55 protein-coding genes, 1 tRNA gene and 1 pseudogene (1 of these 57 cut by a window edge) are annotated in these 54,289 nt (G+C 71.1%); 23 read left to right on the top strand and 34 right to left on the bottom strand.

Annotation, left to right across the window (positions count from 1 at the left end; all coding sequences use genetic code 11):
* The 4 genes from fabF to fabD form a co-directional block, all read right to left on the bottom strand.
* A protein-coding gene (gene fabF / locus B9O00_RS27650; RefSeq protein WP_085125958.1) for a beta-ketoacyl-ACP synthase II crosses the window boundary here: on the bottom strand, positions 1-87 show its start. Its footprint begins 1,179 nt before the window's first position; only the first 87 of its 1,266 coding nucleotides appear in the window; its start codon is at positions 85-87; its stop codon lies beyond the left edge, outside the window.
* Positions 88-127: 40 nt separating this feature from the next.
* Positions 128-361: an acyl carrier protein gene (locus B9O00_RS27645; RefSeq protein WP_085125957.1), complete on the bottom strand. Its 234-nt coding sequence runs from the start codon at positions 359-361 to the stop codon at positions 128-130.
* A 202-nt stretch (positions 362-563) separates the two neighbouring features.
* Positions 564-1,301, bottom strand: a complete 738-nt coding sequence (gene fabG / locus B9O00_RS27640) for a 3-oxoacyl-[acyl-carrier-protein] reductase (protein ID WP_085125956.1) — start codon at positions 1,299-1,301, stop codon at positions 564-566.
* Positions 1,302-1,364: 63 nt separating this feature from the next.
* Positions 1,365-2,321 (bottom strand): ACP S-malonyltransferase, encoded by a 957-nt coding sequence (gene fabD / locus B9O00_RS27635; protein WP_085125955.1) that lies wholly within the window; start codon positions 2,319-2,321, stop codon positions 1,365-1,367.
* Between the two features lie 403 nt (positions 2,322-2,724).
* Between fabD and B9O00_RS32750 the strand changes: the two genes are divergently transcribed.
* The 5 genes from B9O00_RS32750 (at position 2,725) to rplI (ending at position 5,162) form a co-directional block, all read left to right on the top strand.
* Positions 2,725-3,024, top strand: coding sequence for a hypothetical protein (locus B9O00_RS32750; protein WP_143596369.1), 300 nt, complete (start codon positions 2,725-2,727; stop codon positions 3,022-3,024).
* Between the two features lie 10 nt (positions 3,025-3,034).
* Positions 3,035-3,565, top strand: a complete 531-nt coding sequence (locus tag B9O00_RS32745) for a hypothetical protein (protein ID WP_143596368.1) — start codon at positions 3,035-3,037, stop codon at positions 3,563-3,565.
* Positions 3,566-3,787: 222 nt separating this feature from the next.
* Positions 3,788-4,267 carry a 30S ribosomal protein S6 gene (rpsF, locus tag B9O00_RS27630; RefSeq protein WP_085125954.1) on the top strand — a complete coding sequence of 160 codons (480 nt, stop codon included), beginning with the start codon at positions 3,788-3,790 and terminating at the stop codon, positions 4,265-4,267.
* Positions 4,267-4,524, top strand: a complete 258-nt coding sequence (gene rpsR / locus B9O00_RS27625; RefSeq protein ID WP_085125953.1) for a 30S ribosomal protein S18 — start codon at positions 4,267-4,269, stop codon at positions 4,522-4,524. The genes rpsF and rpsR overlap by 1 nt, the downstream gene beginning before the upstream one ends.
* A 17-nt stretch (positions 4,525-4,541) precedes the next feature.
* Positions 4,542-5,162: a 50S ribosomal protein L9 gene (gene rplI, locus B9O00_RS27620; RefSeq protein WP_085125952.1), complete on the top strand. Its 621-nt coding sequence runs from the start codon at positions 4,542-4,544 to the stop codon at positions 5,160-5,162.
* An 84-nt stretch (positions 5,163-5,246) separates the two neighbouring features.
* Here rplI and B9O00_RS27615 read toward each other — a convergent pair whose 3' ends face one another.
* The 7 genes from B9O00_RS27615 to B9O00_RS27585 all read right to left on the bottom strand — a co-directional run bounded on the left by B9O00_RS27615 (position 5,247) and on the right by B9O00_RS27585 (position 12,360).
* On the bottom strand, positions 5,247-5,861 hold the full coding sequence (locus tag B9O00_RS27615) for a hypothetical protein (RefSeq protein ID WP_085125951.1): 615 nt from the start codon (positions 5,859-5,861) through the stop codon (positions 5,247-5,249).
* A 145-nt stretch (positions 5,862-6,006) separates the two neighbouring features.
* On the bottom strand, positions 6,007-6,702 hold the full coding sequence (locus B9O00_RS27610; protein WP_085125950.1) for a hypothetical protein: 696 nt from the start codon (positions 6,700-6,702) through the stop codon (positions 6,007-6,009).
* 148 nt (positions 6,703-6,850) lie between these two features.
* The gene (locus B9O00_RS27605; protein WP_085125949.1) at positions 6,851-7,693 is read right to left on the bottom strand and encodes a CheR family methyltransferase; all 843 of its coding nucleotides are present in this window, start codon (positions 7,691-7,693) and stop codon (positions 6,851-6,853) included.
* Positions 7,690-8,799, bottom strand: coding sequence for a protein-glutamate methylesterase/protein-glutamine glutaminase (locus tag B9O00_RS27600; RefSeq protein WP_235017215.1), 1,110 nt, complete (start codon positions 8,797-8,799; stop codon positions 7,690-7,692). The genes B9O00_RS27605 and B9O00_RS27600 overlap by 4 nt, the downstream gene beginning before the upstream one ends.
* A gap of 15 nt (positions 8,800-8,814) precedes the next feature.
* Positions 8,815-9,180, bottom strand: coding sequence for a response regulator (locus B9O00_RS27595; protein WP_085125970.1), 366 nt, complete (start codon positions 9,178-9,180; stop codon positions 8,815-8,817).
* A gap of 31 nt (positions 9,181-9,211) precedes the next feature.
* Entirely contained in the window at positions 9,212-9,694 is a 483-nt protein-coding gene (locus B9O00_RS27590; protein WP_085125948.1) for a chemotaxis protein CheW, read from the bottom strand.
* Positions 9,691-12,360 carry a hybrid sensor histidine kinase/response regulator gene (locus B9O00_RS27585; RefSeq protein ID WP_085125947.1) on the bottom strand — a complete coding sequence of 890 codons (2,670 nt, stop codon included), beginning with the start codon at positions 12,358-12,360 and terminating at the stop codon, positions 9,691-9,693. Before B9O00_RS27585 ends, B9O00_RS27590 begins: the two co-directional genes overlap by 4 nt.
* A 273-nt stretch (positions 12,361-12,633) precedes the next feature.
* Between B9O00_RS27585 and B9O00_RS27580 the strand changes: the two genes are divergently transcribed.
* On the top strand, positions 12,634-14,370 hold the full coding sequence (locus tag B9O00_RS27580) for an ABC transporter permease (protein ID WP_085125946.1): 1,737 nt from the start codon (positions 12,634-12,636) through the stop codon (positions 14,368-14,370).
* Positions 14,371-14,442: 72 nt separating this feature from the next.
* On the opposite strand, the gene B9O00_RS27575 is transcribed toward B9O00_RS27580, so the two are convergent.
* The 6 genes from B9O00_RS27575 to B9O00_RS27550 form a co-directional block, all read right to left on the bottom strand.
* On the bottom strand, positions 14,443-15,222 hold the full coding sequence (locus B9O00_RS27575; RefSeq protein ID WP_143596367.1) for an ABC transporter ATP-binding protein: 780 nt from the start codon (positions 15,220-15,222) through the stop codon (positions 14,443-14,445).
* Positions 15,219-16,277: a FecCD family ABC transporter permease gene (locus B9O00_RS27570; RefSeq protein WP_085125944.1), complete on the bottom strand. Its 1,059-nt coding sequence runs from the start codon at positions 16,275-16,277 to the stop codon at positions 15,219-15,221. The genes B9O00_RS27575 and B9O00_RS27570 overlap by 4 nt, the downstream gene beginning before the upstream one ends.
* Entirely contained in the window at positions 16,274-17,416 is a 1,143-nt protein-coding gene (locus tag B9O00_RS27565; RefSeq protein WP_085125943.1) for an ABC transporter substrate-binding protein, read from the bottom strand. The genes B9O00_RS27570 and B9O00_RS27565 overlap by 4 nt, the downstream gene beginning before the upstream one ends.
* 68 nt (positions 17,417-17,484) lie before the next feature.
* Positions 17,485-17,907, bottom strand: coding sequence for a DUF2946 family protein (locus B9O00_RS27560; RefSeq protein WP_085125942.1), 423 nt, complete (start codon positions 17,905-17,907; stop codon positions 17,485-17,487).
* Positions 17,908-18,158: 251 nt separating this feature from the next.
* Entirely contained in the window at positions 18,159-19,190 is a 1,032-nt protein-coding gene (locus tag B9O00_RS27555) for a Fe(3+) ABC transporter substrate-binding protein (RefSeq protein ID WP_085125941.1), read from the bottom strand.
* A gap of 127 nt (positions 19,191-19,317) precedes the next feature.
* Positions 19,318-19,959, bottom strand: a complete 642-nt coding sequence (locus B9O00_RS27550) for a histidine phosphotransferase family protein (RefSeq protein WP_085125940.1) — start codon at positions 19,957-19,959, stop codon at positions 19,318-19,320.
* 134 nt (positions 19,960-20,093) lie between these two features.
* Between B9O00_RS27550 and B9O00_RS27545 the strand changes: the two genes are divergently transcribed.
* Genes B9O00_RS27545 through B9O00_RS27530 form a run of 4 tightly spaced genes read left to right on the top strand, consistent with a single transcriptional unit; the run spans position 20,094 to position 26,148 of the window.
* Entirely contained in the window at positions 20,094-20,309 is a 216-nt protein-coding gene (locus tag B9O00_RS27545; protein ID WP_085125939.1) for a DUF3553 domain-containing protein, read from the top strand.
* Between the two features lie 46 nt (positions 20,310-20,355).
* Positions 20,356-22,083 carry an NADH-ubiquinone oxidoreductase-F iron-sulfur binding region domain-containing protein gene (locus B9O00_RS27540; RefSeq protein WP_085125938.1) on the top strand — a complete coding sequence of 576 codons (1,728 nt, stop codon included), beginning with the start codon at positions 20,356-20,358 and terminating at the stop codon, positions 22,081-22,083.
* Between the two features lie 59 nt (positions 22,084-22,142).
* Positions 22,143-24,920, top strand: coding sequence for a formate dehydrogenase subunit alpha (fdhF, locus tag B9O00_RS27535; RefSeq protein WP_085125937.1), 2,778 nt, complete (start codon positions 22,143-22,145; stop codon positions 24,918-24,920).
* A 4-nt stretch (positions 24,921-24,924) separates the two neighbouring features.
* Entirely contained in the window at positions 24,925-26,148 is a 1,224-nt protein-coding gene (locus B9O00_RS27530; RefSeq protein WP_085125936.1) for an ankyrin repeat domain-containing protein, read from the top strand.
* Positions 26,149-26,312: 164 nt separating this feature from the next.
* On the opposite strand, the gene B9O00_RS27525 is transcribed toward B9O00_RS27530, so the two are convergent.
* Entirely contained in the window at positions 26,313-27,254 is a 942-nt protein-coding gene (locus B9O00_RS27525; protein ID WP_085125935.1) for an aminotransferase class IV, read from the bottom strand.
* A 122-nt stretch (positions 27,255-27,376) separates the two neighbouring features.
* Between B9O00_RS27525 and B9O00_RS27520 the strand changes: the two genes are divergently transcribed.
* From B9O00_RS27520 to B9O00_RS27510, 3 genes are all read left to right on the top strand, one after another.
* A tRNA-Leu gene (locus B9O00_RS27520) sits at positions 27,377-27,465 on the top strand.
* Positions 27,466-27,491: 26 nt separating this feature from the next.
* Positions 27,492-27,833: a hypothetical protein gene (locus B9O00_RS27515; RefSeq protein ID WP_085125934.1), complete on the top strand. Its 342-nt coding sequence runs from the start codon at positions 27,492-27,494 to the stop codon at positions 27,831-27,833.
* Positions 27,834-28,063: 230 nt separating this feature from the next.
* A complete protein-coding gene (locus B9O00_RS27510) occupies positions 28,064-28,795 on the top strand; it encodes a GntR family transcriptional regulator (protein WP_085125933.1) in 732 nt (243 codons plus the stop codon).
* 55 nt (positions 28,796-28,850) lie between these two features.
* On the opposite strand, the gene B9O00_RS27505 is transcribed toward B9O00_RS27510, so the two are convergent.
* The 7 genes from B9O00_RS27505 to B9O00_RS27475 all read right to left on the bottom strand — a co-directional run bounded on the left by B9O00_RS27505 (position 28,851) and on the right by B9O00_RS27475 (position 36,737).
* Entirely contained in the window at positions 28,851-29,639 is a 789-nt protein-coding gene (locus tag B9O00_RS27505; protein WP_085125932.1) for an SDR family oxidoreductase, read from the bottom strand.
* A 25-nt stretch (positions 29,640-29,664) separates the two neighbouring features.
* Complete coding sequence (locus B9O00_RS27500; protein WP_085125931.1) at positions 29,665-30,375, bottom strand: ABC transporter ATP-binding protein; 711 nt, start codon at positions 30,373-30,375, stop codon at positions 29,665-29,667.
* Positions 30,372-31,181, bottom strand: a complete 810-nt coding sequence (locus B9O00_RS27495; protein WP_085125969.1) for an ABC transporter ATP-binding protein — start codon at positions 31,179-31,181, stop codon at positions 30,372-30,374. The genes B9O00_RS27500 and B9O00_RS27495 overlap by 4 nt, the downstream gene beginning before the upstream one ends.
* Positions 31,178-32,482, bottom strand: a complete 1,305-nt coding sequence (locus tag B9O00_RS27490; RefSeq protein WP_085125930.1) for a branched-chain amino acid ABC transporter permease — start codon at positions 32,480-32,482, stop codon at positions 31,178-31,180. The genes B9O00_RS27495 and B9O00_RS27490 overlap by 4 nt, the downstream gene beginning before the upstream one ends.
* Before the next feature lie 38 nt (positions 32,483-32,520).
* Positions 32,521-33,462, bottom strand: a complete 942-nt coding sequence (locus tag B9O00_RS27485) for a branched-chain amino acid ABC transporter permease (RefSeq protein WP_085125929.1) — start codon at positions 33,460-33,462, stop codon at positions 32,521-32,523.
* A gap of 102 nt (positions 33,463-33,564) precedes the next feature.
* Entirely contained in the window at positions 33,565-34,794 is a 1,230-nt protein-coding gene (locus tag B9O00_RS27480; RefSeq protein ID WP_085125928.1) for a branched-chain amino acid ABC transporter substrate-binding protein, read from the bottom strand.
* 539 nt (positions 34,795-35,333) lie between these two features.
* The gene (locus tag B9O00_RS27475) at positions 35,334-36,737 is read right to left on the bottom strand and encodes a hypothetical protein (RefSeq protein ID WP_159460348.1); all 1,404 of its coding nucleotides are present in this window, start codon (positions 36,735-36,737) and stop codon (positions 35,334-35,336) included.
* Positions 36,738-36,904: 167 nt separating this feature from the next.
* On the opposite strand from B9O00_RS27475, the gene B9O00_RS27470 reads away from it, so the two are divergent.
* The 4 genes from B9O00_RS27470 to B9O00_RS27455 all read left to right on the top strand — a co-directional run bounded on the left by B9O00_RS27470 (position 36,905) and on the right by B9O00_RS27455 (position 42,707).
* Entirely contained in the window at positions 36,905-39,244 is a 2,340-nt protein-coding gene (locus B9O00_RS27470) for a glucose/quinate/shikimate family membrane-bound PQQ-dependent dehydrogenase (RefSeq protein ID WP_085125926.1), read from the top strand.
* 126 nt (positions 39,245-39,370) lie between these two features.
* A complete protein-coding gene (locus B9O00_RS27465; RefSeq protein ID WP_085125925.1) occupies positions 39,371-40,366 on the top strand; it encodes an SDR family oxidoreductase in 996 nt (331 codons plus the stop codon).
* Between the two features lie 8 nt (positions 40,367-40,374).
* On the top strand, positions 40,375-42,210 hold the full coding sequence (locus B9O00_RS27460) for a glycoside hydrolase family 15 protein (RefSeq protein ID WP_085125924.1): 1,836 nt from the start codon (positions 40,375-40,377) through the stop codon (positions 42,208-42,210).
* Positions 42,207-42,707, top strand: coding sequence for a hypothetical protein (locus B9O00_RS27455; RefSeq protein ID WP_085125923.1), 501 nt, complete (start codon positions 42,207-42,209; stop codon positions 42,705-42,707). Before B9O00_RS27460 ends, B9O00_RS27455 begins: the two co-directional genes overlap by 4 nt.
* A 51-nt stretch (positions 42,708-42,758) precedes the next feature.
* On the opposite strand, the gene B9O00_RS27450 is transcribed toward B9O00_RS27455, so the two are convergent.
* Entirely contained in the window at positions 42,759-42,953 is a 195-nt protein-coding gene (locus B9O00_RS27450; protein WP_143596366.1) for a hypothetical protein, read from the bottom strand.
* 173 nt (positions 42,954-43,126) lie between these two features.
* Positions 43,127-43,321 carry a hypothetical protein gene (locus B9O00_RS32740; protein ID WP_143596365.1) on the bottom strand — a complete coding sequence of 65 codons (195 nt, stop codon included), beginning with the start codon at positions 43,319-43,321 and terminating at the stop codon, positions 43,127-43,129.
* Positions 43,322-43,544: 223 nt separating this feature from the next.
* On the opposite strand from B9O00_RS32740, the gene B9O00_RS27445 reads away from it, so the two are divergent.
* Both B9O00_RS27445 and B9O00_RS27440 read left to right on the top strand, forming a co-directional pair.
* On the top strand, positions 43,545-44,696 hold the full coding sequence (locus B9O00_RS27445; protein WP_200808681.1) for a PepSY-associated TM helix domain-containing protein: 1,152 nt from the start codon (positions 43,545-43,547) through the stop codon (positions 44,694-44,696).
* A complete protein-coding gene (locus tag B9O00_RS27440; RefSeq protein WP_085125921.1) occupies positions 44,693-44,899 on the top strand; it encodes a hypothetical protein in 207 nt (68 codons plus the stop codon). Before B9O00_RS27445 ends, B9O00_RS27440 begins: the two co-directional genes overlap by 4 nt.
* 37 nt (positions 44,900-44,936) lie before the next feature.
* Here B9O00_RS27440 and B9O00_RS33210 read toward each other — a convergent pair whose 3' ends face one another.
* Both B9O00_RS33210 and B9O00_RS27430 read right to left on the bottom strand, forming a co-directional pair.
* Complete coding sequence (locus B9O00_RS33210) at positions 44,937-45,470, bottom strand: hypothetical protein (RefSeq protein WP_085125920.1); 534 nt, start codon at positions 45,468-45,470, stop codon at positions 44,937-44,939.
* Positions 45,471-45,520: 50 nt separating this feature from the next.
* Complete coding sequence (locus tag B9O00_RS27430; RefSeq protein ID WP_085125919.1) at positions 45,521-45,982, bottom strand: group III truncated hemoglobin; 462 nt, start codon at positions 45,980-45,982, stop codon at positions 45,521-45,523.
* Positions 45,983-46,090: 108 nt separating this feature from the next.
* Between B9O00_RS27430 and B9O00_RS27425 the strand changes: the two genes are divergently transcribed.
* Positions 46,091-46,546, top strand: a complete 456-nt coding sequence (locus tag B9O00_RS27425) for an Rrf2 family transcriptional regulator (protein ID WP_085125918.1) — start codon at positions 46,091-46,093, stop codon at positions 46,544-46,546.
* Here the strand turns inward: B9O00_RS27425 and B9O00_RS27420 are convergent.
* The 4 genes from B9O00_RS27420 to B9O00_RS27405 all read right to left on the bottom strand — a co-directional run bounded on the left by B9O00_RS27420 (position 46,534) and on the right by B9O00_RS27405 (position 50,571).
* Positions 46,534-47,397 (bottom strand): amidohydrolase family protein, encoded by an 864-nt coding sequence (locus tag B9O00_RS27420; protein ID WP_085125917.1) that lies wholly within the window; start codon positions 47,395-47,397, stop codon positions 46,534-46,536. The genes B9O00_RS27425 and B9O00_RS27420 overlap by 13 nt on opposite strands.
* 4 nt (positions 47,398-47,401) lie before the next feature.
* Positions 47,402-48,550 carry a mandelate racemase/muconate lactonizing enzyme family protein gene (locus tag B9O00_RS27415; protein WP_085125916.1) on the bottom strand — a complete coding sequence of 383 codons (1,149 nt, stop codon included), beginning with the start codon at positions 48,548-48,550 and terminating at the stop codon, positions 47,402-47,404.
* A gap of 9 nt (positions 48,551-48,559) precedes the next feature.
* Positions 48,560-49,468 carry a 5-dehydro-4-deoxyglucarate dehydratase gene (gene kdgD / locus B9O00_RS27410; RefSeq protein ID WP_085125915.1) on the bottom strand — a complete coding sequence of 303 codons (909 nt, stop codon included), beginning with the start codon at positions 49,466-49,468 and terminating at the stop codon, positions 48,560-48,562.
* A 368-nt stretch (positions 49,469-49,836) separates the two neighbouring features.
* Positions 49,837-50,571, bottom strand: a complete 735-nt coding sequence (locus B9O00_RS27405; RefSeq protein WP_085125914.1) for a FadR/GntR family transcriptional regulator — start codon at positions 50,569-50,571, stop codon at positions 49,837-49,839.
* Positions 50,572-50,720: 149 nt separating this feature from the next.
* Here B9O00_RS27405 and B9O00_RS27400 point away from each other — a divergent pair, with 149 nt between their 5' ends.
* From B9O00_RS27400 to B9O00_RS27390, 3 genes are all read left to right on the top strand, one after another.
* Positions 50,721-51,710 carry a TRAP transporter substrate-binding protein gene (locus B9O00_RS27400; RefSeq protein WP_085125913.1) on the top strand — a complete coding sequence of 330 codons (990 nt, stop codon included), beginning with the start codon at positions 50,721-50,723 and terminating at the stop codon, positions 51,708-51,710.
* 132 nt (positions 51,711-51,842) lie between these two features.
* Positions 51,843-52,529 carry a TRAP transporter small permease gene (locus tag B9O00_RS27395; RefSeq protein WP_085125912.1) on the top strand — a complete coding sequence of 229 codons (687 nt, stop codon included), beginning with the start codon at positions 51,843-51,845 and terminating at the stop codon, positions 52,527-52,529.
* A gap of 3 nt (positions 52,530-52,532) precedes the next feature.
* Positions 52,533-53,813, top strand: a complete 1,281-nt coding sequence (locus B9O00_RS27390; protein ID WP_085125911.1) for a TRAP transporter large permease — start codon at positions 52,533-52,535, stop codon at positions 53,811-53,813.
* Positions 53,814-53,943: 130 nt separating this feature from the next.
* Here the strand turns inward: B9O00_RS27390 and B9O00_RS33205 are convergent.
* Positions 53,944-54,289, bottom strand: a pseudogene (locus tag B9O00_RS33205) (IS481 family transposase); the annotation flags it as partial.

Below are 54,289 nucleotides of genomic sequence, written 5' to 3'. Positions count from 1 at the left end.
GCCGGCCAACAGGCGCTGCCAGGTCTGCTCGACTCCGGTAGCGAGAGGCGTGACGAGGCCGAGGCCGGTTACGACAACACGTCTCATATGATCACTGCGTCCGAGGCCGGGCGACTGCCCGGATTCCTCAGGAGGCGTCCTGAATGAAATCGATCGCGTCCTTCACGGTCGTGATCTTCTCGGCCACGTCGTCCGGGATCTCGCAGCCGAACTCCTCCTCGAAGGCCATCACCAGCTCGACGGTGTCCAGGCTGTCCGCGCCGAGGTCGTCGATGAACTTCGCATCGTCGGTCACCTTGGCCTCGTCGACGCCGAGGTGCTCCACCACGATCTTCTTAACGCGCTCCGCCACATCGCTCATGGTCGTTCGATCCTTCGCACTTGTTCTTGAAAGGCAAACCGGTTCTTCGCTGCGAACGGCCTGGAGCGTCGAGACGCCACGAGCCGAGGGGCGGCGCAGGCCGGGCCGTCGAAAGGCGCCGCCTCATATCATAGGACTGTCACCTTGCCAACGTCACCTGCCCCCGCTTCCCGGGTTTTCCGCCGCCCGGCGGGAAAACCGCCTATACCATGGCCATTCCGCCGTTTACGTGCAAGGTCTGCCCGGTGACGTAGGCGGCCTCCTCGGCCGCGAGGTAGACGCAGGCCGCCGCGACGTCCGCGGGCGTGCCGAGCCGGCCGGCCGGCACCGCGGCCAGCAGCTTCTCGTGCTGCTTCTCGTCGAGCTTGTCGGTCATCGCCGTCTCGATGAAGCCGGGCGCCACGCAGTTGACCGTGATGCCGCGCGAGGCGACCTCGGCGGCGAGCGACTTCGACATGCCGATCATGCCGGCCTTGGAGGCAGCGTAGTTGGCCTGGCCCGGATTGCCGGTGACGCCGACGATCGAGGTGATGCCGATGATCCGGCCCCAGCGCCGCTTCATCATGCCCTTGAGCGCGGCGCGCGACAGGCGGAAGGCGGCGGTCAGGTTGACCTCCAGCACCTTGGCCCAGTCCTCGTCCTTCATGCGCAGGGCCAGGGTGTCGCGGGTCAGGCCGGCGTTGTTGACCAGGATGTCGAGGCTGCCGAGCGCCGCCTCGACCTGGCCGGGCAGCGCCGCCGTCGCCTCGGCATCCTCGAGGCTGCAGGGCAGCACCGCGGTGCGCCCGCCGAGCTCGGCCGCGACCGCCTCCAGGGCCTCGCGCCGCGTGCCCGACAGCGCGACGGCGGCGCCCTGGGCGTGCAGCGCCCGGGCGATCGCGCCGCCGATGCCGCCGGAGGCGCCGGTGACCAGGGCCGTCTTGCCCGTCAGATCGAACATGCTCGTTGCTCCCCTTCGGCAGGCCCCGTCCGCGGGGCCTTCGGTTTCACTGGGTCGAGGGCCTCACTGGCCCTTCAGGAAGGCCTCGACCTCGGCCGGCGTGCCGATCGCCTCGGCGGCCAGCTCGCGGTCGATGCGCTTGGCCAGGCCGGTCAGCACCTTGCCGGCGCCGGCCTCGACCAGGCGCTCGACGCCGAGCGCGCGCAGCGCCGCGACGCTCTCGCGCCAGCGCACCAGCCCGGTGACCTGCTCGACCAGCAGCCGCCGGATCGTCGTCGGGTCGCTCTGCGGCGAGGCCGTGACGTTGCTGATCAGCGGCACGACCGGCGACGCCAGGGTGACCTCGGCCAGCGCCTCGGCCATCTCGTCGGCGGCCGGCTGCATCAGCGCGCAGTGGAAGGGCGCGGAGACCGGCAGGATGATCGCGCGCCGCGCGCCCTTCTCGGCGGCCAGCGCGACGGCCCGCTCGACCGCGGCCTTGTGGCCGGAGACGACGACCTGCCCCGGTGCGTTGTCGTTGGCCGGCTGGCAGACCTGCGTCTCGCCGGACTCGGGATCGACGCGGGCCGCCTCGGCGACCTCGCGCGCGCCCTCCAGCTCGAGGCCGAGCAGCGCCGCCATGGCGCCCTCGCCGACCGGCACGGCGCGCTGCATGGCGCGGCCGCGGCGCTTGAGCAGGCGCGCGGCGTCGGCGAGATCCAGGCAGCGCGCGGCGCAGAGCGCGGAGTACTCGCCCAGGGAGTGGCCGGCGACGAAGGCGGCGCGCTCCGACAGCTCGAACCCGCCCTCGCGCTCCAGCACGCGCACGACGGCGAGGCTGACCGCCATCAGCGCCGGCTGGGCGTTCTCGGTCAGGGTGAGCTCGCTCTCCGGGCCCTCGAACATCAGCTTCGAGAGCTTCTGCGACAGTGCGTCGTCGACCTCCTCGAAGACCAGGCGCGCGGCCGGAAAGGCCTCGGCCAGCGCCTGGCCCATGCCGACGGCCTGGCTGCCCTGGCCCGGAAACACGAAGGCCCGCATCTCGCTCGCTCCTCCCCCTGGAATCGACGGCCCCGGAATCGACGACTGCGGGGCCGATGGCTTCTTGCCGCCGGAGCCCGCGCTCCCTATCGCTTCGGGGCGGCCCGGCAGGCGCCCAGGGATAGCAGTGACAGGCTAGGTGTCAAGGAAGCGCGGCTAAGGCGGATCGGGCGAGCAGCAAGTATGGCAGGTACATGCGACGCTGAGCAGATCGAGCTATTGAGACGATCCCGCGTCGTTGCCTGCGCCCCTACACACTCATAGATCGTATTGCGGCGCCGAAAAAATACTCTTGAGTTAACATTCTCGAAAGCCCAGTGTGCCAATATGGTGGAGCAGTTCCGCTTTGACATAACCATTCCGTGTAGCTAGGACGGCTCTTGGGGGGACCAAAGAGCCCGACATGGATGAAGCTGGACTGCTGGAACGGCTGGGTGATGCGCTCGTTCATGCTGTGGAGCGAGCGGCCGACCAAGAACCGTTGGGCACCGTCGGAATCTTGTGCCTGACGACAATCGTCTTAGTTCTAGGTCTGAGCTGGCTGAAACAGGTCCACGAACGCAAATCTTTGGAACTGGAGACACGGAAGCTCGTGGAAACCATCGCGGCGGCGCAAGGGCTGCCATTCACAGGACGCACGCCGCGCGAGTCTAAACAGATAGGCAGTGCATCGCCATCTGTGGGGAGCGAAGGGTCGAGATAGGAGCGAAGCCATGCTTCTGGGATTCTCTATAGCGACCTTGCTGGCTCTTGCCTTCATCTTCGCGATCCTTCTGTTGCGAGAGAGGGCGAAAGTGAGGCGGTGGAGGGAGTCGCAGCGCTACTGGAAGGAATTTGCGCAACGGGCTGTGGAAATTCGGGAGGATCCTGACGCGCCTGAGAAGGCCAGAGAGATCGCCAACATCCTCCTCGCGGTCGCCGCGTCGCCCGAGTTCGTCAGAGAGTGTGGCAGAGGTATCGGTCGGGCGCGTTTTGGTCGGTCTGCAGCAGACCCTCGTATGTTCAAGAGGTCGCTTGAAAGGGACCTTGGCACGCGATACGCCACGAAGATGCAGGACATGATAAGGCCTCTTGCCCGCGCCCTAATCACGGTTAGCGTAGACAACGTGTCCGTACGGATCGTGATGGCTCGGGACCAGAGAAAGCGTGACGATAAGGCGCTTCGCAATGATGTTGGACGACGCCTGATCGTTAGAGCTTCTCAGCAGGGTCCGAACTGGTTCAATGACGCACATGCCGCTTAGGTAGCCGGGTAGGCCCCCTCCCCCGCGACTCCACTTGCATCGCCAACGCCCCTGTGTATAGTCCCGCGCCTTGGCTGCCGGGGTACGCTCGGCGGCCTCTCCTTGCCGTGCCCCGCAGGAAGAGACAATCCGACGGGTACGGCTGAGGGCCGACCGGCCTCGAGGTCCCGCCGACGCGGGACCGGGCTCCGGCCCGCGAACCCGAAGGGAGCTTAAGGGCCGATGGCCTTCTACGAGAGCATTTGGATTGCCCGCCAGGACATCTCGACCCAGCAGGTCGAGGAGCTGGCCGGTCAGCTGTCCCAGATCCTGACGGACCAGGGCGGCCAGGTCGCCAGCCAGGAATACTGGGGCCTCAAGAACCTCGCCTACCGGATCAAGAAGAACCGGAAGGGCCACTACGTGCTGTTCAACCTGGATGCGCCGGCCGAGGCGGTCCAGGAGTACGAGCGCGTCATGCGCCTCAACGAGGACGTCGTGCGCTACCTGACGGTGCGCGTGCCCGAGCTGGCCAGCGAGCCCTCGGCGATGCTGCGCGATCGCGGCGAGCGCGACCGCGGCGGCCGCGGCGGCCGGGGCGGCGGACGCTACGGCGACCGCGACCGCGGCGACCGTCCGGACCGCGGCGACCGGGGCGACCGGGGCGGTGATCGTGGTGGAGACCGGGGCGAGCGTGGCCCGCGTCGGGAAGGAGGCGAATAATGAGCGTCGAGATCGTCAGCCGCGGCGGCACGCCGCGCCGGCCGTTCTTCCGTCGTCGGAAGTCCTGCCCCTTCTCCGGCCCGAACGCGCCGAAGATCGACTTCAAGGACATCCGCCTGCTGCAGCGCTTCGTCTCGGAGCGCGGCAAGATCGTGCCGAGCCGCATCACCGCGGTGTCGGCGAAGAAGCAGCGTGAGCTGGCCCGCGCCATCAAGCGCGCCCGCTTCCTCGCCCTGCTGCCCTACACGATGAACTGAGCGGAGAGGACCAGACCATGGCAGTCGAAGTCATCCTGCTCGAGCGCATCGAGAACCTGGGCCAGATGGGCGACGTCGTGAAGGTCCGCCCGGGCTTCGCGCGCAACTACCTGCTGCCCAAGCAGAAGGCGCTGCGCGCGAACAAGGCGAACCGCGAGCTGTTCGAGACCCAGCGCGCCCAGCTCGAGGCCGAGAACCTGGAGCGCCGCCAGGAGGCCGAGCAGGTCTCCGGCAAGATCGAGGGCCTGCAGGTCACGGTGATCCGCCAGGCCGGCGACAACGGCCAGCTCTACGGCTCGGTCAACGCCCGCGACGTCGCCGAGGCGGTGACCGGGGGCGGCGCCACGATCGGGCGCGGCCAGGTCGTGCTGGAGAAGCCGATCAAGACGCTCGGCCTGCACCCGGTGCGCATCCGGCTGCATCCCGAGGTCTCGGTGTCGGTGACGGTCAACGTCGCCCGTTCCGAGGCGGAAGCGGAGCTGCAGGCCAAGGCCGGCCGCTTCGTCTCCTCCGACGAGCAGCAGGCCGCCGAGGAGGCCGCCGAGGCCGAGCTGGAGGCTGCGGCCCTGGCCGCGGAGGAGGCCGAAGCGGCTGCCGAGGCCGAGGCCGCGACCGAGGCGGAAGACGAGACGGCCTGACGGCCGGCGCGCCTCCGCCGACACGGCAAGACGAACGAGACGGCGGCCCGGTCACCCGGGCCGCCGTTTCCTTTTGCGGAAAGCTCAGCTCGCCTTCGCCGCGAGGTCGAAGCCGTTGTCGATGCCGGCGACCGGGGTCAGCGTGCCGGCCTGCAGGCTGGCCTGGGTCAGCGCCGAGAGCGGGAGCGGCTGCCAGTCGCCCCTGGCGCGGATCTCCAGGCCCTGGAAGCGGCAGGGCGCGGCGGCCGTGCCGAGCAGCGGCACCTCCAGATAGGGCACCAGCCCGCCGAAGCCGACGGTCAGGCCCGCGACACCGGTCCAGGCGCTGTTCTGCTGGTAGGCGATCTCGCTGCCGTCGAAGCGCAGCACCCAGGTGCCCGATCCGGGCGTCAGCACGGCCTCGTAGAGATGGTTGCCGGCGCCCGGCGGCCGCAGCCACTGCTCGCTGTGCGAGAAGGCGCCGCCGAAGGCCGAGCGCAGGCGCAGCCAGAGGAAGCTGCCGGCCAGCGCGCCGGCGCGCTGTGCATAGCCGAACCCCAGGCTGAGCGGCGAGTCGCCGCCGCCGTTGACGATCAGGGCGGCGGCCGAGAAGGGCTGTCCGCCCTCCGGCAGCGTCACGGAACGAGTCGTGTTCACAGCACGAACACCGACCAGCCCGGCGGTCGCGCCGGCCTGGCTGTAGCCGCAGAAATAGACCACCTCACCGGCCTCCGGGCACAGTACGGCTTAACGCCTAGGACGCGGGACAGGGCGAATTGTGATGGGAAAATTCACTCCCTGTTTTCGATTCCTTCCCGCCCCCTGCGCCCGGGGCGACGCAGGAGAACGGCGGCCGCCGGCCCGGCTAGCTCTTCTTGGTGCCGCCGGAGGCCGCCGCGCTGATGGTGAAGCTGTCGGCGAAGCTGCCGACCGTGCCCAGGGTCCCGACCGCCGTCTCGCTGGTCCAGACGACCGAGCCGACGCCGCTGCCGTCGCCGCCCGCGAAGTTCAGGTCCTGCAGCTGGCCGCCGACCTCGAGCTGCGCGGCCTCGACCTCGACGGCATTGGCGCTGGTGCCGAGCACCGGCACCTCGCTGACCGAGACCTCGGCCAGGAAGGCCGGCACCAGCTGGCGCGTCGAGGGCTTGCCGGCCGGATCCTTCCAGGCGTCGGCCTGCAGCGTGCCGACGCGCATGGCGTCGACCTGCAGGCTCCAGGCGCCGGCCTCGGGGTCGTAGGCCGCGGCGTAGGAATGGAACTCCTTGTCGCTGCCGGGCTGCCCCAGCATGCGCAGGCTGCGCTGGTTGCCGACCAGCATCTCGGCGAACAGGAAGGCGGTCGGATCCATCTGGGCGTTGAGGCGGAACAGGCCATAGCCGAGGCGCACGCGGAGCAGCTGGCTGGCCGCGGTGTCCTGGACCTGCAGGGCGACGATCGAGGAGAGGTTGCCGCCGGTCGGGAAGGCTCCGGCCGCGTCGCTCGTCTGGGTCTGCAGATAGGCCTGGATGCCGCCCAGGCCGTCGACGGCGTTGCTCGCGAGGTATCCGCAGATGTAGCCCATGGTCGCCGCCTGCCCGCTTGCGAAGACTGCAAGGGGGACGGCCGGGCCCGCGCTCCTGTGAAGTCGGGACGCGGGGGAAGTCGGGACGCGGGGGGAAGTCGGGGTGGCGGAAGGTCCGGGCGGCGGGACCGCCGCCCGGCGGGCTGCCTCAGGCGGTCGCCGCCATGCGCGGCTGGGCCGCGGCCGACAGGCCGTAGATGCCGCGCTCGCCGGGGAAGACCTGGAACTTGTCGCTGATCCCGAGCACCGTCTCGGCGCCGCCCAGGTAGAGGAAGCCGTCCGGCGCCATCTGGCGCGAGACCCGCTCCAGCACCTTGGTCTTGGTCGGCTGGTCGAAGTAGATCAGCACGTTGCGCAGGAAGACCACGTCGAACTGGCCGAGCGGCGCCGGATCGTCGAGCAGGTTGAAGGTCCGGAAGGTGACCATCCGCTTGATGTCCGGGGCGATCCGCCAGCGGTCGCCTTCCTGGGCGAAGTGCTTGACCAGCAGCTGCACCGGCAGGCCGCGCTGCACCTCGAACTGCGAGTAGACGCCTTCCTTGGCCTTGTCGAGGATCTCGGTCGAGAGGTCGGTGGCGATCATCTCGACGCGCCAGCCGGCCAGCTTCGCCTCGAACTCCTTGAGGATCATCGACAGCGAATAGGCTTCCTGGCCCGACGAGCAGGCCGCCGACCAGATCCGGAAGCTGCGCTTGGCGGCGCGCTTCTCGAGCAGGTGCGGCAGCACCAGCCGCTTGAACTGGTCGAAGGGCTTGGTGTCGCGGAAGAAGAACGACTCGTTGGTCGTCATCGCCTCGACGACGTCGCGGGTCAGGGTCTGGTCGCCGCGCAGCCGCAGGCCCTGGATCAGGTCGGTCAGGCCGTTGAAGCCGTGCTTGCGGGCCACCGGGTTGAGGCGGCTCTCCAGCAGGTAGGCCTTGTCGGGACCGATGGTCAGGCCCGAGCGCTGCTTGAGCAGCTGGGCAATGAAGTCGAAGTCCTGGGGGCTCATGCCGCCGTCCTCGCGAGCAACGGTTTCAGGTGGTCGGCGATCCGATCGAGCGGCAGCACGGCGTAGCAGAGACCATTGGTCGCCACCGCGCCGGGCATGCCCCAGACCACCGAGCTCGCTTCGTCCTGGGCGACCACGCCGCCGCCGGCGGCGACGACCGCCTGGCAGCCCTTGAGGCCGTCCGAGCCCATGCCGGTCAGGATCACGGTCAGCAGGCGCGAACCGTAGATCTGCACCAGGCTGCGCAGCATCGGGTCGACCGACGGGCGGCAGAAGTTCTCGGGCGGGCTCTGGTCGACGTGCAGCTTGACGCCGCCGGCGCTCTGCTCGGCGCGCATGTGCCAGTCGCCGGGAGCGACGTAGATCGTGCCCGGCATCACCGTCTCGCCTTCGCTCGCCTCGCGGGCCGGCCGCCCGGAGACGCGGGCGATGTGCTCGGCCAGCAGCGTCGTGAAGGTCGCCGGCATGTGCTGGGTGATGAAGATCGGGATGTCGAGCGGGCCCTTGAGCTCGCCGAGCACCTTGAGCAGCGCCTGCGGGCCGCCGGTCGAGCTGCCGATCGCCAGGGCGCGCGGCCCCATCATCGGCGGACGGCGCAGGGTGACCTGGCGGGGCGCCGGGGCCGGACGCACCGCCGCGGCGCGCACCGGACCGGCCGACTTCGGCGGCCCGAGGCGCCGGCGCGCGTTCGCGCCCAGCGCCTTGACCTTGGCGACCAGCTCGCGCTTGAAGCTGTCGGCCGAGGTCAGCTCGCTGCTGCTGCTCGGCTTGGTGACGTAGTCGGCGGCACCGGCGCGCATCGCCTTGAGGCTGATGTCCGCGTTCTTGCGGGTCAGCGTCGAGGCCATGACGACCTGCACCCCCGGACGCGCCTCGAGCAGCTTCGGCAGGGCGGTCAGGCCGTCCATCACCGGCATCTCGATGTCGAGGACCACGACCTCGACCTCGCTGCGCGCGATCGAGGAGACCGCCATCTGGCCGTTGGCGACCGACGACACCACGGCGATCTCGGGGTCCTCTTCGAGCGCTCGCGAGAGCAAGCCGCGAATGACCGCCGAGTCGTCGACGACCATGACCCGGTAGGCGCTGTCCCTGTTCGCGCTCATCTTGCCTCTCGGTTCTTAGAGGAGACCGATCTGGGTCAGCTTCGATTCCAGGATCTCGCTGTCGAAGGGCTTCATGATGTACTCGTCGGCGCCGGCACCGATCGCTTCCTGGATGTGCGCCAGGTCGTTCTCGGTGGTGCAGAAGACGATCTTCGGCTCGGCGCCGTTCGGCCAGCCGCGCAGCTCGCGCAGGAACTCGATGCCGGACTTGACCGGCATGTTCCAGTCGAGCAGCACGGCATCGGGCATCTGGCTGCGGCAGGCCTCGAGGGCCAGCTCGCCGTTCTCTGCCTCGGCCGTCTCGAAGTTCAGACCTTCGAGGATGCGGCGCGCCACCATCCGCACGACCTTCGAATCGTCCACGATCAGAAAGCGCTTCATCTCGACCACCCTTCTCGCTGCCCGTCTCTGCTCAGGCAGCCTTCAGTCCGCCGTAGTCCAGCAGGCGATTGACGTCGAGCACGACCAGCAGCTCCCCGTCGAGGCGGTAGATGCCCTCGGAGTACTCGCGCAGCCGCGGGTCGAGGGTCGGCGGGTTGCGCTCCCAGGACCCGTTGGTCAGCGGCAGCACCTCGCCGACGCTGTCGACCATCAGGCTGTAGAGCTCGCCCTCGTTCTCGACGACGATCGACATCGGGGTCTCGTCGGCGTTGCGCATCGGCAGGCCGAGGCGCAGGCGGACGTCGATCGCGGTGACGATGCGGCCGCGCAGGTTCAGCGAGCCGGCGATCTCCGGCGGCGCCAGCGGGATCCGCGTGGTCTTGCAGTGGTTGAGGACGTCCTGGACCTTCAGGACATGGATGCCGAACAGCTGCTTGGCGATCCGGAAGGTCACGTACTCGGCGCCGTCCTCGTGCGCGTGGTCCGTGTTGGGTTGACGACGATCCTGGCTCATGCGGCACCTCGAACGTCCGAAAGGGTGTCATGGAGGGAAGTCAGCAGGGCGTTGCGGTCGAACTTCGCGACGTAGTCGGTGAAGCCGGCCTCGCGCCCGCGGGCCATGTGGCTGGGGCTCGCGTGGCTGGTCAGGGCGACCAGGGGCACGGAGGACCAGCGGTTGTCGCGCAGCTGGCGGGCCAGCTCGAAGCCGTCGATGCCCGGCATCTCGATGTCCGAGACGATGGCGTCGAACTCCTCGCCGGCCTCGCAGAGCGCCAGCGCCTCGCTGCCGTCGGAGACCGTCGTGACCTCGTAGCCGGCGGCCTGCAGCAGCGGCGCCATCAGGTTGCGGAAGAAGGGGCTGTCGTCGACCAGCAGGATGCGCTTGCCGTTGCCGTCGCCCATCCGCTCGCCCTCGGCCCCGAACCAGTCGCTGTAGGCCTTGGTCAGGAAGAAGCCGGTGTCGACGATGTCGGTCGCCTTGCCGGCGATCACCGCCGAGCCGATGAAGCCGGTCCGCTCCGCGGTCAGCTCGATCTTCAGGCGGTCCTGGACGATGTCGACGATCTCGTCGACGGCCAGGCCGACGTGGCGGTCGCGGTCGGCGAAGACCAGCACCGGCTGGCGCCCTTCGGCGGCCAGCCTGCGGCCCTCCTCCATCGAGACCAGCGGCATCAGCTGGCCGCGGTACTGCACGACCTGCTGGCCGTTCGAGCTCTCGACCGACGCGAGGTCGACCTCCTCGAGGCGCGCGACCAGGGCCAGCGGCACCGCCTTGGGCGCCGTGTCGCCGGAGCGGAAGACCAGCAGCGAAACCTGCTCGCCCTCCTTGCGGCTGCGGGCGCCCTTCTGGACCTGGCGGTCGTCGCTGACCGTGATCTCGCCGGTCGCCGCGGCGATGCCGTTGGGATCGAGGATCATGACCACCGAGCCGTCGCCGAGGATGGTGTTGCCGCTGAACAGCGCGATGTCGCGCAGGATTGGCGCCACCGGCTTGACCACGATTTCCTCGGTGTCGAAGACGCGGTCGACGATGATGCCGAAGTTGTAGGTGCCGACCTGGGCGACGACGATGAAGCCGTCGCGGCGGTCGTTGGCCGAGACCTCGAAGCCGTTGTCGAGACCGAGCAGCTCGCGCAGGTTGACCAGCGGCAGCAGGCGGTTGCGCAGGCGCAGCACCGGCGTGTCCTTGATCCGCTCGATGCGGTGCTCCGACTTCGACGAGGCGCGCACCAGCTCGATGACCGAGAGCTGCGGGATCGCGAAGCGCTCCTCAGCGCACTCGACGATCAGCGCCGAGACGATCGCCAGCGTCAGCGGGATCTTGATGGTGAACTTGCTGCCGCGGCCGGTGATCGAGTTCAGCTCGATGGTGCCGCCGATGCGCTCGATGTTGGTGCGTACGACGTCCATGCCGACGCCGCGACCGGAGACCGAGGTCACCTTCTCGGCGGTCGAGAAGCCCGCCTTGAAGATGAACTGCATGATCTGCTGGTCGCTCATGCCGGCCATCTCGGCCTCGTTGGTGACGCCGTTGGACAGCGCCTTGGCCTTGATCTTGTCGATGTTGAGGCCGCGGCCGTCGTCGGCGATCTCGATGATGATGTGGCCGCCCTCGTGGTAGGCGTTGAGGGTGATCGTGCCGGTGTCGCTCTTGCCGGAGCGGCGGCGCTCGGCGGGATCCTCCAGGCCGTGGTCGGCCGAGTTGCGGACCATGTGGGTCAGCGGATCCTTGATCAGCTCCAGAACCTGGCGGTCGAGCTCGGTGTCGGCGCCGTTCATCACGAGCTCGACCTTCTTGCCGAGCTCCAGCGACAGGTCGCGGACGATGCGCGGCAGCTTGGCCCAGGCGTTGCCGATCGGCTGCATGCGCGTCTTCATGACGCCTTCCTGCAGCTCGGAGACGACGTGGTTGAGGCGCTGCAGCGGAGCGGCGAAGTCCGTCTCCTTCTGCTGGCGCAGAATCTGCAGCAGCTGGTTGCGGGTCAGCACCAGCTCCGAGACCATGGTCATCAGGTTCTCGAGCAGCTCGACGTTGACCCGGATCGACTGGTTGGCGACCGCCGACTCCTTGGCGGCATGCTCGGGAGCGGCATGCTCGGCCACGTCGGCGTGGGCCGGCTCGGCGACCGGCGGCTCGACCTTGGCCGCCTTGGTGGGCTTGGCGGGCTCGGCGGCCGCAGTCTCGTGGACCGGGGTCTCGAGCGCGACGACCTTGTCGTCCTCGACGGTCTCGGCGACCGGCTCCTCGATCTCGACCTCCACCTCGGCCGGCTCGTCGGCCGGCGCCAGCTCGCCGGAGTCGACCTGCTCGCAGATCGCGTCCAGGCGGCCGATCAGCTCCGAGTCGTCGCCCTCGGGCTCGGCCTCGGTGGCCTCGAGCACGCCGAGGATCTCGCGGATCCGGTCCAGGCAGTCGAGCACCGTGGTGACGATGCCCGGCGTGACGACCAGCTCGCCGTCGCGCACCCGGCCCAGCACGTTCTCGCCGGCGTGGGCGACCGACTCGAGCCGGGGCAGGCCGAGGAAGCCGCAGGTCCCCTTGATCGTGTGGACCAGCCGGAAGATGTTGGAGAGGATTTCCGGATCGTTGGGATTCTGCTCGAGCTTGACCAGCTCGACGTCCAGGAAACCGAGTCCCTCGTTGGTCTCGGTCAGGAATTCGCTTAGCAACTCATCCATCGCCATCATCCTCGCAGACTGGCCGTGCGGTAGGCGGGTCGCGCATGACGGGCGACCGGTCAGAACGGCACGACCTTGGCGAAAAGAAATTAATGGCCGGTTACTTGCGAGCCGCTCGCAACTGACGTCGCAGGAAACGCATCGGGCACCGATTCCGGCCGGCCGGCGGCGGCGGGTTTAACGGCGCGGCCCTGCAGTTCTTGCGAACGCCTCTCAGTCTCGTCATCTTGCGGGTCGTCCTGCTTCTCTCCTGACAGGTGTCGCCGCGCCGCCATGGCCGACCACGCGCCCAGCTCCTTCCTGAACGAGCCGCCCTACGAGCCGCTGGCCTTCGAGTCGGGCGCGGCGGGCGGCCGCGTCTCCGGCGGCAGGGGCGGCCCCGGCGCCTGGCTGGTGCTGGCGATCGCCCTGCCCTTCGTGCTGCCGGCCGCGGTGATCGCCGCGCATCTCTTCGTGCCGCCGAGTCCGCTCTGGCGGCACCTGATCGAGACGGTGCTCTGGGACTACGTCACGAACACCGCGCTACTGGCGCTGCTCGTCGGGCTCGGCGTGGCCGCGATCGGCACCGGCACGGCCTGGCTGGTCACGCTCTGCCGCTTCCCGGGCCGCGGCTTCTTCGAGTGGACCCTGGTCATGCCGCTCGCCGTGCCGGGCTACGTCATGGCCTATGCCTATACCGACTTCCTCAACTTCTCGGGGCCGGTGCAGACGGCGCTGCGCGAGACCTTCGGCTGGCGCGCGCGCGACTACTGGTTCCCCGAGGTCCATTCGGTCGGCGGCGCCGCGGCGATGCTGATGCTGGTGCTCTACCCCTACGTCTACCTGCTGGCGCGCACCGCCTTCCTGAAGCAGTCGGTCTGCGCGCTGGAGGTCAGCCGCACGCTCGGCTGCGGCGCCTGGGCCAGCTTCTGGCGGGTCGCCCTGCCGATGGCCCGCCCGGCGCTGGTCGGCGGCGCCACCCTGGCGCTGATGGAGACCCTGGCCGACTTCGGCACGGTGCAGTACTTCGGCGTGAAGACCTTCACCACCGGCATCTACCGCGCCTGGTTCTCGTTCGGCGACCGGGTCGCCTCGGCCCAGCTGGCGACGGCGCTGCTCGGCTTCGTCGCCCTGGTCCTGCTGCTCGAGCGCCTGAGCCGCGGCGAGCGGCGCTTCCACGAGACCTCGGGCCGCTACCGCCAGCTGCCGGCCTACCGCCTGGCCGGCTGGCGCGGCGCCGGCGCCTTCCTGGCCTGCCTGCTGCCGCTGCTGCTCGGCTTCCTGCTGCCGACCGGGATCCTGCTGAAGCTGGCGCTGGAGCACGGCGACCAGGCCTTCGGCAGCCACTATTTCGAGCTGGTCCGCAACTCGGTCACCCTGGCCGGCATCGCCGCGGTCCTGGCGGTCGTGCTGGCCCTGGGGCTCGGCTACGGCGCGCGGCTGCGTCCCGGCCCGACCAGCCGCCTCGCCAACCGCATCGCCGGCCTGGGCTACGCCGTGCCCGGCACGGTGATCGCGGTCGGCGTGCTGCTGCCCTTCGCCTGGTTCGACCGCACGCTCGACGCCTGGACCCGCGAGACCCTCGGCTTCTCGACCGGCCTGCTGCTGACCGGCGGCATCCTCGCCCTGGTCTTCGCCTACCTCGTCCGCTTCCTGGCGGTCGCGCTCAACAACGTCGAGGCGGGCCTGAGCAAGATCCGCCCTTCGATGGACGACGCCGCGCGCTGCCTCGGCCGCGGCCCCTTCGGCACGCTGCGCGAGATCCACGCGCCGCTGCTGGTCGGCAGCCTGCTGACTGCCGCGCTGACGGTCTTCGTCGACGTCATGAAGGAGCTGCCGGCGACCCTGCTGATGCGGCCCTTCAACTTCGACACCCTGGCGGTCCAGGCCAACAACTTCGCCAGCGACGAGCGGCTCAGCCAGGCGGCGACGCCGTCGCTGACCATCGTCGCCGTCGGCCTGCTGCCGGTCATCCTGCTGTCCCGCGCCATCGCCCGCTCCCGGCCCGGCCACGCCGAGGCGGCCGACTGAGCCACGGCCGAGGCCTCGACCGGGCGAACGGCCCCGGACATTCCGGCAGGTCGTCTGCGGCCTTCGGGCCCCTCAGGCCGGTGCCTCCCGCCCGGTGCCCCGGATCGGACCGAGCGGCACGACGACGGTCTGGCCGCTCGACGCGGTGAGCAGCTCGGCCCTGATGCCGTAGACGACCTCGATCGTCTCGCGCGTGAGGACGCCGGCCGGCGACCCGCAGGAGACCAGCCGGCCCGCCTTCATCAGCAGGACGGTCGCGGCAAAGCGCGCGGCCAGCGAGAGGTCGTGCAGGGCGACGACCGCGATGGCGTTTCTCGCGAGGAGGTAGGCCTGGAGCTCCTCGAGCAGGATCATCTGCCGGTTGAGGTCGAGCGCGCTCGTCGGCTCGTCGAGCAGCAGCAGCCGCGGCCTGCGCACCAGGCGCTGCGCGACGAAGACGAGCTGTTGCTGGCCGCCGGACAGGCGGTCGAGCCGCCGTTCCGCCAGATGCGCCAGGTGCAGGACCTGCAGAGCCTCGACCGCGGCCCGGATGTCGCCGGGCCGCACTGTCCAGCGCAGATGGTCGATGCGGCCGAGCAGGACCGTCTCGAGCACCGTCAGACCGGCCCCGACCCTGGTCGCCTGAGGCAGGTAGGCCAGATCGCCGGACTCGGGCGCCCGGCCGTCGAGCAGCGCCGATCCACGATGCGGCAGGTGGCCGGCAAGGGCGGCGAGCAAGGTGGACTTGCCCGCGCCGTTCGGTCCGCAGACCGCCACGAGCCCCGGCCCCTCGATCCGGGCGTCGAGGTCCCGGACGATGCGGTGCGCCGCGCGCGCGACGGAGAAGCCCGCCAGCCGGAGAACGACGCTCATGCTGCCGCCCCGCCGCGGCACAGCAGGATCGCGAACAGGATCGGCACGCCGACCACGGCGGTGACGATGCCCACGGGAACGACCGCGCCGCCGCCGACGAGCTTCGAAAGGACCGAGGCGCCGGCGATCATCGCGCCGCCGATCATCCCCGCCGCCGGCAGCGCCGCCCGCTGGTCCTCGCCGACGAGCGCGCGCGCGGCATGGGGTGCGACGAGGCCGACGAAGCCGATCGTGCCGACGAAGGCGACCGCCGCCGCCGTCACCAGCGCCACCAGGATGAAGGTGCGCCGGCGCAGGGCGGCGACGTCGACGCCCAGGCTGCGCGCATGGGTCTCGCCGAGCCTGAGCGCCGTCAGCTTCCAGGACTCGGCGAGAAAGAGCGGCACCGCGAGGCAGAGAGTCGCCGCGATCACCCCGGCGCTGGTCCAGGTCGCCTTCAGCAGCGAGCCGAAGAGCCAGAACACGATCTGCTGCAGGACTTCCGGCGAGGCGAGATACTGCAGAAGCGACTGCAGCGCCTGGAACAGGAAGAGGACGGCGATGCCGCCGAGAACCAGGATCTCGGCCGTCGCGCCGCGCAGCCGGGCGATCGCGTAGACGAGCAGGCAGGCGACCAGGGTCGCCCCGAAGGCGCTTGCCGGCACCAGCAGCCATCCGGCGAGCGGAAGCGCGGCGCCGAACATGATGGCCAGCGCGGCCCCGAAGCCGGCGGCGGCGGAAAATCCGAGCGTGAAGGGGCTGGCGAGCGGGTTGTCGAGAATCGTCTGCATCTGCTGGCCGGCCATGCCCAGCGCGACGCCGACGAGGCCGCCGGTCAGCGCCGCGGGAAGCCGGATCGCCCAGACGATCGCCGCGGCCGCCCTGCCGGCGCCGTCGGGGCCGGCCAGCAGGGCGCTCACGACCGCGGCCGGCGCCATGGAGGAGGGGCCGGCCAGGACGTCCGCGAGCAGCAAGGCGAGCAGGGCGGCCAGCAGGCCGGCCAGCGCGGCGGCACGTTGCCGCGCGCGCCGGCCGTAGGCCTCGCACAGCTGCGAGGCCGGCAGGGCCTCGTTCACTGCGCCGCCCCGTCCGGGAGGCGCAGCATGAAGGTCCCCTTCGGCTCGATTGGAAGGAACCGCCGATAGTAGGAGACGAGCTCGGCTCGCGGGTCGACGTCCTCGAAGGCCGTCGGATGGAGCGCCTTCGCGATGTAGCGCAGGTAGACGTAGTCGACGAGGCTGCGGACGCCGCCGTGATAGACGGCGTAGAGGTGGCCGCCCTCGATCGCCGGCAGATCCTTCCAGCCGGGTCGTGAAAGATAGGCGGCGAGCCGCTCCAGCGTCGTCCCGCGGTCGATGTCGAAGCCCATCAGCAGCGCGTTCGGCATGCTCTGCCATTCCGAGCCCGTCAGGAAGACGAAGTCGGGCCGGGACGAGAGAACGTATTCGGGAGCGAGCGGCCCCCAGTTGCCGACCTTGCCGGCGGCTATGTTGAGGCCGCCGGCCTTGTCGATGACGCCGGCCCACATGCCCTTGCCGTAGGAGTTGCCGGTCTCGGCCGGTCCCTTCTGGCCGAGCTCGACGTAGACGACCGGCTTCGTCGCCGGTGCCGCGCTCGCGACCCGCCGCTCGGTGTCGGCCATCATCGCCTCGTAGTTCTCGGCGAGCTCCCTGGCGCGGTCTTCCGTGCCCATGACCCGACCGATCACCAGCGTGCTGGCGACATGGCGGGCGACGGTCTGCGCGTTGTAGTCGACCACGACCAGGGGAATGCCGGCCGCCTCGATCGCGCTGGCGGCGGCCCCCAGATAGTCGAACTGCCCCGCCGAGAGGATCGCGACGTCCGGTTTGGTCGCGATGATCTTCTCGGCCGACAGCGTGCCGCTGTCGGCGTCGCCGAAATCGGCGAGCCCGGCGAGCTGCGGGAACCTGCGCAGGTAGGCCTCGTACTGCAGGGGCCGATAGCCCTTCCAGTAGTTCAGCGAGACCGCGGCCAGGCGGTCGATCGCCGAAGGGCCGGTGATGGCGATGTAGTCCTCGAAATAGAAGCCGAGCGCGACGCGCTCGGCAGGCTGGGCGAGCGTGACCTGGCGTCCCAGGACGTCGGTGACCTGGATCTCCGCGTGGGCGGGCAACGCCGAGAGAACGGCGGAAACGCCGGCGAGAGCGGCGAAGGCGCAGCGCGACAGGCGCCGCAGGACGTGCAGACGTGACATGGTGAACCTCGGTTCAGGCGAGCGGAAAGGGCGGCCCGCGCCAGAGGCGCGGGCCGCTTCGCAAACGATCAGCCGAGGTGGGCGGGAGGCGCGCGGGAGCCGAGCGGCGGGCCCTGGGCCGGCGGCAGCAGTGCCGGCGCAGGCTGCGGGAAGAAGGCTTCGGCGCGCTGGCCGAGGTCGGCCGGCAGCGGCAGCGAGTCCGGCAGTGCCAGGGCCTTGGTGATCGCCGTCGCGAAGGGGCAGTCGGCGGCCGACTTGGCGGGCCTGCCCGGATGGTCGGCCTCTATCGGCTGGCCGTTCTCGTCGACCTCGAGAGTCTGGATACCGGCCCCGGTGCAGACGACAATCTGGAAATGGCCTTCGCCGAGGGCCGAGAGATCGGGCATGTAGCCCAGGGGCACGGTGGCCCGTAGCGCAAAGACGGCGAGCACCAGCCACGCCACCGCGCAGCCGGCCCCGTGGCCGCCCCTGTCCAGCCTCTTCCCCGTCATGCGGCGATCATCGGTTCTGCCGGTGCGCTTGTCGAGCAGGATGGCGGGGCCGGCGCAGTCTCGTTCTCTTGCTCCCGGGCTTCGACCGCCCCGCGGCCGCAAGAGCCCGCTCGGCGCGGAACGGCCGGCGCCCCCGCGCCCCCGTCGCGCCGGCGCCCTCCGCGCGCGCCACCGTCCGCCCGAAAAAAGGCCCCGCCGTTGCCGGCGGGGCCGAGGATCGCTTCTCGGAAAGGGAGTACCGATACGACCAGCTACTTCCAGCCTGCCTGGTCGTACAACATCTGAGCGAGAGGCTGGTTCTCGCCGTACACCGAGACGTTGACCGGGTCGATCTTCGGATCGCCCAGGGCCTCCAGCTCGGGATTGGCCGAGATCCCCTTGACCACGGGATACTCGTTGTTGCCGTTCGCGAAGTACTTCTGGGCCGAATCGCCGGCCAGGTACTCCAGGAACCGGATCGCGTTGGCACGGTGCGGCGCGTTGACGACGACGCCGGCGCCCGAGACGTTGACGTGGACGCCGCGGCCTTCCTGGTTCGGCCAGACCAGCTTCACCTTGCGGGCCGCGCCGCTGATCGCGGGATCGTCGGAGCGCAGCAGGCGGACGTAGTAGTAGGTGTTGGCGATCGTGATGCCGCACTCGCCGTCGGCGACCGCCTCGATCTGGGTGATGTCGCCGCCCTGCGGCGGGCGCGCGAAGTTGGCGACCACGCCCTCGGCCCAGGCCAGCGCCTTGTCCTTGCCGTCGTGCTCGATCATCGAGGCGAGCAGCGACAGGTTGTAGATCGCCGAGGAGGAGCGCATGCAGACCAGCCCCTTGTACCTGGGGTCGGCGAGCGCCTCGTAGGTCGTCGGCGGATCGGGCACCAGCTCGGGGTTCACGAAGATCACCCGCGCACGCATCGAGAAGCCGAACCACTTGCCCTCGGGCTGGCGCAGACTGTCGGGCAGCCGCTGCTTCAGCACCTCGGACTCGACGGGCTGGAACAGGCCGGCCTGCTCGGCGCGCCACAGCCGGCCGGCGTCGACCGTGATCAGGATGTCCGCCGGGCTGTTGACGCCCTCCGAGCGCAGCCGCTCGATCAGCGCGTCGTCCTTGCCCTCGATGCGGTTGATCTGGATGCCGGTCTGCTCGGTGAAGTCGCCGTAGAGCCGCTCGTCGGTCTGGTAGTGGCGGGCCGAGTAGATGTTCAGCACCTTGTCCTGGGCCTGGGCGGCCGTGCCGGGCAGCACCAGCAGGCCGAGCGTCACCGCCGCAAGGAGAGGTCGACTGAGACGTTTCACGAAAATCCTCCCTGTGGTTCCGCGGTCCGGGGCCCGGCCGCGTCGCCGCGATGCCCCTCTGATACTGATAATCATTCTCATCCGTCAAGCCTCTTCCGCCGGCTGACGGAGCGGCGCCGTCCCGCGATCAGGCCGGCAGAACGGCGGTCAGGGCGAAGCGGTCGGCGGCCTCGCGCTCGGCGGCCAGCGCAGCGCCCAGGCGGGCCGCGACGCGGGCGGCATAGAAGCCCAGGACGCTGCGCGGCGTCTGCGCCTCTACCGTCGCGCCGGCGTCGAGCGCCGCCGCGACCTCGGGTCGCAGCCCGGCGTCGGGTCCCACCGACAGGCAGCGCAACTGTCCGTGGCCGTCCACCACCGTCGCCACCACTTCGATGCGGCCGCCGAGGGGCAGCGCTTCCGCGGCCAGCGCCGCCATGTTGAGCAGCAGCTTGCCCCAGCCGGCCGGCAGCCGCTCGGCCGGCAGCCGCTCGGGCCAGCCGATCGTCGCCTTGCGGTGGGCCAGGAAGGTCTCGAGCAGGCCGCGCAGCTGGCCGGGCTCGTCGGTCGGGCTGGCACCGAAGCCGAAGGCGATGCGGAAGAACTGCAGCGCGCCGGCGGCCTGCCCCGCGCTGTCGCCGACCAGGCGCCGGGCCTCCTCGTCGAGGTCGCTCATGCCCTCCTCGAGCAGTTCCATGCCGTTGCTGATCGCGCTGATCGGGCCGACCAGGTCGTGGCAGAGGCGCGAGGCCAGCAGCTCGGCGAGGCGAAGATCGTCGGGGGAATGGGTCATACCGGGGTGCCGTTCCTGGCTCAGGATGTCGTTGTGCCGCGCCAAACCGTCGTTCCGCGATCCTTCCCGCCCAGCTTGGCCCTTATAGACTAGCCGCGCAAACAAGGTGGGCAAGAACGCACGTTCGTTGCGCGATGGCAGATGACGGTCAAGGCGACTCCGGGGGCGGATCGGCAAGGAACGCCGACTGGGCCCCGGGCATGCTGGTTCGTCATCCCGACCAGCCGGACTGGGGCCTGGGCCAGGTCCAGTCGGCGATCGGTACGCGCGTGACGGTCAACTTCGAGCATGCCGGCAAGCTGCTGATCGACGTCTCGGTCGTCGAGCTGGTGCCGGCAGAGCCGGAATGACCGGACCCGACCGACAATGATAATCTCCGATCCGACGAGGAACGCCATGCCCGAGGGAGCCGGCAGCGCGCCGGGCCAGAACGGCCGACGCAAGATCCATCCCGGCAGCGGCCGCCGCAAGGCACCGCTCGGCCCGAAGGGCCGCCACGTCGAGCCGCAGGCGCACGACGAGATCGCCGCCCTGCTCGGCGACGCGCCGCGCCGGCGCGACCTGCTGATCGAGCATCTGCACCGCATCCAGGACCGCTACGGCCATCTCTCGGCGCGCCATCTGGCGGCGTTGGCCGAGGAGATGCGCCTGCCGATGGCCGCGGTCTACGAGACCGCCTCGTTCTACGCCCACTTCGACATCGTCGACGACGGCGAGACGCCGCCGCCGGCGCTGACCGTCCGGGTCTGCGATTCGCTGACCTGCGAGATGCTCGGCGCCAAGGCGCTGCTCGAGGCCCTGCCCGGCCTGCTCGGACCGGAGGTGCGGGTCGTGCGCGCGCCCTGCATGGGGCGCTGCGATCTGGCGCCGAGCTGCGAGGTCGGTCACGGCCACGTCGACCACGCGACGCCCGCGGCGGTGCAGGAAGCCGTCGCGACCGGCCGGACCCACGCGGTCGAGCCTGACTACCGCGGCCTCGAGGCCTACCGCGCCGAGGGCGGCTACGCCCTGCTCGAGGCCTGCCTCGCTGGCGAGCACAGCCCGGAGCACGTCATCGGCCTGCTCTCCGATTCCGGCCTGCGCGGCCTCGGCGGCGCCGGCTTCCCGGCCGGCCGCAAGTGGGCGATCGTGCGCGAGGAGGCGGGCCCGCGCTACCTCACGGTCAACGCCGACGAGGGCGAGCCCGGCACCTTCAAGGACCGCCACTACCTGGAGCGCGACCCGCACCGCTTCCTCGAGGGCCTGCTGATCGCCGCCTGGGCGGTCGGCTGCGAGCGCGCCTGGATCTACCTGCGCGACGAGTACCCGGCGATCCGCACGCTGCTGACCCGGGAGCTGGCGCTGGTCGCCGGGGCGGGCCTGACGGCGCACTGCCCGATCGAGCTCCGCCGCGGCGCCGGCGCCTACATCTGCGGCGAGGAGTCGGCGATGCTGGAATCGCTGGAGGGCAAGCGCGGCTATCCGCGCCACAAGCCGCCCTACATCGCCTCGGTCGGCCTGTTCGGCCGGCCGACCCTGAACCACAACGTCGAGACGCTGTTCTGGGTGCGCGACATCGTCGAGCGCGGGCCCGCCTGGTTCTCCGGCCAGGGCCGCCACGGCTCCAAAGGCTTCCGCTCCTTCTCGGTCTCCGGCCGGGTCAGGGAGCCGGGGGTCAAGCTGGCGCCCGCCGGCATCACGGTGCGCGAGCTGATCGACGAGTTCTGCGGCGGCATGGCCGAGGGCCACACGCTCAAGGGCTACCTGCCGGGCGGCGCCTCGGGCGGCATCCTGCCGGCCTCCATGGCCGACCATCCGCTCGACTTCGGCCTGCTGGAGAAGCACGGCGCCCTGATCGGCTCGGCCGCCGTCATCGTGCTGTCCCAGGCCGACGACATCCGCGCCGCGACGCTCAACCTGATGCGCTTCTTCGAGGACGAGTCCTGCGGCCAGTGCACGCCCTGCCGCAACGGCACTGAGAAGGCCGTGCAGCTGCTGTCGTCCGGGCGCTGGGACCGGCCTCTGCTCGAGGAGCTGAGCCGGGTCATGGCCGACGCCTCGATCTGCGGCCTCGGCCAGGCGGCGCCGAACCCGATCCTGACCGCGCTGCGCTTCTTCCCCGACGAGGTCGCCAGCGACAAATGACCGGGTCGCCGACAAAGAGCGGCGACCCCATATCAAGAACCGAGGCGAGGGGCCCGGCGATGACCGAGACGAACCACAGCTTCAGCTTCACCCTCAACGGCGAGACGGTCGAGGCGCACCACGGCGAGACGATCTGGCAGGTCGCGCAGCGCCGCGGCGTCGAGATCCCGCATCTCTGCTACAGCCCCGAGCCGGGCTACCGCGCCGACGGCAACTGCCGCGCCTGCATGGTCGAGATCGAGGGCGAGCGCGTGCTCGCCGCCTCCTGCATCCGCACGCCGAAGCCGGGCATGACCGTCAACACGGCGAGCGAGCGGGCCAGCAAGGCGCGCGAGCTGGTCTTCGAGCTGCTGGTCGCCGACCAGCCGGAGCGCCGCACCGCCCACGACCCGGACAGCAAGTTCTGGACCTGGGCCGACGAGGTCGGGGTCGCCGAAAGCCGCTTCCCGCGCCGCGAGACGCCGACGGCCGACGTCAGCCATCCGGCGATGGCGGTCAACCTGGACGCCTGCATCCACTGCAACCTCTGCGTCCGGGCCTGCCGCGAGGTCCAGGTCAACGACGTCATCGGCATGGCCTACCGCGGCCACGGCGCCAAGGTCGTCTTCGACTTCGACGACCCGATGGGCGACTCGACCTGCGTCGCCTGCGGCGAGTGCGTCCAGGCCTGCCCGACCGGCGCCCTGATGGAGAAGAGCCTGCTCGACGAAGCCGGCAGCCGGACCGTCTGGGCCGACCGCACGGTCGACAGCCTCTGCCCCTACTGCGGCGTCGGCTGCCAGACCAGGGTCCACGTCAAGGACGACAGGATCGTCCAGATCGACGGCCGCGACGGCCCGGCCAACCGGAACCGGCTCTGCGTCAAGGGCCGCTTCGGCTGGGACTACATCTACCACCCGCACCGCCTGACCAGGCCGCTGGTCCGGCGCGACGACGCGCCGAAGCGCGGCGACGACGAGGTCGATCCGGCCAATCCCTGGACCCACTTCCGCGAGGCGAGCTGGGACGAGGCGGTGGACCGCGCCGCCGCCGGCCTGAAGAAGGTCTACGAGCGCGAGGGGCCGAAGGGCCTGGCCGGCTTCGGCTCGGCGAAGGGCACCAACGAGGAGGCCTACCTCTTCCAGAAGCTGATCCGCACGGCCTTCCGCACCAACAACGTCGACCACTGCACGAGGCTCTGCCACGCCTCCTCGGTCGCGGCCCTGATGGAGGGCATCGGCTCGGGCGCGGTGACCGCGCCCTTCACCGCCGCCGGCGAGGCCGAGTGCATCGTCGTGATCGGCGCCCGGCCGGCGCAGAACCACCCGGTCGCCGCGACCTTCATCAAGCAGGCCGCCCGGCGCGGCGCCAAGCTGGTGGTCATGGACCCGCGGCGCCAGGGCCTGTCGCGCTACGCGACCCACATGCTGCAGTTCAAGCCGGGCACCGACGTCGCGCTGCTCAACGCCTTCTTGCATGTCATCGTCGAGGAGAAGCTCTACGACGAGCAGTACATCCAGGCCCACGTCTCGGGCTTCGAGGAGCTGAAGGCGAAGGTCAGGGACTTCCCGCCGGAGAAGATGGCCGAGGTCTGCGGCATCGCCGCCGAGGAGATCCGCACCGTCGCCCGGCTCTACGCCCGCTCGCAGCGCTCGATCATCTTCTGGGGCATGGGCGTCAGCCAGCACGTCCACGGCACCGACAACGCGCGTTGCCTGATCGCCCTCGCCCTCTCGACCGGCCAGGTCGGCCGGCCGGGCACCGGCCTGCACCCGCTGCGCGGCCAGAACAACGTGCAGGGCGCTTCCGACGCCGGCCTGATCCCGATGGTCTATCCCGACTACCAGTCCGTCGAGAAGGAGGGCGTGCGCGCGCACTTCGAGGACTTCTGGGGCACCCAGCTCGACCCCAAGAAGGGCCTGACCGTGGTCGAGATCGTCGACGCGATCCTCGAGGACGAGATCAAGGCGATGTACGTCATGGGCGAGAACCCGGCGATGTCGGACCCGGACCAGATCCACGCCCGCAAGGCGCTGGCGCACCTGGAGCACCTGGTCGTCCAGGACATCTTCCTGACCGAGACCGCCTGGCACGCCGACGTCGTGCTGCCGGCCTCGGCGCACGCCGAGAAGTCCGGCAGCTACACCAACACCAACCGCCAGGTGCAGATCGGCCGGCCGGCCGTGCCGCTGCCCGGCGAGGCGCGCCAGGACTGGTGGCTGATCCAGGAGCTGGCCAGGCGCCTGGGCCTCGGCTGGGACTACGCCGGCCCGCACGAGGTCTTCGCCGAGATGACCCGGGTCATGCCCTCGCTCGCCAACATCACCTGGCAGCGGCTGGAGCGCGAGGACGCCGTCACCTATCCCTGCGACGCGCCCGACCGGCCCGGCAACGAGATCATCTTCGCCAGCGGCTTCCCGACCGCCGACGGCCGCGGCCGCATCGTGCCGGCCGACGTGCTGCCGCCCGACGAGCTGCCCGACGAGTCCTTCCCGCTGGTGCTGACCACCGGCCGGCTGCTCGAGCACTGGCACACCGGCGCGATGACCCGCCGCGCCGGCGTGCTCGACGACCTGGAGCCGGGCGCGGTCGTCGCGATGAACCCGCGCGAGATCGAGCGCAAGGGCTACCGGGCCGGCCAGCAGGTGCGCGTCACGACGCGGCGCGGCTCGATCGAGCTGGTCCTGCGCGGCGACCGCGACGTGCCGGACGGGATGATCTTCATCCCCTTCTGCTTCGCCGAGGCGGCGGCCAACGTGCTGACCAACCCGCAGCTCGACCCCTACGGCAAGATCCCCGAGTTCAAGTTCTGCGCCGCCCGGCTGGAGCCGGCCGAGCAGCAGGTCGCCGCCGAGTAGCGCGATGCGGCGGGTCGCGGCGCCTTTCGGGTCGCTGCCCGTCGCCTGCCGCCTGTTCGGCCTGCTGCTGCTCGTCCTGGCGACCGTGGACGGCGCCCGGGCCGAGGCCCGCGGCGAGATTGCCGCCGCCGAACCCTCGGCCGCCGACCTGATGCTGTTCCGGGCGGCCCAGGTCGACGATCCCGAGATGGCCGAGTTCGCGCTCGACCGCGGCGCCTCGATCGCGATCCGCGATCCGCACGGCCGTACCGCCCTGCTGTTCGCCGCCGAGTCGAACAGCCCGAAGGTCGTCGCCCGGCTGCTGAGGCACGGCGCGAGGCCGGACGAGGCGACCAGTGACGACGGCTGGACCGGCCTGCACTACGCCGCCTACCAGGGCTGGCTGGCGGTCGCCGACCTGCTGATCGCCGCCAAGGCGCCGCTGGAGGCGCGCGAGTCCGACCACGGCAACACGCCGCTGCTGCTCGCCGCGCGGCGCGGCAAGGCGGTGATCGTCGCCCGGCTGATCCGCGCCGGTGCACAGGTCGACGTCCGCGACCTCTCCGACGGCAACACGCCGATGATCGACGGTGCCTTCTCGGCCGATCCCGTCGCGGTGCTCTCCGAGCTGCTGGTCGCCGGCGCCGACCCGACCCTGGCGGCGACGGACGGCGTGACGCCGCTGATCGCCGCCGCCGACCACGGCTCCGCCGACGCCACCGGCCTGCTGCTGTCGAACGGCGCCGTGCTGGAGGCGCGCACGAAGAGCGGCGAGACGGCCCTGCTGCGTGCCGCGAGCCAGGGCCACCTCGACGTCCTGGAACTGCTCGCCAAGGCCGGCGCCGACCTCGAGGTCCGCGACGAGCGCGGCCTGACCCCGCTGACCACCGCCCTGCGCAACGCCGACCGGCCGATGGTCGAGCGCCTGCTCGCGCTCGGCGCCGATCCCAAGGCGCCGGGCCCCGAGGGCCGCACGCCCGTGATCGTCGCCGCGCGCGGCGGCGAGGCCGCGCTGCTCGCCCTGCTGCTCAAGGCCGGCGCGCCCGCCGACAGCGCCGACGACAGGGGCAACACGGCGCTGATGTACGCCGCCAACGTCGGCTTCGCCCAGGGCGTCGAGCTGCTGCTCGGCGCCGGCGCCGACCCGAGCCGCGTCGCCAGGGACGGCTGGACCGCGATCCAGGCCGCCGAGATGATCGGCGCCGACGACATCGTCGCCCGGCTCAGGGCGGCAGGGGCGAAGAAGTAGCGGGGCGCATGTTCTCTGCCGTCATCCTCGCGAAAGCGAGGATCCAGAAGACGAAGCCGTAGGCGCGAACCGCCGTCGGCCCGCGCTACGGGCGCCTTTCTCTGGACCCTCGCCTTCGCGAGGGTGACGAAGAAGGCGGACAGAAGAGCAAGCAGTGCCCGCCCCTATCCCGCCAGCGCGTAGTCCACGTCCGTGGTCCAGGCCGGGTCCCGGTGCTTGTCCCAGTAGAGCGCCGTCAGCTTCGCCGTCACCGGGCCCGGCCGGCCGTCGCCGACCGGCCGGCCGTCGAGCCGGGTGATCGGCATCGGCCCGCCGGCGGTCGAGGTCAGGAAGACCTCGTCGGCGCCCTTCAGGGCCTCGACCGAGAGCGGCGCCGCCTCGGCCGGGATGCCGAGCTCGGCCAGCAGCTCCAGCGCGGTGCGCCGGGTGACGCCCTGCAGCACGCCGCGCCCCGGGGTCGTCGCCTTGCCGTCCCTGACCGCGAAGAGGTTGAAGCCCGGGCCCTCGGTGACGTTGCCGGCGCCGTCGGTCAGCACGACGTTCTCGCGCCCCGCGTCGTAGGCCGAATAGAGGCCCATCACCAGGTCGAGCCAGTGGTAATTCTTGACCGTGGGGTCGACCGATTCCGGCGCGATGCGCGGGATCGGCGCGACGTGGACGTCGAGGCCGCGGGCGCGCTGCTCCTCGGTCGCGATCCAGCCGAAGGGGATGGCGAAGGCGAGGAAGCGGTTGCGTGCCTGGCGCGGGTCGCGGCTGAAGCTCGGCGAGTGGCCGCGGGTGCAGACCATCTCGACGTAGGCGTCCTGCAATCCCGCCTTGGCGACGAGGCTGTGCAGGATGCGCTCCAGCTCGTCCCGCCCGACCGGCAGGGTCATGCGCAGCGCCGCGACCGAGGCCAGGAAGCGCTCGACATGGACGTCGAGCCGGAAGAAGCGGCCCTGCCAGACGTGCACCACGTCGTAGGTCGCGTCGGACCGGAGGAAGCCCCAGTCGAGCACCGGGATCTTGGCTTGGTCCATCGTCGTGTAGCGCCCGTCGATGAAGGCGACGCCCGGCGGGAAGACCGTGTCGTCCTGCGGCTGCTGGCTCTCGAGGCTGTCGGGCATGGCGGGCACTCCCTGGGGTGAGGCGCCAGCCTAGCCGAGGCGGCGACGGCCCGGAAGGCGTCGGGGCCCGGCCGACGCGGCTTGCACCCGCCTCGGCGGCTGGTGCACAAGGAGCGGCCGGAGGCCGCGTGGTGAAATCGGTAGACACAGCAGACTTAAAATCTGCTTCGCGGTAGCGCGAGTGCCGGTTCGAGTCCGGCCGCGGCCACCACCCAGACGACGAGGGAGCAGCCTTCCTTGAAGCGAGCGATCATCGCCACCACGGCGGCGCTGCTCTGCGCCACGCTGCCGGGGGCGGCGCCGCGGGCGGCGAGCGACGCGGGCCTCGACTGGCTGGCGCGGAAGTGCCGTCTCTACGCCGACGCCTGGGCCCATGTCCGCGAGTCCCTCGGCCCGGACGATCTCGGCGCCGGCTTCGTCTCGAGCAACGACGCCTTCATCGCGCAGGGCTGCCGGAAGCGGGTCGCGGTCTGTCCCCGCTCCCGGCTCGAGCTGCAGGTCGCCGACGTGCTGACGCTCGCGATGGCCAACGCGGGCGCGACCGGCAGCTTCCTGCCGTTCTCCTGCGCCAGCGACTAGGGCCGGGCCGGCGGCGTTCCGGGGCGGGTGCCGTGCCTGCGCGAGGCCGGAAAGCTCTGGGGCCTCTCGCCGCTTGCCCTATACTGTAATGAAGCGGATCCGCAGGCTGCCGCTGCCTCGAGGAAGCGCGCGGCGGGCCGCACGATCCCGGTCTCGACCGCGCTCCCTGACCGGCGGAACGGCGTGCGCAGCAGTCAGGACGATAAAGTTGGCCACGATGGAAACCGCGCATGCGCAGCGAACTCTCCCCCGTTGACGTCACGACGGTCCAGGAACGGGTCTACCAGAGCCTGAGGCTGGCCCTGCTGAAGGGCCGCTTCCTGCCGGGCGAGCAGGTCTCGATCCGCGGCCTCGCCAAGGCGCTGGGCACCAGCCCGATGCCGGTGCGCGAGGCGGTCAAGCGGCTGGTCGCGGAGAAGGGGCTGGAGCAGTCCTCCGACCGCCTGCTGCGGGTCGCCCCCTACGTCGCCAGCGTCCACGAGGAATACATCCGGATCCGCATGCAGGTGGAGGGCTTCGCGACCGAGAAGGCCTGCCTGTCGAAGGACCCGCTGCTGATCGACAAGCTGAAACAGCACAACGCGACGATGCTGGAGGCGACGCAGGGGAGGGACCTGGAGGCCGCCCTCGCCGCCAACCAGGCCTTCCACTTCGAGCTCTACCGGGCCGCCCGCTACCCGCAGCTCCTGGACATCATCTCGAACCTCTGGCTGAGGACCGGCCCGATCCTGGCCGCCTCGCGGCACGACAGAGACCTCTTCGGCCGGGTCTTCGACATCGGCGTCCAGATCCACGAGGAGGCGATCGAGGCGATCGTGCAGAAGGACCGGGTCGCGGCGCGGCGGGCGATCGCCCTCGACATCCGCGCCGCGCACTACGCGATCCGCCGCTACTATGCGGCGTCCCGCGAGGCCGAGCCGGTGGAGGCGCCGGCTGCCCGCCAGCCCGCCGAGGTCGGCTGAGGCGGAAGCCTAGGACATCGGGCGAGCAATTCGTCAGGCCGGATCGCGATCCGGCCTACAGGGTCTCGACGTTGCCGCAGACGCTGAGCGCCTGGCCGGAGATGCTGGCGCCGGCCGGCGAGCAGAGGAACAGCGCCATCGCCGCGACGTCCTCCGGCTCGACCATGCGGCGCAGCGAGACCAGCTTCAGGTACTGCGCCTCCATTTCCTCGTAGGACAGGCCGGCGGCCGCCGCGCGGTCGCGGATGACCCGCTCGATGCGCGCGCCGCGCACGACGCCCGGCAGGATCGCGTTGACGCGGATGCCCTCGGGGCCGAGCTCCTTGGCCAGGCTGGCGGTCAGGCCGATGACGCCCCACTTGGCGGCGGCGTAGGGCGTGCGCAGGCCGTAGCCGAGCCGGCCGGCGACCGAGGAGAGGTTGACGATCGCGCCCTCGCCGCCGGCGCGCAGCAGCGGGGCCGCCAGCCGGACCACGAGGAACTGCCCCAGCAGGTCGACGTCGAGCGTGCGCCGGATCTCCTCGACCGGCAGCTGGTCGATCGGCCCGGTCGGGCCGGAGATCCCGGCATTGTTGACCAGCACGTCGAGGCCGCCCAGGCGCGCCGCGACCTCGGCGAAGAGGCGCTCGACCGCGGCCGGGTCGGCGACGTCGGCCAGGGTCGTCGCCGCCTCGGGATGGCGCGCGGCGAATTGCCCGAGCGCCTCGGCGTCGAGGTCGCAGACCAGGACCCGGGCACCGGCCTCCAGGAAGGCCTCGGCGATCACCGCGCCGATGCCGGCGGCGCCGGCGGTGACCAGCACCCGCAGGCCGGCGCGCGGCCGCATCCGTTCGAACAGCTTCATCGACTGCCTTTCTCTGACGGTCACGTCATGCCACCTCGAGCCAGTTGCGGCGGACCTCGGGATCGCCGGCCAGCTCGTCGGGCGTGCCGCGGAAGACGATCTCGCCGTGGCCCATGACCAGGACCTGGGCGGCGACCTTGAGCGCGATGGTCAGCTTCTGCTCGACCAGCACCACGGCGACGCCGCGGCGGCCGATGTCGAGGATCACCTCCATCACGACCTCGACGATCCTGGGCGCCAGGCCCTCGGTCGGCTCGTCGATCAGCAGGACGCGCGGGTTGCCGAGCAGCGAGCGGCAGATCGTCAGCATCTGCTGCTCGCCGCCGGAGAGATGGCCGGCCCGGATCAGGCGGCGCTCCCTGAGGCGCGGGAAGTAGTCGTACATCTCGGCGACGCTCCAGGCGGGCGCGCCGGGTGTCGGCGTCTGCACCCCCATCGCCAGGTTCTCCTCGACGGTCAGGTTGGCGAAGACCAGCCGCTCCTCGGGCACGAAGCCGATGCCCTGGCGGCAGATGACGAAGGGCCGCCGGCCGGTGAGATCGCGCCCGGCGAGGCGCACCGAGCCGGCCGAGGGCGGCACCAGCCCCATGATCGCCTTGAGCGTCGTCGAGCGGCCCGAGCCGTTGCGCCCGAGCAGCGAGACGACGGCCGCCTCGGGGATCGCCAGGTCGACGCCGTGCAGGATGTGGCTCTTGCCGTAGTGCGCATGCAGGCCCCGGACCTCGAGCAGGCTCATGGCGCCGCCTCCCCGCCCGAATCCTGGCCGAAATCCCGGCCCGAACTCTCGTCCGGCTCCTCGCCGAGATAGGCCTCCTGGACCGCGCGGTTGGCGCTGATGCGCTCGGGCGTGTCGGTCGCCAGGATCTCGCCGTAGACCAGCACCGAGACCCGGTCGCAGAGGCTGAAGACGACGCTCATGTCGTGCTCGACCATCAGCAGGGTCTTGCCCGCGGTGACCTCGCGGATCAGCTCGACGGCGCGGTCGGTCTCCTCGCGCGACATGCCGGCGGTCGGCTCGTCGAGCAGGATGACGTCGGCGCCGGTGGTCAGCGTCATGCCGATCTCCAGGGCGCGCTGCTCCGAATAGGTCAGGTCGCCGGCCAAGTCCTCGGCCCGCGCCTCGAGGCGGACCAGGGCGAGGATCGCGCGGGCCTCCTCGTTGACTTGGCGCATCCGGGCGACCGGCCGGAACAGGCCGAAGCGCAGGCCGTGGCGCGCCATCACGCCGATCCGCAGGTTCTCGAACACGCTGAGCCGGTGGAAGATGTTGGTGATCTGGAAGGAGCGCGCGAGGCCGCTGCGGTTGATCCGGTGCGGCGGCAGGCCGGCGATGCTGCGCCCGCGCAGCCGGATGTCGCCGCCCGAGAGCGGGAACAGGCCGGAGACCAGGTTGAACAGGGTCGACTTGCCGGCGCCGTTCGGCCCGATCACCGCGTGGCGCTCGCCGGCCGGGATCTGCAGATCGACGCCGCGGACGACCGGGATCGCACCGAAGGACTTGGCGACGCCGACGAGCTCGAGGGCGGGAGGCGACGCGCTCATGACGGCGAGCCCGACGGGGCGGAGCGCGCCGAGGCCTCCGGACCCCGGCCGGCCGGCCGGCCGGCGGGGGCCGAGCGGACGGACTCCCACAGCGCGGCGATGTCGCGCCGGGCCCGCGCGATCAGGAACAGCCCGGCCAGGAACAGCGCCAGCGGCAGGCCCCAGGTCAGCGGACCGGCCGGGTCCCACTGCGCCCCGAAGGCCTCGAAGGGCGGATGGCCGCCGCCGGCGTCGCGGCGCAGCACCGCGTAGCCCTCGCCGAACAGCACGCTCAGGCTTTCGATCATGAACACCATCCCGGCCGCGACCAGCGCCCCGCCCAGGCCGGCCAGCGCATAGGGGCCGGCGAGCCGGGACCAGTCGAGCTGGCGGCGGTGGCGCAGATGGTGCTGGACGATGCCGCCGATGCCGCCCGGCGCGAACAGCATCACCAGCACGAAGATCAGGCCCTGATAGAGCTGCCAGGAGCGGGTCAGGTCGGAGACCAGGTGGTCGAAGAGCGTGAAGGCCGCGGCGCCGAGCGCCGGCCCGAAGAAGACCGTCGAGCCGCCGACGAAGGTGTTGAGGACGACCCCGGCCGAGACGTGGGCGGAGAAGAGCGAATAGTTGGCGGTCTCGTTGGAGATCGCCTGCAGCGCCCCGGCGACGCCGGAGAACATCGCGGAGATCGCGAAGACGATCACCTTGGTGGCATGGGCGTCGTAGCCCAGGAAGCGGACCCGCTGCTCGTTGTCGCGCAGGGCCAGGGTCAGGCGCCCGAAGGGGGTCCGGGTATAGGCCCAGAGCAGCCAGACCGACAGCGTCACCCAGCCGAGCGCCAGGTAGTAGACCTCCAGGGTCGAGCCGAAGATCAGGCCGCCCCAGGGCATGCGCATCGACGACAGGCCGGCCTCGCCGCCGAACAGCCCCTCCCAGTGCGGCGCCAGGGAATGGAACAGCTCGGCGATCGCCAGGGTCACCAGGGCGAAGTAGACGCCCGAGCGCAGGGTCGCGAAGAAGCCGGCGACGGCGCCGACCGCGAGGCCGGCCGCCGCGCCGGCGAGCGGCAGCAGCGGCGTCGGGAAGGCGAGGCCGTCCTCGACCGCGCGCATCAGGTGCAGCGTCGCGAAGGCGCCGATCCCGAAGTAGGCGGCATGGCCGAAGGACAGCAGGCCGGCCTGGCCGACCAGCAGGTTGAAGGCGAGCGCGAAGAGGCCGGCGATCAGCACGTTGACCAGGGCGTTCTGCAGGCCGAGGTCGAGAAAGGGCGGCAGGCCGATCAGCAGGGCCAGGACGAGGGCGAGGAGGAGCGGCGTTCTCACGGACGGGCTCACGGGCGGGCTCACGGGCGGGCGGCTCCTCAACTGCGCTCGCCCATCAGGCCGGCCGGGCGCACCAGCAGGACGACCAGCATCAGCACGAAGGGGATGGTGCCGCTGATCGAGGAGACCGTCATGGTCATCAGCCCGCCCAGCGAGCGCGCCCAGGGGCCGAGGCCGACCAGGTCGAAGAGGCTGGCCAGGGACCAGTCGATGCCGACCGCGAAGGAGGAGAAGAGGCCGATCAGCAGGGAGGCGACCAGGGAGCCCTTGAGCGAGCCCAGGCCGCCGACCACGACCACCACGAAGACGATCACGCCGAGCTCCAGGGCCATGTTGGGATTGGTCGGGAAGAAGGCGCCGGCGACCGCGCCGCCCAGGCCGGCGAGCGCGGCACCGGCGCCGAACACGCTCATGAAGACCAGGGGAATGTTGTGGCCCAGCGCCTCGGCCATGCTCGGCAGGCGCTCCGCGGCGCGCACCACGATGCCGATCCGGGTCCGCGACAGCAGCAGGTAGAGGACCAGGAACATGGCCAGCGCGACCCCGCCGATGAACAGGCGGTAGAAGGGATAGTCCGTGCCGAAGACCGTGAAGGCGGCGAAGCGCAGGTTGTCCGGCATCTGGTAGTTCACCGGGAAGTCGCCGTAGAAGAGCTTCACCAGCTCCTCGAAGATCAGCGCCAGCCCGAAGGTCAGCAGCAGCTCGTGGGCGTGGCCGAAGGCGTGGATCCGGCGCAGCAGATAGCGCTCGACCAGCAGGCCGACGAGGCCGACGACCAGCGGGGCGACCAGCAGGCCGGCCCAGAAGCCGACCAGCGAGGACAGCGTGTAGGCGACGTAGGCGCCCAGCATGTAGAAGGAGGCGTGGGCGAAGTTCAGCACGCCCATCATGCCGAAGATCAGGGTCAGGCCCGCCGAGACCATGAACAGCAGCAGGCCGTAGATCACGCCGTTCAAGGCGGAAATGATGGCGAATTCCAACGCTCGCCCTCCGGAAGCAGGGGCCGGTGCAGGGACGAAGGGGCTCGATCCCGCCGGATCCGCGCGGCGGCGGACCCGGCGGGACCTGTTCCCCGTCCGGCGTCAGCTCGGGCGCTTCATCTCGCAGGACGACTGGACCGGATAGATCGCCTCGGCACCGGGCACGACCGAGACCGGCGCGAAGCCGAGGTCGGTGCCGTCGGCCGGATACTTCGGATCCTTGACGACCTTGGAGACGACGACCGGGCGGATCGTCTGGTGGTCGGCCTTGCGCACCGAGATCGGGCCGACCGGGCTGTCGTAGGTCGTGTCCTCGAGCGCCAGGGCGATCTTGGTGGTGTCGATCGCGCCGCCGTGGAAGTCGAGCTTGGCCAGGGCCAGCTGCAGCGACTTCATCGCGAACACGGTCTGGGGCTCGACGAACAGCGGGTAGTGGCCCATCACCTTCTTGTAGTCTTCCGCGAAGGCGGCGTCGCCGGCGGCGTTGTCGTAGTTGTTGGCGATGTAGTGGCCGAGGGCCGTCTCGCCGGCGTTGGCGATGTTGCCCGGCTGGTCGAGGAAGGCGGTGCCGAAACGGACCTTGAGGCCGGCGTCGCCGGTCGCCTTCATCAGCAGCAGCAGGTCGTTCGACCAGTTGCCGGTGATCACGGTGTCCGGGTTCGCCTCCTTGATCTTGGCGACGAAGGGCGAGAAGTCCTGGATCTTGTTGACGTCGTGCAGGACCTCGCCGACGACCTTGTAGCCGCCCATCGGCGCCGCGGCCTCGATCGCCGCCTGCATGTCCTGGCCCCAGGAGTAGTTCTGGTTCAGCGAGTAGACCCGGGTGCCGAGGTCGCCTGCCGCCTTCATGGCCTTGACCAGGGCGTTGACCCGCATCGGCGCGGTCGTGGTGTAGCGGAAGTGGTAGAAGTGGCACTTCTCGCCGGTCAGCGCCATCGCCTCGGCGCCGACGTTGATGAAGATGATCTCCTTGCCGGGATTGCGCAGGTTGTGCTTGCGCACGTCCTCGGTGATCTGCCCGGCGATCGCCGAGGAGGCGCCCTGCACGACGATGTTCACGCCGTCGGCGACCGCCTGCTTGAACTTGTCCGCGGCGCCGGTCGAGCCGCCGGCGTTGTCGTACTCGACGACCTCGACCGGCTCGCCGTTGAAGCCGCCCTTGGCGTTGATGTCCTTGACGCCGTACTGGACGCCCGCGGCGAAGAGACGGCCGGTCGAGGTCTGGGCCCCCGAGAGGCTTTCGATGATCCCGATCTTCAGGGGATCGGCGTGGGCCGGCACCGCCAGGGCGGCGCCCACGGACAGGATTGCGACTGCGGCAAGACTCTTCATGGCATCATTCCTCCCAAGATATTGATTTTATTCTTGTTGAACCGCCGCCGCGGGTGCGGCGACGGCCTGGCGTCGGCTTCGCTTCATGGGAAGGGCGGCAGCGCGTTCGATCGTCCGGGCCCCTGCGTCCCGCGCCCCCGGGTCCGGACGCCCGCGCCAGGACACGGCCCCCCGCCCTCGCCGCCGCGCCCCCAGCCTTCCCCCAAAGGCCTCCGGGGCGGCGTCCACCTCGGCAACGGTTCCGGAGACCCCGGCAGGAGGCAGTCCCCGCCACCGGTTACTTCGGGTTCGGCCGCCGGCCTCTTCTTCCCGTCGCTCGCGTCAGGGACGAATACATGGAAGGTCGGGGAGCCGTTGGCCGGGAGGCAGTCGTAGCGGCGCTGCTTCTTCCCTCTTCAGCGAAATCACGCCGGAAGCATTCCATAGCGCCGGCGCCGTCGTCAAGGATCTGTGATCTGTGATCACACTCTTCACACCGACGCACCCTGCCGCCCCCGTCTCGGGCCGGAAGTCCCAACCTGCCCGAGGCCCGGCCCGGATCAGCGGTCCGGCGCGGGCGGGACCCTGCGGCCCGGCGCGGTGCCGGCGACGGCCGCCAGCGTGTCGATGCGGGCCTTCTCCTGGGCGTCCTTCGGCTTGGCGGTCGCCCGGCGATAGTCGCGGTAGAGGAACATGATCTCGGTCCAGAGGCCCGGCAGGTCGGTCAGCAGGCTGTCGCTGCGGAAGCAAGCCTCGTAGTCGACCTTCTCGCCGCCGCGGCCGATCTTCTTCAGCACCTCCTTGGCGATGCGGCCGTAGCCGACGACGCTGGGGTGCATGCCGTCGAGGCCGCAGAAGCCGCCCCAGCGGAAGCCGCCGCCGAGGTAGCTCTCCAGCATCATGTTGCTGATCGACACGCCGCCGGCCTTGATGACGTTGTCGTCACTGAGCCGCTGGTGCTTGCGGTTGAGGTGGCGCATCTGTTCGGCGAGGTCGACGATCTCGACCCGGTCGCCGAGCCGCTGCCTCATGGTCTCGGCCATGTTGGCGTTGATCGCCGCGACCCGCTCGTCCTGCCACTTCAGCTCCTGGCCGGTCATGGTGCCGTAGCCGAAGCCCATGCGGTTCTCGTAGTTGTCGAAGTAGCCGTCGGGGCCCGGCAGGTGGCCGCTGTAGGAGATCGACTCCGGCGCCGGCATCAGGTTCGGCACCTGGCTCGGCAGCACCAGGCCGTTGACGATGATCTTCCTGGTGCCCGGCCCGACCTCCTTCAGGTGGTCGGCGAGGATCTCGTAGCGCTTGCCGATCTCGGCGACGCGCTGGTCGGTCAGGTTGGGATTGCCCTCGAAGCCGGCGTCGAACAGGCCCTCGTTGCTGCCGATGTTGAGCAGCAGGATCTCGGGCTCGCGGAGCTTGACCAGCTCGACCGGCTGCACGCCCTCCAGCGCGTCGGAGCCCGAGGGATTGAGGGTGAAGCGCGCGTTGAGGCCGAGCAGCGCGTCGGCGAGGCCGCCGTCGGGGATCTGGGCCTTGCTCAGGCCCTTGATGCTGGAAGCGTCCTTGTATTTCAGCGCGTCGGCCTGGCGCGAGCGCCGCTCCCAGTCGAAGGCGTAGAGGTCGCCGATGTCCATCGAGGCGACCGAGACGTTCTCGAAGGCGAGGCGCCCCGAGCCCGAGCTCGGCCGGCGCGTCCAGTAGCGCGCGTTGAGCGACAGCAGCTGGTCAATGGCCCCCAGGTCCGGCAGCAGCCGGATGAAGGGCTCCATGTCGATGATCAGCGGCCGCAGCGGATCGGGATAGCTGAAGGCCTTCTCGTCGAGGCCGAGCGCGCGGGCGACCTGGGCCGGCGGCGAGAAGCGGAACAGCGGCGCGCTCATCGTCAGCGAGCGCACGCCCTGGTACATCGAATCGCCGATCGCCATCAGCGGCGGGTTCTTGTAGCTCGCCGGCAGGTCGACAGCCATGACCCCCTCCCCTGTCCCGGTTGCGGTGCCCCCCAGCGGGATCATTCTGCACCGAAAAGGACCGAAAGGCTCGGTCGAAACGCCCGCATCGATTGCCGAGGGCACGGAACGAAGCGGCCGTGGTTCCGTTGCCCCTGTCTCTGCCGCAGATCGAGGGAAGACCGACCATGGTGCTCGCAACGGCGATCGTCGTCCTGCTGCTCGGCCTCTGCCTGCTGGGCGGCGGCGCCTGGCTCGCCTGGCTCGGCGGCTCCTGGTACTACCTGATCGCGGGCCTCGGCTTCCTGGCGACCGCCGCACTGCTGGCGAAGCGCCGGCGCGCGGCGCTCTGGGTCTATGCCCTGGTCGTCGCCGGCTCGCTGGCCTGGGCGCTCTGGGAGGTCGGCCTCGACTGGTGGCAGCTGGCGCCGCGCGGCGACGTCATCGCGCTTCTCGGGCTCTGGCTGCTGATGCCCTGGGTCGCCGGCCGCCTGCGCCGCTCGGCGGAAGCGCCGAAGCCGAGCGCCGTCTCGCCAGCCGGTCTGCCGCTCAGCCTCGCGGTGCTCGCCTCGGTCGCCGTCGGCGGCTACGCACTGGCGACCGGCAACTGGGGCATCCAGGGCCGGCTGCCGGCGCGCCATGACGGCCAGGCGCTCGACGCCGGCGTCGCGCCCGGCGACTGGCCCGACTACGGCCGCACCGCCGGCGGCAGCCGCTACAGCCCGCTCGACCAGATCACGCCGGCCAACGTCGCCGAGCTGCAGAAGGCCTGGGAGTACCACACCGGCGACCTTCGCGGCCCCGGCGACCCGGTCGAGACGACCTACGAGGTGACGCCGATCGAGATCGACGACACGCTCTACCTCTGCACGCCGCACGACATCGCCATCGCCCTCGACCCCGTGACCGGCAAGGAGCGCTGGCGCTTCGACCCGAAGATCGAGAAGAACGGCGACCGCCAGCACCAGACCTGCCGCGGCGTCTCCTACTGGCGCTCGCCCGGAGTCGCCGAGGGCCAGGCCTGTCGCGACCGCATCTTCCTGCCGACCTCCGACGCCCGGCTGATCGCGCTCGACGCCGCCAGCGGCCAGCCCTGCCCGGGCTTCGGCGAGGGCGGCACGGTGAACCTCTGGGCGCACATGCCAAACGAGCAGGCCGGCTTCTACTACTCGACCTCGCCGCCGGTCGTCGCCGAGGGCCTGGTCGTGATCGGCGGCGCGGTCAACGACAACGTCTCGGTGCACGAGCCCTCGGGCGCGATCCGCGCCTACGACGCCGAGACCGGCAAGCTGGTCTGGAACTTCGACGCCGGCCGGCCCGACAGGACCGAGCCGCTGACCGGCGACGAGACCTACACCGCCAACTCGCCGAACAGCTGGTCGATGCTCAGCGTCGATCCCGACCTCGGGCTCGTCTACGCGCCGATGGGCAACGCGCCGCCCGACCAGTTCGGCGGCGACCGCACGCCGGAGACCGAGCGCTTCTCCTCCTCGGTCGTGGCCCTGGACCTCGAGACCGGCCAGGTCCGCTGGGTCTTCCAGACCGTGCACCACGACCTCTGGGACATGGACGTTCCGGCCCAGCCGCAGCTGGTCGACCTGCAGCGCGACGGCCGCAGCGTGCCGGCCCTGGTGCAGCCGACCAAGCAGGGCGAGATCTTCGTGCTCGACCGCCGGACCGGCAAGCCGCTGCTGCCGGTCAGCGAGGAGCCGGCGCCGCAGGGCGCGGCGAAGGGCGACCATGCCGCCCCGACCCAGCCGGTCTCGGCGATCTCGTTCCGGCCGCCGCCGCTGACCGGCCGCGACATGTGGGGGCTGACGCCCTTCGACCAGCTGGCCTGCCGCATCGCCTTCCGCCGGCTGCGCTACGACGGCCGCTACACGCCGCCCTCGACCCGGGGCTCGCTGATCTATCCGGGCAACTTCGGCGCCTTCAACTGGGGCGGCGTCGCGGTCGATCCGGTGCGCCAGGTCATCGTCGGCATGCCGGTCCAATTCGCCTTCACCTCGCGGCTCGTCCCGCGCGCCGACGACACGACCAACTACGTCTCGGATGGCAAGCCGGGGCTCAACGAGAACTACGGCGCGCCCTATGCCGCCGACATGGGCCCCTTCACCTCGCCGCTCGGCCTGCGCGTGCCCTGCCACGCGCCGCCCTGGGGCACGGTCGCCGGCATCGACCTGGAGACCGGCGAGGTCGCCTGGCAGCACCGCAACGGCACGATCCGCGATCTGGCGCCCCTGCCGCTGCCGTTCGGGCTGGGCGTGCCCTCGCTCGGCGGCCCGGTGATCACGGCGGGCGGCCTCGCCTTCGCCAGCGGCACGCTGGACTACTACCTCCGGGCCTACGACGTGACCGACGGACGGGTGCTGTGGAAGGCGCGCCTGCCGGCCGGCGGCCAGACCACGCCGATGAGCTACCGGGCCCGCGACGGCCGGCAGTACGTGCTGACCGTCGCCGGCGGCCACGGCTCGACCCATACGAAGGCCGGCGACGCGGTGATCGCCTACGCCCTGCCGGCCTCGTGACGGTATCGGGGTAGAGGCCGATCGCCGCAGGCCGGCGGGCCGGCCGGAACCTCCGGCGACGCGGCCTGTTGACCGCTCGAGGCCCGCGGTCGCGGGTCACCCCTCGCAACCATCCGGGAGACCGCCATGCCGCAGACCGTCGTGATCACCGGAGCCTCGGCCGGCGTCGGCCGGGCGACCGCCCGGCGCTTCGCCGTCGAAGGCGCGCGGATCGGCCTGATCGCCCGCGATCCGGAACGGCTGGAGGAGACGGCCGAGGAGGTCCGGCAGCTCGGCGGCGAGGCCCTGCCCTGCCCCGCGGACGTCGCCGACGCCGAGGCGGTGGCGAGCGCCGCCGGGGCGGTCGAAGAGCGCTTCGGCCCGATCGACGTCTGGGTCAATGCCGCCATGGCGACGATCTTCGGCCGCTTCGCCGAGATCACGCCCGAGGAGTTCCGCCGCGCCACCGAGGTCACCTATCTCGGCTTCGTCAACGGCACGCGCAGCGCGCTCGCGCGCATGCAGCCGCGCGACCGCGGCACGATCCTGCAGGTCGGCTCGGCGCTGGCCTACCGCTCGATCCCGCTGCAGTCGGCCTACTGCGGCGCCAAGCACGCGATCGTCGGCTTCACCGACTCCCTGCGCTCGGAGCTGATCCACGGCGGCAGCGGGATCGAGCTGGTCATGGTCCACCTGCCGGGCATGAACACGCCGCAGTTCGAGTGGTCGCGCAACAAGACCGGCGAGCGGCCGCAGCCGGTGCCGCCGATCTACCAGCCGAGCGTCGCCGCCGAGGCGATCCACTACGCCGTCGAGCATCCGCGCCGCGAGCTCTGGCTCGGCTGGGCGACGCTCAAGACGATCCTCGGCCAGCGCCTGGCGCCGGGCCTGCTCGACCGCATCCTGGCCGACAAGGCCTACGACGGCCAGCTCACCGGCGTGGCCGAGCGGGCGCGGCCCGACAACCTGTTCAAGCCGGTCAGGGGCCGCTTCGGCGCGCGCGGCCGCTTCAACGACCGCGCCAGATCCGGCAGCTCCGAGCTCTGGCTGGTCGAGCATGCCGGCGGGCTGGCGGCCGCCGGCGGCGTCGCCCTCGGCCTGCTCGCCGGCTGGGCGCTGGCCCGCCAGGCGACGCGGCACTGACGGGAGCCATGAGCCAGAGCTCCGCCTTCCCGGCGATCGGCGACTACGGGCTGATCGGCGACTGCCGGACACTGGCCCTGGTCTCGCGCCGGGGCAGCGTCGAGTGGCTCTGCCTGCCGGACCTCGACAGTCCCTCGCTGTTCGCCCGCCTGCTCGACCGCGAGCGCGGCGGCTTCCTCGCGGTCGCCCCGGTCGGCTGCCAGGGCGCGCGGCGGCGCTATCGCGAGGGCACCAACGTGCTGGAGACCGAGCTGGAGGCACCCGACGGCCGGCTGCGCGTCACCGACTGCCTGCCGATCGAGAAGAAGGCGGACCAGCTGCTGCAGCCCGAGCGCGAGCTGGTGCGCTTCGTCGAGGTCCTGGAGGGCAGCCCCGAGGTCGAGGTCGTCTACGCGCCGGCGCCGGGCTACGGCGCGGCCGAGGCGCCGGTCGAGCCGCACGGCCGGCTCGGCTGGCGGCTGGCCGAGCGCGGGCGGCTGGTGCTGCTGCGCTCCGACCTGCCGCTGTGGCAGGACGGCCCGCGGCGGGTCGGCGGCCGCGAGCGCCTGCGCGCCGGCGAGACGCGCAGCCTGTCGTTGTCCTTCCACCAGCGCGACCCCGCGATCCTGCCGCTGCTCGGCGAGGAGGTCGCCCGCAAGATCGAAGCGACCGCCGACTGGTGGCGGGACTGGAGCGGCGCCTGCGACTACGACGGCCCCTTCGCCGAGGCGGTGCGGCGCAGCGCACTGACCCTCAAGGCCCTGCAGTTCGTGCTGTCGGGCGCCGTGATCGCAGCGGCCAGCAGCTCGCTGCCGGAGGCGCTCGGCGGCGGGCGCAACTGGGACTACCGCTTCTGCTGGCTGCGCGACGCCGCCTTCACCCTGCGCGCCTTCGTCGACACCGGCTTCGAGGCCGAGGCGGCGGCCTTCTTCGACTGGCTGCTGCACGCGACCCGCCTGACCCAGCCCCGGCTCGACGTGCTCTACGACGTCTACGGCCGAACCGGCCTGGCCGAGAAGACCCTGGACCATCTGGCCGGCTATCGCGGCTCGCGGCCGGTCAGGATCGGCAACGCCGCTTCCAGCCAGGTGCAGCTCGACGCCTACGGCGAGGTGATCAGCGCCGCGGCGATCTTCATCGCGCGCGGCAATCGCCTGGACCGGGCCGAGCGCCGGCTGCTGGTCAGGCTCGGCGAGACCGTCTGCAGGCTCTGGCGGCAGCCCGACAACGGCATCTGGGAGTTCCGCGGCAGCAGGCTCCACAACACCTGGTCCAAGGTCATGTGCTGGTCGGCGCTCGACCAGCTGCTGGCGCTCGACGACCAGGGCGTGCTGGCGGTGCCGCGGGCCCGCTTCGAGGCGGAGCGGGAGAAGCTGCGCGAGACGATCTTCGAGCAGGGCTACGACCGCGCGCTCGGCAGCTTCCTCGGTGCCTTCGGCGAGAGCTTCCTCGACGCGACCCTGCTGCTGCTGCCGCGCACGGGGCTGATCGAGGCCGACGACCCGCGCATGGCCGGAACCTACGAGCGGATCCAGGAGCGCCTCGGCGCCGGCCCGCTGCTGCACCGCTACGACGCCGGCACGGACGGCCAGGAGGGCCAGGAGGGCGCCTTCGCGATCTGCAGCTTCTGGGCGGTCGAGTACCTGGCGCGCGCCGGCCGCCTCGACGAGGCGCGGGAGCGCATGGCGGCGATCCTGCAGTACCGCAACGACCTCGGCCTGCTGTCCGAGGAGATCGACGCCGACGGCGGCGAGTTGCTCGGCAACTTCCCCCAGGGCTTCAGCCACAGCGGCCTGATCAACGCCGCACTGGCGATCGCCGAGGCCGAGCGCGGCGCGCAGGGCCTGCGGGGCGAGGCGGCATGATCTGGTCCGGCTTCACCCAGCTCGACGTCGCCGCGGTGCTGGTCTGGGGCGCGGTCGCGACCGCGGCCATGACGACCTTCACCGAGGGCGCCCAGCTGTTCGGCCAGTCGCGCATGAGCCTGCCGTTCCTGTTCGGCAGCTTCGTCAGCGGCCGGCGCGACCGGGCGACGGTCTGGGGCTTCGTCCTCTACAGCCTGGGCGCGCTGCTGTTCGCCTTCTTCTACAGCCTCGCCTTCGAGGCGATCGGCCGCGCCACCTGGTGGATCGGCGCCGGCCTCGGCCTGCTGCACGGCCTCTTCCTGATCACCGTCTTCCTGCCACTGCTGCCGCACCTCCATCCGCGCATGGCCAGCGAGTACGACGGCCCGGACGCCGAGCGGCGCCTCGAGCCGCCGGGCCGCTTCGGGCTCAACTACGGCTCGCGCACGCCGCTGATCACGGTCGCCGGCCAGATGCTGTTCGGCCTGGTGCTCGGCGCCGCCTACGCGGTGGGCTGACGCCCGGGTGGGCTGGCAGTCAGGCAGTCGGGTGGGTGGGACGGCCGGGGCTCAGGCCGCCGCGTCGGCGAGCGACCGGGCGGCGCCGTCGCGTCGCGGGCGGCCGGCCCTGGCGCGGGCGACGCGCTGCACGATCCCGCGCAGCTCGGCCTCCTCGACGCCGTCGCGCGCCATGACCAGACGAACCAGGGGATCGGCGAGCATCTCCTCGAGCGTCGCTTCCTGCATCGTCATGCTGCCAGTCATGATCCGTACCCTCCGCATCGCGAGCATCATGCTCGAGAGATATCCATCCTATACGAGCAATGCGACGGCGTCATGTCGCTTGCCGGATGGTTTTCGGTCACCGGCCTCCGCAGCGGCCGCCCGCCGCGGCGTCGGCCGGGTCGCGGACGGTCCGGGCGCCGCCGGGCTGCCTCCTAGGCGGTGCCGGCGGCCGTGTCGCCGCTGCCCGGCCGGGTCGGGCCGCGCTCGGCTCGGGCACGCGCGCTGCGCCGGAAGATCCGTCGCAGCTCCTCTTCCTGGACGCCGTCGCGGCTCATCACGAGCTTCACGATCGGGTCGGCCAGCATGTCCTCGACTGTGGGTTCCTGGAGCAGGGTGTGAACCGCCATCCTGGGCCTCGCCTTCACGTCAGACTGAACCTCGCCCCCGCCTCACGAAGGTCGGATGGCTTTGCGGCGGCATCGTGTCGAGGCCCTGGCGCCTTCTGTCCCTGCGGCGTTTTCGTCGTGGCGCCGCCGCCGCGGGCCAGCCCGCCAGACGCATTCTATTTGCGAACGATTCTTATTCGCGATAACGTCCGCCGCGGCACGACGAACGGGAGACGGCGGCGGCATGATGAGCAGACGGGCGCTCGGCAACTGGTACCTGGTGCACAAGTGGACCAGCCTGGTCTGCACGGCCCTCCTGCTGCTGCTCTGCGTTACCGGGCTGCCGCTGATCTTCTACGAGGAGATCGACCAGCTGACCGGCCGGCACCCCGAGGCGGCCGCGCTGCCGGACGGCACGCCCCCGGTCCTGCTCGACCGGATCGTCGCCACGGCGCGCGCCGCCCATCCCGGCGACCTGGTGCTCTACCTCGGCTTCGACGCGCACGCGCCGCTGGTCGGCGTCACCACGGCGCCGAGCTACCAGCCGGCGAGCGCCGACTTCCACTCCCAGACCTTCGACGCCCGCACCGGCGAGCGGCTCGCCGTGCCGCCGTTCAACGAGGGCGTCATGTGGGTCTTCTACAAGCTGCATACCGACCTCTATGCCGGCCTGCCGGGCAAGCTGTTCCTGGGTTTCATGGGCCTGCTGTTCGTCGTCGCCCTGGTCTCCGGCGTCGTGGTCTACGGCCCCTTCATGCGCAAGCTCGAGTTCGGCACGGTACGTGCCGACCGCAGCCGGCGCCTGAAGTGGCTCGACCTGCACAACCTGATCGGCGTCGCGACCCTGGCCTGGGCCCTGGTGGTCGGCGCGACCGGCGTGATCAACACGCTGTCGACGCCGATCCTGGGCCTGTGGCAGCGCGGCCAGCTGGCCGAGATGACCGCGCCCTACCGCGACAGGCCTCTGCCCGCGACCCTGGCCTCGATCGACCGGGTGCTGGCGACGGCCGCCACCGCGGCGCCGGGCATGGCGCCCGCCTTCGTCGCCTTTCCGGGCACGCCCTATTCGAGCCGCCACCACTACGCCGTCTTCATGCACGGCGACACGCCGCTGACCGCGCGTCTGCTCAAGCCGGTGCTGGTCGACGCCGAGACCGGGGCGCTGACCGCGAGCCGCGAGCTGCCCTGGTACGTCACGGCGCTGCTGGTCTCACAGCCGCTGCATTTCGGCGACTACGGCGGGCTGCCGCTGAAGGTCCTCTGGGCACTGCTCGATCTCGCGACCATCGTCGTGCTGGCGAGCGGGCTCTATCTCTGGCTGGTGAAGCGGCGGCGGCCGGCCGGGCGGGAGGCGAGGATCGCTGCCGCCATCCCTGGGGAAGTGCCAGCGGAATGAGCGGCTGGCACCTGCCGCCGCTCGGGCTGTCGCGGGTCTGGGACTGGCCGCTCGCGCTCGGCCTGCTGTCCGTCGCGGGGCTGGTTTCGGCGCTGGTCGGCGAGCACGGCCTCTGGCTGGCGCTCTGCTGGCTCGGCCTCGGGATGCCGCTGCTGGTCGTCGCCCGCTACTGGCTCTGGCCGAGCGCGCCGCGCCGCCGCTGAGGGCGGCGCGGGCAGGACCGCCGCATCGGGGGTCCGCTCAGCGCGCGCCGACGATCGCCAGGGCGATGCCGGTGGCCGCGACCGCCAGGCCGACCGGGATGGTGACGATCTGCACCGCCGCCTCGCTGCCGTGCACCACGCCGGTCCAGGTCTCCAGCCGCGCGCGGGCGAAGTCGGCGAAGCGCCGGCCGGTCCTGGCGGCCGCCGGCGCGCGGCCGGTGCGCCACATGACGATCGGCGTGCCGGCGTACATCACCAGGAAGCCGAGCGAGATCGCCAGCATCATCATCGCCTCGGGTGCGCCCAGGAAGACCGCGCCGTAGACGGCGACGATCCACAGCGCCGCGCCGAAGGCGACTCCGTAGACCGCCGGGTGGATCTCCTCGCCGAGGCTGCGCTCGTTGAGCGGCGGGGCCGCCGCGGCCGGAGCCTCGACCAGACGCGGCGCCGGGCGCAGGGGGGCGAGCCCGGCGGGCGCGTCCCCCTGCGCGGCGGGCAGCGGCAGGCCGGCGGCGAGGCCGGCGTCCAGGTCGGCCGGGCCGATCGGCCGGCGAAGGGCTTGAACGGACATGATCCCACTCCTTCTCGATCAACGGTTGGCTCGATCAACGGTTGGCTCGATCAACGATCGGCAAGGTCGGGCGACGCGCCCGTGCCGCCGAAGGCCGGCGACAGGCCGGGCTTGTAGAAGAGGGCGAGCTGCAGGCTCTCGGCGATGCGCTCGGCGCGCTCGACGAAGAGGCCCGCCACCTCCGGCTCGCAGAGCTCCGCCGCGGTCTCGCGGAACAGGCCGAGCCAGGCCTCGAAGTGCTCGGGAGCGATCGACTTCAGGCGCAGGTGCGCCGGCACCGGCTTGCCCTTGTAGCGGCCGGTCATGCGCATCACCGAGGACCAGAAGGCGAACATCTTCGCCAGGTGCGGCTCCCACTCCTCGCCGATCGCGGCGGCGAAGATCGGCCCGAGTGCCGGGTCCCGGCGCACCTTGCCGTAGAAGCGGCGCACCAGCCGCTCGATCAGCGCCTCGGTCACCGCCGGATGCACCGGCAGGCGCAGCGGATTGGGGTGCAGGCGGGGCGCGTCCATGGCGGGAACCTCAAAATAGGTATTTTATATGCCTCTTTAATCGGAAGCTATTGCACCGGTCGGCCAAAAGCAATACCTGTAATGCATCTTTTTTCGCGAGCGACGACCATGCAGCTGACCCGCCACAGCGACTACGCCCTGCGCCTGCTGATGCGCCTCGCCCTCGCCCCCGACGAGGTCGTCACGATCCAGGAGATCGCCGAGGCCTACGGCATCTCGCGCAACCACCTGATGAAGATCGCCCTGGAGCTCGGCCGCCACGGCTTCATCGAGACGCTGCGCGGCCGCGGCGGCGGCCTGCGCCTGGGCAAGGCGCCGTCGGAGATCCGGCTCGGCGCCGTGGTCCGGGCGACCGAGGACAGCTTCGCCCTCGTCGAATGCTTCGACGCCGACCACAACCGCTGCGTCATCACCGGCGCCTGCCGTCTGCGCGGCGCCCTGCGCGAGGCGCTGCAGGCCTTCCTGGCGGTGCTCGACGGCTACACCCTGGCCGATCTGGTCGCCCGCCCCGCCGCGCTGCGCCGGCAGCTCGACCTCGCGCCGGCGGCGGCTCAGAACCCGTAGAGACGGGCCGGGTTGTCGACCAGGATCCTGCGGCGCAGCGCCTCGTCGGGCGCCCAGTCGAGCAGCACGTCGAGCAGCTCGGCGTCGTCGGGATAACGCTCGCGCGGCACGCCGACGTGCGGCCAGTTGCTGCCCCAGAGCAGCCGGTCCGGCGCCGCCGCGACCAGCGCCCTGGCCAGACGCCCGACATCCTCGTAGAGCGGACCGCCGCGCCTAGAGGTCTCGTAGGGCGCTGCCAGCTTGACGTAGACGTCGCCGCGCCCGACCAGGCGCAGCAGGCCCTGGAAGGCCGGGTGCTCGGGCGGCACCGGCTCCAGGAACTTGCCGATGTGATCGACGACGTAGGGCCCCGGCAGCGCCGTCAGGGCGGCCTCGTGCGCGAGGAAGTCGCGGCCGTCGAACTGCACGATCAGGTGCCAGCCGAAGGGCCGCACCCGCTCCGACACCGCGGCTATGCGGTCGAGGCCGACGGCGCCGCCCGGCAGGTTCATGATGCGCGCGCCGCGCACGCCGGCGGCGGTCAGGCGCTCCAGCTCGGCCGCGCCGGTCTCGGGCGTCACCACCGCGACGCCGCGCGCGCAGGGGCCGAGCTCGCCCAGCGCCTCGACCAGGCAGGCATTGTCGGCCTGGTAGGCGTTGCCCTGCACGACCACGACCCGCTGCAGCCCCAGCCACTGCTGGATCCGCCGGTAGTCGGCGACCGTCGCCTCCTGGGCCGGCGGCGGCGGCCCGCCGGGCCGGCCGGCGTGGCGGCGGGTGTAGATGTGCATGTGGGTGTCGGTCGCGCCCGGCGGCGTCTGCAGCCGCGGCGCGCGCCCGGCCAGCGGGCGCGGCTGGTTCTCCGGCCACATGGCCTCAGGCCTCCCGCGCCTTGAAGCGCTCCAGCGCGGCCCGCTCGACCTCGATGCCGAGGCCCGGCCCCTCGGGCACGGCGACCCGGCCCTCGCGGTGCTCGATCGGTGCGGTCAGCACCGCCTGGCGGAAGGGGTTGTCGGTGCGGTCGAACTCGAGCAGCGGCTCGCGCGATTCGTGGCGCGGCGGCACCGGCGGCAGCACGGCGAGGTACTGCAGGGCGGCCGCCAGCGCGACGCCGGTGCCCCAGACGTGCGGCACCAGGCGCAGGCCGAAGGCGCTGGCCATGCCGGCGATGCGGCAGGCCTCGGACAGGCCGCCGACGCCGCAGACGTCGGGCTGCAGGATGTCGACCAGCCGGCTGGTCATGACGTCGCGGAAGCCCCAGCGCGTGAACCAGGTCTCGCCGCCGGCGACCGGGATCGGCTGGCCGGCGCGCACCGCGCGGTAGCCCTCCAGGTCCTCGGGCACCACCGGCTCCTCGAACCAGCCGATGTCGCAGGCCGCGGCGGCGCGGCCGAGCGCCACCGCCTCGAGGGCGTCGTAGCCGTGGTTGGCGTCGATCATGAAGCCGGCCTTCGGGCCGATCGCCTCGCGCACCGCGCGGATCGCCGCCAGGTCCTCCTCGACGCCGTAGCCGATCTTGATCTTGACCGCGGAGAAGCCCTCGCGAACGTAGCCCGCCGTCTCCTCGGCGAGGTAGGCCGGCCGGTCCCCGCTCATGCGCCGGAAGGCGCCGGTCGCGTAGGCCGGAACCTCCTTGCGGAAGGCGCCGCCGAGCAGCTGGTGGACCGGCGCCTCGAAGCGCTTGCCCTTGAGGTCCCAGAGCGCGATCTCGATGCCGCTCAGCGCGGTCACCACGAGGCCGCGCTGCCCCTGGTCGCGGAACTGGCTGTAGAGATGCAGCCAGAGGCGCTCATGGTCGAGCGCGTCCTGGCCGAGCAGCAGCGGGCGCATGGCGGCGACCACGGCGGCGTTGAGGCGCATCGGCCCCAGGCACTCGCCCCAGCCGCTGGTGCCGTCCTCGGCGACCACCTCGACCAGGCAGGCATGGCGCGCCTCGAAGCGCGAGAAGGAGGACTCGAAGAAGTCGTGGAGGCGATGCTCCAGCAGGTGCGTGCGGACGTCGGCGATGCGGGTCGAGGCGGCCATGGCTGAAGCCTACCGGCCCGCGTAGCGCCGGACCAGCGGCTCCAGCATCCGGTGCTCTTCCTCGCTGAGGTCGGTCAGCGGCGGGCGCACCGGACCGCAGTCGCGGCCGATCAGGCGCACGCCGGCCTTGATGATCGAGACAGCGTAGCCTTTGCCGCGGTCGCGGATCCGCGCATAGGGATAGAAGAAGCCGGTCAGCAGCTCCTGCATCGCCGCCTTGTCGCCGGCGCGCATCGCCTTGTGGAAGGCCAGGGCCATCTCCGGCAGGAAGTTGAAGATCGCCGAGGAGTAGGTCGAGACGCCGGCCGCGTCGTAGGCCTCGGCGAAGAGCTCGTGGGTCGGCATGCCGCCGACGTAGACGAGGCGGTCGCCCAGCGTCGCGGTGACCTGGCGGACCAGGCCGATGTCGCCGGAGCCGTCCTTGAAGCCGATCAGGTTCGGGCAGGCCTCGGCGAGGCGCGCCAGGGTCTCCGCCTTGAGGATCGAGTTGTCGCGGTTGTAGACGATGACGCCGATGCCGATCGATCCGCAGACCGCCTTGACGTGGGCGTAGAGACCCTCCTGCGAGGCGCCGATCAGGTAGTGCGGCAGCAGCAGGATGGCGTCGGCGCCGGCCTGCTCGACCGCCTGGGCCAGCTCCGAGGCCATGCGCGTGCCGTAGCCGCAGCCGGCGATGATCGGCACGTCGCCGGAGACGTCCTTGGCGGCGCGCGTCGCCTCGCAGACCTCGGCGGCGGTCAGCGAGAAGAACTCGCCGGTGCCGCCGGCGGCGAACAGCGCCGCGGCGTCGAAGCCGGCCAGCCAGCCGACGTGCTCGCGGTAGCGCTCGGCATCGAACGAGAGGTTCGCGCGGAAGGGGCTGACCGGGAAGGACAGCAGGCCGCTGCCGATCCGGGCCTTGAGGGCGTCGTGTTCCATCGTCTCGGGTCCAGCTTCGAGGGGCCGCCCGGGCAGGGCCGCCGGGCTGCCCGTACGATATGTCGTCGTATTATGCAGTCAAGTCATATGATGACTTGACTGCGGAGGAAGAGCGGATTGGGCGGCCTTCCGGGTCGCCCCCTCTTTCCCCTGTCATCGTCGCTCCGCCCTCCCCTCGTCATCCCCGCGAAAGCGGGGATCCAGAGAACAGAGCCGTTCGCACCGAGGATCGCCGGTCCGCGCCCGCGACACCCTCCTCTGGATCCCCGCTTTCGCGGGGATGACGGTTGAGAGAGAGAGAGAGAGAGAGAGAGAGAGAGAGAGAACGAAGAAGGAGAGCGGCAGGACGAGCGGACAGCCCCTCCCCTTTACCGCCCGTCGCGGCGCAGGCGCTGGTAGCGCTCGAGGCTGCCCTTGAGGTGGACGCGCATGGCCTCGCGCGCGGCCTCGGCATCGCCGCGGCAGATCGCGGTCATGATCTGCTCGTGCTCCTCCTGGATCTGGCGCACGTAGGCCGGGGTGCGCACCGGCGAGGGGCCGCCAAGCTGGGAGCGCGGGATCGTGCGCCGGCCGAGGAACTCGAAGAACTCGCCGAAGTGCCGGTTGTTGGTCGCGTCGGCGACCGCCAGGTGGAAGGCGAAGTCGGCGTCCTCGGCCGCCTCGCCGCGCGCCATGGCGGCGGCGATCTCCTCGAAGCACTCGCGGATCTTGGCCTCCTGGGCCGGCGAGCGGCGCTCGGCGGCGAGGCCGGCCGCCTCGATCTCGACGGCGGCGCGCAGCTCCAGCGCCTCGATCACCGAGGAGATCTTACCGGCGTCCTCGCTCAGCAGGCTGAGGCCGGGCGCCGGCCTAGCCGGCTCGCGCACGAAGACGCCGATGCCCTGGCGCGGCTCGACCAGGCCGTCGGCGCGCAGCCCCGCGATCGCCTCGCGCACGACGGTGCGGCTGACGCCCAGCTCGCGGATCAGCGCCTGCTCGGTCGGCAGCTTGTCGCCGGGCTTGAGCCGCCCGCTGCGAATCCGCTCGCGCAGGTCGGCGACGACCATCTGGGTCAGGTTGCGGCGCGGCCGTTGCGCGGTCCGGGGAGCCGACAGATCCGTCATCTCATTCTCCGATCGGGCAGTCTCCGCACTATAGCCGCAGCCGGCGATTGACGCTCGTCAGGCTAATTCATATGATGTCTGATGTCTACAAACAGCAAGACGGCAGACTTGCCGCTGCGTCGACCAAGGCTCACGAGGGAGGAAATGACATGCGCAAGCTAGCAATACTGGGGCTCGCCGCGGCGGCGCTGACCGCCGGCATGGTGCTGGCGTCGGCACCGGGCCAGGCCAAGGAGTGGCGCGGCTGGAACATCCACGTGCCCGACTATCCGGTGTCCAAGGCGATGGACGCCTTCACCGACATGCTCGCCAAGCGCTCCGACGGGCGCATCACGGCCAAGACCTACCATTCCGGCGTGCTCGGCACCCAGCCCGACGCGATCGAGCAGGTCCGGCTCGGCGGCATCGACTTCGGCGAGTTCAACCTCGGCCCGATGGGCCAGGTCGTGCCGACCGCCGACGTCGTCTCGCTGCCCTTCATCTTCAAGAACATGGACCACATGCATCGGGTCATGGACGGCCCGATCGGCGACGAGATCAGCGCGGCGATGGCCGAGAAGGGCTTGGTCGCCCTGGCCTGGTACGACTCGGGCGCGCGCTCCTTCTACAACTCCAAGCACCCGATCTACACGCCGGCCGACCTCAAGGGCATGAAGATCCGGGTGATGAACAACGACCTCTTCGTCGGCATGGTCGAGGCGATGGGCGGCAACGCCACGCCGATGGCCTTCAGCGAGGTCTTCCAGTCGCTCAAGACCGGCGTCGTCGACGGCGCCGAGAACAACTGGCCGTCCTACGAGTCGACCAACCACTTCGAGGTCGCCAAGTACTACTCGGACACCGAGCACCTGATCATTCCGGAGTGCGTCTGCATCAACAAGGGCCTCTGGGATTCGCTGTCGCCTGCCGACCAGAAGCTGGTCAAGGACGCGGCGCGCGAGAGCGCGGTGCTGCAGCGCAAGCTCTGGGCCGAGCGCGCCGAGGACAGCCGCAAGAAGGTCGAGGCGGCCGGCGTCAAGTTCAACAAGGTCAAGGACAAGGCGATGTTCCAGGCGGCGATGCAGCCGGTCTACGACGCCTTCCTGAAGCAGCACCCCGACCTCAAGAAGCTGGTCGAGGAGATCAAGGCGACCGACTGACCTCCCGGGCGCCCCTGGGCCGGCCGGACCGGAGTCCGGCCGGCCCTTCCGTGTCCGATCCCCTGGTCTCCAGTCCCCCTGGTCTCCAGTCCCCCTGGCCTCCAACCGCCGTCCCGCCGGAGTCCGTCGCCGATGACCACCCCGCCGCCCCCGAGCGCCCCATCCCCGAGCGCCCCGCCCCCGAGCTTCTCGCCCGCGGACGAGAGCGCGCCGGAACGGGCGCTCGACCGGGCCCTCGACCTGCTCGCCCGCTGCTTCAGCCTGCTCTCGGGCTTCTGCCTGGTCGTGCTGATCGCGATCTTCGGCTGGCTGGTGTTCGGCCGCTACGTGCTCAACGCGACGCCGACCTGGGCCGAGCAGCTCGGCCTGCTGCTGATCGCCGTCATCACCTTCTTCTCCGGCGCGGTCGGCGTCCACGAGCAGCGCCATCTCTCGGTCGACTTCCTGCGCGACGCCCTGCCGCGCGGCCCGCGCCGCCTGCTGCTGGTCGCCGGCGACCTGGTGATGGCGGTCTTCGGCCTGCTGATGGCGGTCAACTCCTGGGATCTCGTGCTCTTCAAGTGGTCGACGAAGATCCCGCTGCTCGACCTGCCCGAGGGCCTGCGCAGCCTGCCGCTGACCATCTGCGGCGCCCTGCTGGTGATCTTCGCCGGCAGCCGCGCGCTGCGCCGCGCGCTCGGCCGCTACCCCGACGACGAGCACCTCTTCGACCCGCTCGACGCGCTCCAGGCCGAGGCCGGGCCGCTGCACGCGCCAGAGATGCCCCCGGGGCTGCCTCCGGGGCCGCCGGGCGGCGCCGCCCCGGACCGGAGGGCCTGAGCCATGGGTCTCGCCCTGCTGCTCGGCGTCTTCGCCCTCTCGGTCGCCATCGGCATCCCGGTCGCCTTCGCGCTCGGCGTCGCCGCGGTCGCGACCTTCGCCCACGAGGGGCTGCCGCTGCTGATCGCCTTCCAGCGCATCCTCTCGGGCATCTCGGTCTTCTCGCTGCTGGCGATCCCCTTCTTCATCTTCGCCGGCGAGCTGATGCTGCACGGCGGCATCGCCCAGCGCCTGGTCCAGCTCGCCGCCGCCGCGGTCGGCTCGATCCGCGGCGGCCTGGGGCAGGTCAACGTCTTCGCCTCGATGCTGTTCGGCGGCATCTCCGGCTCGGCGGTCGCCGACGTCTCGGCGCTCGGCTCGATCCTGATCCCGGTGATGAAGGACAAGGGCTACGACGCCGACTACGCGGTCAACGTCACGGTGACCTCGTCCCTGGCCGGCATCATGATCCCGCCGAGCCACAACATGATCCTCTACGCCGTGGCGGCCGGCGGCGGCATCTCGGTCTCCAAGCTGTTCATGGCCGGCGTCGTGCCGGGCGTCATCATGTGCATCTGCCTCGCCGTCGCCGCCTATGTCGTCGCGGTCCGGCGCGGCTACCCGGCCGAGCGCTTCCCCGGCTTCCGCAGCCTGCTGCTCAGCGCGATCACGGCGATCCCCGGCCTGTTCACCGCGGTGATCATCGTCGGCGGCGTGCTGTCGGGCGTCTTCACCGTCACCGAGTCGGGCGCCTTCGGCGTCATCTACGCCCTGGTCATCACCGCCCTCGCCTACCGCGAGCTCAGCTGGGCCAAGTTCCGCACCGCCGTGCTGCACTCGGTCCGGACGACCTCCATGGTCATGGTGCTGGTCGGCTGCGCCACCGCCTTCGCCTACCTGCTGGCGCTCTACCGCGTGCCCGAGCAGCTGACCAGCGCGCTGACCTGGATCTCCGGCGACCCGACGATCATCCTGATCATGCTGAACCTGATGCTGCTGGTCCTCGGCATGATCATGGACATGGCGGCACTGATCCTGATCTGCACGCCGATCTTCCTGCCGGTCGTCATGTCCTTCGGCATGGACCCGATCCAGTTCGGCATGATCCTGATGATGAACCTCGGCCTCGGGCTCTGCACCCCGCCGGTCGGCGCCTGCCTGTTCGTCGGCTGCGCGATCGGCGACGTGAAGATCGAGCGCGCGGTCGTCACCATCTGGCCCTTCTACATCGCGATCCTGGTCGCTCTCATGCTGACCACCTTCATCCCGGCGATCTCGATGACCCTGCCGACCTGGCTGGGGTAGAAGGGTCGCGCGACGATCGAGAGATCTTGACCACGGACCGGCTCCCAACGGCTTCATGGTGAGCCTGTCGAACCACGAAGCCGTTCCGGCACGGTCCGTGCCGGTTTCGATTCGCCCTTCGACAGGCTGTTCAGACCGGGGACATAGTGGACACCCGTTCGGGGACATTGTGGACGGGTTTGAGCTCAGTCTGCTCGGTGAGGTCGAGGGACGCCAGCTTCTGATGGCAGAAGAAGATGTCGAGGCGTCCGTCGATCTGGGTGGGGCGCAGGGCGACCGGGGTGCCACGGAAGGCCTTGCCGATCTTGCGGCGCCGCCCGCGGTAGCTGATCCAGCCGTTCTGGTCGACCCAGCGCACGACGTCCTCGGGCTCGTACTCGATCGCCGGCAGGCGCTCGGGCAAGGCCCGCCGGCTGGGCTGGTAGCGCTCGACGGGGACCTTCATGCCGATCGCCTCGTGCGGCCGCTCCAGGTTG

The organism is Tistlia consotensis USBA 355, assembly GCF_900177295.1.
Lineage (GTDB): Bacteria > Pseudomonadota > Alphaproteobacteria > Kiloniellales > DSM-21159 > Tistlia > Tistlia consotensis.
Note: the sequence above shows the minus strand (reverse complement) of the source record. Positions and strands in the feature narration are given on the sequence as shown.

Excerpts from the sequence above, each read along its gene's own strand:
- B9O00_RS27405 (WP_085125914.1), bottom strand. The coding sequence starts at position 50,571 with ATGACGGATCTGTCGGCTCCCCGGACCGCGCAACGGCCGCGCCGCAAC.
- B9O00_RS27550 (WP_085125940.1), bottom strand. The coding sequence starts at position 19,959 with ATGACCCATTCCCCCGACGATCTTCGCCTCGCCGAGCTGCTGGCCTCG.
- B9O00_RS27475 (WP_159460348.1), bottom strand. The coding sequence starts at position 36,737 with ATGGCTGTCGACCTGCCGGCGAGCTACAAGAACCCGCCGCTGATGGCG.
- B9O00_RS32750 (WP_143596369.1), top strand. The coding sequence starts at position 2,725 with ATGGATGAAGCTGGACTGCTGGAACGGCTGGGTGATGCGCTCGTTCAT.
- B9O00_RS32740 (WP_143596365.1), bottom strand. The coding sequence starts at position 43,321 with ATGGCGGTTCACACCCTGCTCCAGGAACCCACAGTCGAGGACATGCTG.
- kdgD (WP_085125915.1), bottom strand. The coding sequence starts at position 49,468 with ATGGAACACGACGCCCTCAAGGCCCGGATCGGCAGCGGCCTGCTGTCC.
- B9O00_RS27645 (WP_085125957.1), bottom strand. The coding sequence starts at position 361 with ATGAGCGATGTGGCGGAGCGCGTTAAGAAGATCGTGGTGGAGCACCTC.
- B9O00_RS27575 (WP_143596367.1), bottom strand. The coding sequence starts at position 15,222 with ATGAGCGTCGTTCTCCGGCTGGCGGGCTTCTCCGTCGCGCGCGCGGCG.
- B9O00_RS27525 (WP_085125935.1), bottom strand. The coding sequence starts at position 27,254 with ATGCCCGACAGCCTCGAGAGCCAGCAGCCGCAGGACGACACGGTCTTC.
- B9O00_RS27425 (WP_085125918.1), top strand. The coding sequence starts at position 46,091 with ATGCAGCTGACCCGCCACAGCGACTACGCCCTGCGCCTGCTGATGCGC.
- B9O00_RS33210 (WP_085125920.1), bottom strand. The coding sequence starts at position 45,470 with ATGTCCGTTCAAGCCCTTCGCCGGCCGATCGGCCCGGCCGACCTGGAC.
- B9O00_RS27495 (WP_085125969.1), bottom strand. The coding sequence starts at position 31,181 with ATGAGCGCGTCGCCTCCCGCCCTCGAGCTCGTCGGCGTCGCCAAGTCC.
- B9O00_RS27450 (WP_143596366.1), bottom strand. The coding sequence starts at position 42,953 with ATGACTGGCAGCATGACGATGCAGGAAGCGACGCTCGAGGAGATGCTC.
- B9O00_RS27395 (WP_085125912.1), top strand. The coding sequence starts at position 51,843 with ATGACCACCCCGCCGCCCCCGAGCGCCCCATCCCCGAGCGCCCCGCCC.
- rpsR (WP_085125953.1), top strand. The coding sequence starts at position 4,267 with ATGAGCGTCGAGATCGTCAGCCGCGGCGGCACGCCGCGCCGGCCGTTC.
- B9O00_RS27540 (WP_085125938.1), top strand. The coding sequence starts at position 20,356 with ATGCCCGAGGGAGCCGGCAGCGCGCCGGGCCAGAACGGCCGACGCAAG.
- B9O00_RS27560 (WP_085125942.1), bottom strand. The coding sequence starts at position 17,907 with ATGACGGGGAAGAGGCTGGACAGGGGCGGCCACGGGGCCGGCTGCGCG.
- fdhF (WP_085125937.1), top strand. The coding sequence starts at position 22,143 with ATGACCGAGACGAACCACAGCTTCAGCTTCACCCTCAACGGCGAGACG.
- B9O00_RS27605 (WP_085125949.1), bottom strand. The coding sequence starts at position 7,693 with ATGAGCCCCCAGGACTTCGACTTCATTGCCCAGCTGCTCAAGCAGCGC.
- B9O00_RS27480 (WP_085125928.1), bottom strand. The coding sequence starts at position 34,794 with ATGAAGAGTCTTGCCGCAGTCGCAATCCTGTCCGTGGGCGCCGCCCTG.
- B9O00_RS27610 (WP_085125950.1), bottom strand. The coding sequence starts at position 6,702 with ATGGGCTACATCTGCGGATACCTCGCGAGCAACGCCGTCGACGGCCTG.
- B9O00_RS27600 (WP_235017215.1), bottom strand. The coding sequence starts at position 8,799 with ATGAGCGCGAACAGGGACAGCGCCTACCGGGTCATGGTCGTCGACGAC.
- rpsF (WP_085125954.1), top strand. The coding sequence starts at position 3,788 with ATGGCCTTCTACGAGAGCATTTGGATTGCCCGCCAGGACATCTCGACC.
- B9O00_RS27585 (WP_085125947.1), bottom strand. The coding sequence starts at position 12,360 with ATGGATGAGTTGCTAAGCGAATTCCTGACCGAGACCAACGAGGGACTC.
- B9O00_RS27590 (WP_085125948.1), bottom strand. The coding sequence starts at position 9,694 with ATGAGCCAGGATCGTCGTCAACCCAACACGGACCACGCGCACGAGGAC.
- B9O00_RS27400 (WP_085125913.1), top strand. The coding sequence starts at position 50,721 with ATGCGCAAGCTAGCAATACTGGGGCTCGCCGCGGCGGCGCTGACCGCC.
- B9O00_RS27445 (WP_200808681.1), top strand. The coding sequence starts at position 43,545 with ATGATGAGCAGACGGGCGCTCGGCAACTGGTACCTGGTGCACAAGTGG.
- B9O00_RS27470 (WP_085125926.1), top strand. The coding sequence starts at position 36,905 with ATGGTGCTCGCAACGGCGATCGTCGTCCTGCTGCTCGGCCTCTGCCTG.
- B9O00_RS27465 (WP_085125925.1), top strand. The coding sequence starts at position 39,371 with ATGCCGCAGACCGTCGTGATCACCGGAGCCTCGGCCGGCGTCGGCCGG.
- B9O00_RS27565 (WP_085125943.1), bottom strand. The coding sequence starts at position 17,416 with ATGTCACGTCTGCACGTCCTGCGGCGCCTGTCGCGCTGCGCCTTCGCC.
- rplI (WP_085125952.1), top strand. The coding sequence starts at position 4,542 with ATGGCAGTCGAAGTCATCCTGCTCGAGCGCATCGAGAACCTGGGCCAG.
- B9O00_RS27460 (WP_085125924.1), top strand. The coding sequence starts at position 40,375 with ATGAGCCAGAGCTCCGCCTTCCCGGCGATCGGCGACTACGGGCTGATC.
- B9O00_RS27500 (WP_085125931.1), bottom strand. The coding sequence starts at position 30,375 with ATGAGCCTGCTCGAGGTCCGGGGCCTGCATGCGCACTACGGCAAGAGC.
- B9O00_RS27505 (WP_085125932.1), bottom strand. The coding sequence starts at position 29,639 with ATGAAGCTGTTCGAACGGATGCGGCCGCGCGCCGGCCTGCGGGTGCTG.
- B9O00_RS27545 (WP_085125939.1), top strand. The coding sequence starts at position 20,094 with ATGGCAGATGACGGTCAAGGCGACTCCGGGGGCGGATCGGCAAGGAAC.
- B9O00_RS27595 (WP_085125970.1), bottom strand. The coding sequence starts at position 9,180 with ATGAAGCGCTTTCTGATCGTGGACGATTCGAAGGTCGTGCGGATGGTG.
- B9O00_RS27440 (WP_085125921.1), top strand. The coding sequence starts at position 44,693 with ATGAGCGGCTGGCACCTGCCGCCGCTCGGGCTGTCGCGGGTCTGGGAC.
- B9O00_RS27420 (WP_085125917.1), bottom strand. The coding sequence starts at position 47,397 with ATGTGGCCGGAGAACCAGCCGCGCCCGCTGGCCGGGCGCGCGCCGCGG.
- B9O00_RS27510 (WP_085125933.1), top strand. The coding sequence starts at position 28,064 with ATGCGCAGCGAACTCTCCCCCGTTGACGTCACGACGGTCCAGGAACGG.
- fabG (WP_085125956.1), bottom strand. The coding sequence starts at position 1,301 with ATGTTCGATCTGACGGGCAAGACGGCCCTGGTCACCGGCGCCTCCGGC.
- B9O00_RS27455 (WP_085125923.1), top strand. The coding sequence starts at position 42,207 with ATGATCTGGTCCGGCTTCACCCAGCTCGACGTCGCCGCGGTGCTGGTC.
- B9O00_RS27580 (WP_085125946.1), top strand. The coding sequence starts at position 12,634 with ATGGCCGACCACGCGCCCAGCTCCTTCCTGAACGAGCCGCCCTACGAG.
- B9O00_RS27390 (WP_085125911.1), top strand. The coding sequence starts at position 52,533 with ATGGGTCTCGCCCTGCTGCTCGGCGTCTTCGCCCTCTCGGTCGCCATC.
- fabD (WP_085125955.1), bottom strand. The coding sequence starts at position 2,321 with ATGCGGGCCTTCGTGTTTCCGGGCCAGGGCAGCCAGGCCGTCGGCATG.
- B9O00_RS27430 (WP_085125919.1), bottom strand. The coding sequence starts at position 45,982 with ATGGACGCGCCCCGCCTGCACCCCAATCCGCTGCGCCTGCCGGTGCAT.
- B9O00_RS32745 (WP_143596368.1), top strand. The coding sequence starts at position 3,035 with ATGCTTCTGGGATTCTCTATAGCGACCTTGCTGGCTCTTGCCTTCATC.
- B9O00_RS27415 (WP_085125916.1), bottom strand. The coding sequence starts at position 48,550 with ATGGCCGCCTCGACCCGCATCGCCGACGTCCGCACGCACCTGCTGGAG.
- B9O00_RS27530 (WP_085125936.1), top strand. The coding sequence starts at position 24,925 with ATGCGGCGGGTCGCGGCGCCTTTCGGGTCGCTGCCCGTCGCCTGCCGC.